This is a genomic window from Nocardia sp. NPDC102475, from assembly GCF_055584605.1.
Genome location: NZ_JBVJLS010000004.1, coordinates 287,782 through 345,452, shown reverse-complemented (window position 1 = coordinate 345,452; position 57,671 = coordinate 287,782). Strand labels below are relative to the sequence as shown.

The following is a 57,671-nucleotide window of genomic DNA, read 5'->3' as shown; positions in this document are numbered from 1 at the left end:
CGGGACCTACAGCCATTTCAACAGCGAGGCCGATGCGGTGAATTCGATCGGTCAGATGGTGTTCGCTTCCGGCGTGCCCGGCTTGTTCTTCGCGAATCTCGTTATCGTGCTGGTCCTTTCGTCGCAGCGGCTGGTGGATCGGCCGACCGCGCGGGCCATTCACGCCGGACTCGGTCTCGCCGTCGTCGGGATGGCGCTCGGGTACCTGATGGGGTTCACCGGGAAACAGTTGGTGCGCGACGCCGACGGCAATGTGGTCGAGTTGGTAGCCGGACATACCGTCGTGGACAATCCGACGCTCGACGCGCGTGACGGCGTCGGCGGCATGCCGATCACGCACTGGAGCACCATCGGCGGCGATCTGCGGATCCCGCATTTCCTCGGCCTGCACGCCATCCAGGTCTTGCTGCTCGCGGTTGTCGCACTGGCCTGGTTGGCGCCGCGCTACCCGTGGCTGCGGAGCGAACGCACGCGCGCCGCGTTGATCGGTGTGCTCGCATCGGGCTATGCCGGGCTGTTGGCGATAGTGTTCTGGCAGGCGATGCGGGCCCAGTCGCTGGTGCATCCGGACGGTCGGACGCTGTTCGCCTTCGGTGTATTGATCTGGGTGATTGCTCTACTGACCCTCGCCGTCTACTGGCGGGCGCGCGCCCACGGCCGCAACGCCCCGAGCGCCGTGCGACTGTTCGCCGCGGGCACGCACGCCCCCGGGCAGTAGCGGCGTTCACTAAGCTCCTGCTCTTATGGCCCTGAGCGCAACACTGCACAACTTCGCCGTCCAACTCGCCGATGTCGACCGTGGTGTCTATCAGGAGTTGGAGTTGCGGGTTGCCCGCCACCCGTCCGAAACCGCCGAGTTCATGCTGACGCGATTGCTCGCCTACTGCCTCGAGTACGAAGAGGGCATCGCCTTCAGCGACGGCGGAGTGTCGTCCACCGACGAGCCCGCGGTGCTGGTGCGCGATCTCACCGGACGGCTCACCGCCTGGATCGAGGTCGGTGCACCCGATGCCGATCGCGTGCACCGCGGCAGCAAATCGGCTGAGCGCGTTGCCATCTACACCCATCGCGACCCGGCCAAGGTACTCGCACAGCTCACCGGTAAGCGGATCCACCGCGCCGAAGCGATCCCGCTTTACAGCTTCGATCGCGACTTCATCGATTCCGCGGTAGCCGCGATCGAACGCCGCAACACGGTCACGGTGTCGATTACCGAGCGACTGCTGTACCTGGATCTCAATGGCACGAATCTGAGCACGCCGGTCGAAGAGCGCAGGCTCGGCTAGCGGTCGACACTCACCGCAGCCGTTCCGCCTCGCGGGTGAGGGTCAACAGTGTGGCGCTCAACGCCTTCAGTTCTTCGGTGTCGGCGCCCTCACCGATTGCGGTGGCGATGTCCTCGGCGGCGCAGCGGGCGGCGAACCAGCGGTCGGCCAGGTCGGCCGCCTCCTGGGCGCTCAGTACCACCGAATCCGCCGGAATTCCGGTTCCCTTCAAGCTGTTGCGGTGTTCGTAGGCGCGTTGGCGACAGGACTGACGGCAGTACCGGCGACGACGTCCGGCCTCCGATTCGACGATCTCCCGCCCACACCACAGGCAGCAGGACAGCACGCGGCGCGACATGACGCAGAACCCTAATGGTTGTGCCGACCGAATGGGACTCGCGACCCCGGTTTATCGGCGCGGCGTGGGCGTGGCGGAGGGTGGCCGGGACACCGACTACAATGGAACGGTTCGCCAGTACGCCGATGGGGAACTATTGGCGCAGGCACGATCGTTACATCTAAGGTCCAGCGAGCGTCACGCGTTCATCCGGCACTGACCGATGAAGGACGCGGTCGCGGCGCAACAAGACTCGAGCACACAGGGAGAGGCACACCATGGCAGATCGCGTACTCCGGGGCAGTCGGCTCGGAGCGGTGAGCTACGAAACCGATCGCGACCACGACCTGGCCCCGCGACGGATTGCTCGGTACCGGACCGATAACGGCGAGGAGTTCGACGTCCCGTTCGCCGACGACGCCGAGATCCCCCCGACCTGGCTGTGCCGCAACGGCCAGGAGGGCACCCTCATGGAGGGCACCACCCAGGAGACCAAGAAGGTCAAGCCGCCGCGCACCCACTGGGACATGCTGCTGGAGCGTCGCAGCAAGGATGAGCTGGAGGAGTTGCTGAAGGAGCGGCTCGATCTGCTGAAGACGCGGCGTCGGGTCTAGGTTCCGTCAGACGAAAGAAGGCCGCTTACACCGAATGGTGTAAGCGGCCTTTCTCGTGCGGTGAACCGCCCGACAACCACTACTTACTGGCGACCTTGCGGTAACGCAGCAGAGCCAACGGCACGACCACCACCAGGATGGCCAGGGAACACCCCACCGCGTAGACGATGCAGTGGTCGGCGGGCCAACCGGTTGGGGTCCCAAAACTCGGGGGTGCGCCGTTGTCGAAGAGCTTCCGTCCGGCGGCGGAAACGGCGGTGATGGGGTTCCATTCGGCGACGGTGCGCAGTGGACCGGGCAGCGACTCCGCGGAGATGAAGGCCGAGGAGATGAAGGTCAACGGGAACAGCCAGATAAGGCCCGCGCTCTGGGCGACTTCGACGGTGGGTGAAAACAGACCGGTGATAGCCCCGACCCACGACATAGCGAACGCGAACAGCAGAATTATCGCGAAAGCCAGTACGGCATCGACGATCCCGCCGTTGATCCGCCAGCCGACGATATACCCGCAACCGACCATGACGGCCAGGCTCAGGATATTCACCGCCAGATCAGAGAGTGTGCGCCCCATCAGCACCGCCAGCCGCGACATCGGCAACGTCCGCATGCGGTCGATGATGCCCTTCTCCAGATCACCCGCCAGGCCGACCGTGGTGAAGGCGGCGTTGAAAGCGACTGTCTGGGTGAAGATTCCGGCCAGCAGGAATTCGCGATACTGGCCGCCGCCGAGTGACGCGCCGAAGATGTAGGCGAACAGGAAAACGAACATCAGCGGCTGGATCGTCGCGGTCACCAGCAGGGTCGGGACCCGCAGGATGGTCAGCAGATTCCGGTACGCCACGATGGCGCTGTCCCGGATGACCCGGGCGTGAGGTTGCCGAATCTCCGGTGGGGATTCGGTTTTCGCGGTCGATTCCCCTTCGGCGCGCGCGACTGCGGTGCTCATCAAGACAAGATCTCCTCTTGTACATCGTCGTTTTCCGGCTCGAGTTCGTGCGCGGCGCTGCCGGTGAGGGACAGGAATACGTCGTCGAGACTGGGCCGGTGCACGCTGGCGTCGATCACGCACACCCCGGCGTCGTCGAGCCTGCGCAGCGCTTCGACCATGGTGCGGGAGCCGTCGGCGACCACGATGGAGACTTCGTCCGCGCCCAGATCGTGGGTCGGCTCACCGATACCGACCTGCGCGAGGATCGTCAGCGCCGGCAGCACGTCCTGGCCCGGGGCCAGCGTGATGGTGAGCCGGTCGCCGCCGATGGAGGTCTTCAGCTCATCGGCCGAACCCTTGGCGATGACCCGCCCGCGATCGATGACCGTTATGCGGTCGGCGAGCTGGTCGGCCTCTTCCAGATACTGGGTGGTCAGCAGCACCGTGGTGCCGTCGTCGACGAGATCGCCGATGACGCGCCACATATCGAGGCGGCCACGAGGATCCAGACCGGTGGTCGGCTCGTCGAGCACTACCACCGCGGGCCGCGCCACCAATGCACCGGCGAGGTCGAGCCGCCGCGCCATACCGCCGGAGTAGGTACCCGCGCGACGGTGCGCCGCATGGTCCAGGCCGAAAGTGTTCAGCAACTCCGCCGCGCGAGAGGTGGCCTGCCGCTGCGACATTCCGTACAGCCGCGCCACCATGCGCAGATTCTCGTAGCCAGTCAGATTGGCATCGACCGCGGCGTACTGACCGGACAGACCGATGCGCCGCCGCGCGGTCGCCGCATCGCGCAAGACGTCGATGCCCGCCACCCGAACCGATCCGGCACAGGGCCGCAGCAGGGTTGTCACGATGCGCACTGTCGTCGTCTTACCCGCGCCGTTGGGCCCGAGCAGTGCCATCACCGTGCCCGCCGGAATCTGTAGGTCGACCTCGTCCAGCACCCGCACCCGGCCGTACGTCTTGACCAGGCCGCGCACCTCTACCGCCAGACTCACGACACAACCTGCCGAGCCCTGGCCCCCGGAGCCCGCACTCTCGCCGGGCCTGCTGCCGATTGCTCACGGCCTGTCGATTCACCGCATTCGTTCACGACTCGCTCCTGTTCCGCCCCTCGGCACCGGCGTCCCGGCCGAGCGGTCGTCGGCGATATCTCGCGCGAATCCGCCTCGGTAACACCAGGTTTCGTCGATGCGTGCGGGTGCTGTGTCGATGGATTGTTCGAAACGCTCTCTCACGACCGTGCCTCCTGCCCCGGTGCGCCTTCCAGGTGCTCGTTGACCACCGGACCGATGACGGCGAGTGATTCCGGTGTCGTCATGGCCGAGTGTTTACACGGCAGGTCGTGGTTGTGAATGGTGCCGGTGACGAAGGGCGCCCACGCCGCGGCGCAGCGGGTCGGGTCGGTGTGGTTGATCTCGTCGTCGGCCGCGGTGAAGAAGAGCAGATCACCGTCGAAGCTCCTGGGGCGGAAGCCGTGGGCCAGGACAGTGCCATTGGTGTAGCCCGCGTAGAGGCGCTCCAGGTGTTCGATGGTCAGGGCGGCGAACGGGCCGGGACGCGAGCTCAGCAGTTCGGCGGCATCGCGCAGGGTCATGCGCGGGTCGAGTTCGACGTCATCGGCGTCAGTGCCGAATTCGCCGATGATCTCGGCCACCGTGGGGATCGCATGCTCGAGCCATTCGTCGGTGAGCTGGTAGCTGTCCATCATCGACAGCAGCGCGACCTGCTCGCCCGCCTCCTGCAACTGAACCGCCACCTCGTGCGCGATCAGGCCGCCCAGCGACCAGCCGAGCAGGTGGTAGGGCCCTTCGGGCTGGATCGACCTGATATGCGCCACATAGTTTTCCGCGGCCTCGCCCATCGAATCGAACCCGTCCTCGCCCGCGACGTGCGGTGCCTGCAATCCGTACACCGGGCGGTCCGCAGCCAGATGCGCGAGCAGGCCCGAGTAGCACCAGGACAGTCCGATCGCGGGATGGATGCAGAACAGCGGGGCCCGGCTCGCGGCGGTGCGGGCCCGGATCGGCAGTACCGGTTCCAGTGTCGCGGCGATGGCCGCGCCGGGGTGACCAACTCCGTCCAGCCGGGCCGCGATGGCGGCCGGGGTGGAGTCGCCGAACATCAGCTGCACCGGGAGATCGACCCCGTTGGCGCGCAGCTCTGCCACGACCTTCGTGGCCAGCAGCGAATTGCCACCGAGTTCGAAAAATCCGTCGTCGACACCCACCGCTTCGACACCGAGCACCGTCGCGAAGGCGGCGCACAGCTGCACCTCGGTCGGGGTGGTCGGCGCCCGATAGCCTTCGCTCGCGCTGAACACCGGTTCCGGCAGCGCCTCTCGGTCGAGCTTGCCGACCGGACTGAGCGGAACCTCATCGATCAGCATGATCGCTTGGGGCACCATGTAATTCGGCACCCGCGCCGCGAGATGTTCGGTGAGCTCGGCCGCGTTCAGCGTAATTCCATCGCACGGCTTCACATAGGACACCAATGCGGTCGCACCGGCGGGGGTCCGATAACCGATGGTCGTCGAGAACTCGACCGCCTCGTGCCGCGCGAGTGCGGCGTCGATCTCGCCGAGTTCGATGCGGAAGCCGCGGATCTTCACCTGATGGTCGGTGCGGCCGAGGTATTCGATTTCGCGGGCCGAGTCGGAGCTGCGCCCGAACCAGCGCACGAGATCGCCGGTGCGATACATCCTTTCACCCGGCTTGCCGTAAGGATTCGCGATGAACCGCTGCGCCGTCAGCCCCGGACGGTTGAGATAGCCCCGTGCCAGCGCACTACCCGCCAGATACAGTTCACCGGTCACCCCGACCGGCGCGGGATGCAACCGTCCGTCGAGGATGGTGGCGTTGACGCCGCGGATCGGCCCGCCGATCGTGATCGGCTCGCCCGGTGCCATGGGCTGGGAGATCACCGTGACGATGGTGGTCTCGGTCGGCCCGTATGCGTTGTACAGATTGCGGCCGGGCGCCCAGCGTGTGACCAGCTCCGGCGGCAGTGCCTCACCGCCCACCAGCACATGCGCCAGTTCGGTGACACCGGTCGGATCGACCGTGCCGAGTGCGGAAGTGGTGATGAACGCGTGCGTGATTCCCTCGTCGCTGAACACCTTGCCCAGTTCGGCGCCGCCGACCACACCCGATGGCGTGATCACCAGCGTCGCCGCACCACCGAGTGCGAGCAGCAGGTCGAGCATGGCGGCGTCGAAGCTCGGCGTCGCGAAATGCAGGACCCGGCTACCGGGGTGCACCTCGAACCGCTGTGCGGTCTCCGCGGCGAAGTTCGACAGGCCGCCGTGGGTGACCACGACACCCTTCGGCGTGCCGGTCGAGCCGGAGGTGTAGATGACGTACGCCGGATTGTCCACCCGCAGCAAGCTGGTCCGCTCGCCCGTCCTGATCGGCGCGTCGGACGTATCCAGCACCTGCCCACGGAATTCGGAATCGTCGAGCACGATCCACTCTGCATCGCCCGGCATCTGGTCGCGGTGCTCGGCCAGCGTGATGCCCAGTGCCGCACCGGAATCGGTGAGCATATGGGAGATCCGCTGCGCCGGATACAACGGGTCGACCGGCACGAATGCCGCACCCGCCTTGGCCACCGCGAGCATCGTCGCGACCGATTCGACCGAGCGCGGAATCCCCAGCGCCACCAGTGTTTCCGGGCCGACCCCACGTTCGATGAGCACCCGCGCCAGCCGGTTCGTCCACCGGTCGAGCGCGTCGTAGCTCACCTGCGTATCGCCCGAGCGCAGCGCGATGGCCTTGCGATCGATATTCGCCGCGTTCTCGAACACCTCGGGGAAGGTGGCCGGCCGGTCCGCCTCCGCCCCGCGCACCGGAGCCAACCCGGACCATTCGGCGGGATCGAGCAGTTCCAGATCGCCCACGGCGGTGGTCGGATTCGCTGCGACACCGGTGAGCAGCCGGACCAGCCGCCTGCCGAGCCGCCGTGCGGTCTCCTCGTCGAACAGATCGCTCGCGTAGTTGACCGACAGGTTGATGCCGCCGGGTTCCCTTGTGCCGGTGTGTGATTCGGTCAGCGTGAACTGCAGATCGAACTTCGCGATACCGGTGTCGACATCCTCCGACTCGATGCGCAGCCCGGGCAGATCCAACACCCGCACCGGGTGGTTCTGCACCGAGAGCATCACCTGGAACATCGGGTTATGGGCCTGCGAGCGGGCCGGATTCAGTACCTCGACAAGCCGCTCGAACGGCAGGTCCGCATGCGCGAAGGCATCCAGATCGATATCGCGCACGGCGTGCAGCAGGTCGGTGAACCTGGCGTTCGGATCGATCCGGGTGCGCAGCACCAACGTGTTGACGAACATGCCGACCATCCGATCCAGCTCGGGGTGGCCGCCGCGGCCGGCGATCGGCGTACCGACGGTGATGTCGTCGGTCGCGGTCATCCGGTGCAGCAGTACCGCGAGGGCGGCGTGCAGCAACATGAACATACTGACGTTATTGCCGGTGGCAATCGTCCGCAGTTCCCGATGGGTCAAAGCGTCGATCGGGCATTCGATGATGCCGCCGCGATAGGTCGGCGCGGGCGGCCGCGGCCGGTCCGTAGGCAGGTTCAGCAGCTCCGGAATTCCGTCCAGGGTGTGCCGCCAGTAGTCGAGCTGGCGGTGCACCACCGAATTGGGATCGTCCTCGGTGCCGAGCGTGTCCTGTTGCCAGAGCGTGTAATCCGCGTACTGGATCTCCGCTTCCGGCCAGTCCGGCGTCTTCTCCTCGCATGCGGCCGCGTAGGCGGCGGCCACATCGGCGGCCAGCGGTGCCAGCGACCATCCGTCCATCGCAATGTGGTGCACGACGAGCACCAGAACGTGCTCGGTCGACTCCCCCGGTGTCGTTTCGATGGATCCGTCCGGGTCGATCGTGATGAGCGCGGCACGTATCGGCACGGTCGACGCGAGATCGAATCCCGGAGTCGCGAAATCCTGTACGGCACCGGGTATTTCCGCGAGCGGTATCGTCGCGGCGAACAGCGCGACGGCCGCGTCGGCCGGGTCGAGAATCTGCTGGGTGGGTACCCCACCGATCTCCGGGAACACCGTCCGCAGCGTCTCGTGCCGCTGCTGCACCGCGTGCAGTGCCCGCACCAGCGCATCGACATTCAGCTCGCCGCGCAACCGCAGCACCACGGGGATGTTGTAGGCCCCGGTGGCATGACCCGCGCTGTTGCCGATCTGGTTGAATCGGTTCAGGAACCACAGTCGATACTGGGCCGCCGACAACGGAATCCGCTCCGGCCGATCGCGGCGCACCAACTCCGGCCGGGCGTCGGCACCGGATCCGGAATCGAGCAGCGTCGCGAGTTCGGCGACCGTCGGCATGGTGAAGACGGTGCGCACCTCGAGCCGGGTATTGGTCGCCGCGGCCAGCCGGGCCACGAGTTGGGTTGCCAGCAGCGAATTTCCGCCGATCTCGAAGAAGCTGTCCTCGGCGCTCACGCCCTCGACACCGACCAACTCACCCATCACCTCGGCGACCAGCCGCTCGGCGACGGTCGCGGGTGCGCGCTGCGCCGTGCGCACCGTCAGCTGCGGTTCCGGCAGTGCCGCGACGTCCAACTTGCCGGTCGGGGTCAGCGGAATCCCGTCCAGCACCGTGATACTCACCGGAACCATATGTGCGGGAAGCTGTTCGGCGACACTGGCGCGCACCGCGTCGACGTCCGGTGCGGTGTCGTCGACGGGCTGGATGAACGAGACGATCCGATCCGCACCCGCGATATGGCGCACCTCGGTGTGGGCGAACCGCACGTGTTCATGTGCGGCGAGCACATTGGTGATCTCGTTGAGTTCGATACGGAAGCCGCGCACCTTCACCTGATGGTCGCTGCGACCGAGGTAGACGATCTCGCCCGCGGCATTCCAGCGCACCACGTCACCGCTGCGGTACATCCGCGACCCCGGCGGTCCGAAGGGGTCGGCGACGAATCGCGTCGCGGTGAGTTCGAACCGGTCGAGATACCCACGTGTGACACCGAATCCGCCGAGGTACAGGTCGCCAGGCACGCCGACCGGCACCGGACGCAGCCGCTCGTCGAGCACCAGCGCCCGCGCACCGCGCACCGGGGTGCCGATGGTGATCGGTTCGCCGATCGCCATCGGCTCGGAGATCGTGATGACGACGGTGGTTTCGGTCGGCCCGTATCCGTTGAACATCTGCCGTCCCGGGGCCCAGCGGGCCACCAACTCGGGACCGAAGGCCTCGCCACCCACCATCATCGAGCGCAGGCTCGGCAATGACCACCGTTCCCGATCAATGGTGGCCAGCGCGGCCGGGGTGATGAACGTGTGGGTGACGCGTTCGCGCTCGATCAGCGCGGCGAGTTCGTCGCCGCCGTAGATATCCGGCGGAACGATCACCATGGTCGCACCGGATCCGATCGCGAGCAGCAGATCGAAAATGGCGGCGTCGAAGCTCGGGGAGGAGAAGTGCAGCGTGTGTGAATCCTTGTCGATCCGCATCCGCTCGCGGACCTCGTCGCCGAAGTTCGACAGACCGCTGTGCGTGACGGCCACGCCCTTGGGTTTGCCGGTCGAGCCCGAGGTATAGATCACATAGGCCAGATCGGTGATCTCGACGGGACGATGGCGTTCGTAGTCGTCGATCATGCAGTCGTCGAATTCGTCCAGTTCCTCGATGAATTCGGGAGCATCGAGCAGCAGCCAGTCGGTGCCCGCGGTCGCGGGCAGCCGATCGGCGTGCTCGGCCAGCGTGACACCCACCGTGCACCCGGAGTCGACCAGCATGTGCCGCACGCGGTCGGCCGGATAGTTCGGATCCACCGGCACGAATGCGGCGCCGGACTTGGCGACCGCGAGCATGGTGATAACCGAGTCGACCGAGCGGGCCAGGCCGAGTGCCACCCGGTCGCCTGGGCCGAGCCCGCGCTCGATCAACGTGCGTGCCAGCCGATTCGAGCGCGCGTCGACCTCGGAGTAGGTGAGCGAGGTGCCGCCCGCGCGAATTGCCGTGCGCTGCGGATACATATGCGCGGTCGCGGTGAAATACGCGGCCAGTGTGCACTGCGGCGTAGTCGCGCCACCGGTGGCCGGGGTGAGCCGGCGTCGCTCGAATTCGGTACGCACATCGATATCTCGGACCAGCGCCTGCGGTGCGGCGGTAATCGCCGCCAACACCGCCAAGAAGCGGTCGGCCAGCGTCTTGACGGTCGAGGCATCGAAAAGTTCTGCGGCGTAGACGAATTCGAAGCTACGCTGGGACGCGCCCGGTCCGGCGTCACGGGCGCCGGCCTCGACCCGCAGCTCCAACTCGAATTTCGCCAGCGCGATATCCAGTTCCTCGGCACGCAGCGCGAGGTCGGGCAGTTCGAGTGCGGGAACCGGCCCGTCCTGCACCGTCAGCGCCACCTGGAACAGCGGATGGCGACTGCTGCCGCGCGTATCACGCCCCAATTCCTTGACGATGCGCTCGAACGGAATATCCGCATGCGCCATGGCAGCCAGCTCATTGTCCCGATCCACGCGCAGCAGCGTCGCGAACGTAATATCCGGGTCGACGTCCGAGCGCAGCACCAGCGTGTTGACGAACATGCCGACCAGCTCGTCGAGCTTGGTATCGGTGCGCCCCGCGACCGGCGTGCCGATCACGATATCCCGACCGCCGGTAATGAACCGCAGCATGACCGCGAGGGCCGAGCGCAGCACCATGAACATGCTGACGCCCTGTTCGCGCGCGAGTTCGGCAAGTGCCCGCTGCACCGGCTCGGGCACGCTGAAGCGCACCGAACCCGCCTCCTGCGTCGGCGCGGGCGGCCGCAGCCGATCGTAGGGCAGCGGCAATTCGTCGTGCAGATCCGCCAGTGCGGTGCGCCAGTACGCGAGTTGCTCGCCCGCGAGGCTGTCCGGATCGGCCTCGTCACCGAGGTAGGCGCGCTGCCACAACCCGAAATCGGCGTACTGCACCGGAAGCGGTGCCCAATCGGGTGCGACACCCTCGCGCCTTGCCACGTAGGCAGCGGCCAGATCCCGGGTCAGCGGGCCGAGCGACCATCCGTCGGCAGCGATGTGGTGCACCACGATGCCGAGCAGATGACGCCGAGAGTCGGTGCGCAGCAAGGCAATCCGCAGTGGGATGTCCTTGGTGAGATCGAATCCGGTGCGGGCCATGGCACGCAGTGTCTGCTCGGCGGCGCCCTCGTCGGTCGCCACCGGCTCGACCACCGGCATGGCCTTGGCCGTCGGCAGCACCGACTGCCGGGCGCCGAGACTGTCCTCGGGGAACACCGTGCGCAGCACCTCGTGCCGCTCGACCAGATCGGTCAGCGCCGCCCGCAGTGCCGCCGCATCCAGATCGCCGTCGATCCGAATGACGAATGCGATGTTGTAGGCGCTCGATTCGGGTGAGAATCGATTAAGGAACCACAGTCGCTGCTGGGGCAGCGACAATGGAATGCGTCCCGGACGTGGGGTATGCACAGCCAGCGCCACCCGTTGCGTCCGGGGCGCTTCCGTTATCCGTTCCGCGACACCGGCCACCGTCGGCGCCTCGAAGATCAGCCGCACCGGCAGGTCGACGCCGAATTCCGCGTGCAGTGCGGCGGCGAGGCGAGTGGCGAGCAGCGAGTTGCCACCCACCTCGAAGAAGCTGTCCTCCGCGCCCGTCATCGGATGGCCGAGGACTTCACCGAACGCGGCGGCGACGCGCTGCTCCAGCATCGTGCTCGGCGCACGCGAGGTACCCGCGGCCGCGAAAACTGGTGCGGGCAGGGCCTTTCGGTCCAGCTTGCCGGCCTGGGTGACCGGCATCTCGTCGAGTACGGCAATCGAGGCAGGCACCATGTAGCCGGGCAGCCGCTGACGCGCGGTCTCGGCGATTGCGGCGGCCTCGATCGGTTCGTCCGCGGTCACATAGGCGACCAGGCGGGACTGGCCGTGTTCGTCGGTGTGCACGACGGTGAGCGCGGCGCGCACGCCCGGATGGGCGCGCAGCACATGGTCGATTTCGCGCAGTTCGATGCGGAAGCCGCGGATCTTGATCTGGTCGTCGGCCCGGCCGAGGAAGCGCAGCTGTCCGGTCGGATCCGAGACCACGAGATCGCCGGTGCGGTACATCCTTTCACCGCGCCTACCGTGTGGGTTGGCCGGGAAGCCCTGTGCGGTGAGGCCATATCGGCCCAGGTAGCCGCGAGCCAGCCCCGGGCCGGACAGATAGAGCTCGCCCGGGGTGCCCGGTGGCACCGGATGCAGCCGACCGTCCAGCACGAACAGTCGCATACCGCGCACCGGCATGCCGAGCGGCACCGGGCGACCCGCCTGCATCGGACCGCTGGCGGTGGCGGCGACGGTCGCCTCGGAAGGCCCGTACATATTGTGGATGCGGTGCCTGGCCGACCACCGTTCGACCAGTTCCTCCGAGCACGCCTCACCGCCGACGATGACGGCCTCGAGCTCGTCGAGCCCGTCCTCAGGCACGGTGGCCAGCGCGGCCGGGGTGATGAAGGCATGGGTGATCCGCTCCGTGCGCAGCAGATCGGCGAGTTCCGTACCGCCATACATGCCCGCGGGTGCGACGACGATGGTGGCGCCTGCCGCGAACCCGAGCAGGATCTCCAGCACCGACGCGTCGAAGCTGGGCGAGGAGAAGTGCAGCGTGCGTGCCGAATCCGTGACACCGAACAGATACATCTGCTCCTGTGCCAGCGATGCGATACCGGCGTGGGTGACGACGACCGCCTTGGGTTTTCCGGTGGAACCCGAGGTGTAGATCAGGTAGGCCGGATACGCGGTGCGCATCGGATAGTGACGGTCCGCATCGGTGACGGGATCAGTTGAGTAGCAGGCGGATTCGGTGGCGAGTTCATCCGAGCCGAGTACCAGCCAATCGACATAGTGCTTGCGGTGCTTACCGCCTGCGGCGGGCCAGGCGGGCATGGTGGCCAGGGATTCCGGCACGGTCAGCCCGAGCATGGCACCGGAATCGGCGATCATATGCCCGATCCGCTCGGCCGGGTAGCTCGGATCGATCGGCACATATGCCGCACCGGTTTTCGCCACGGCCCAGATGGCCGCGATGGAATCGAGGCTGCGCGGCAAGGCGATCGCCACTACGACCTCGGGTCCGGCGCCGTGTTCGATCAGCGTGCGCGCCAGGCGGTTCGACATCTCGTCGAGTTCGCGGTAGCTGGTGTCGACGCCCTCGTAGCGCACGGCGGTCGCATCCGGCAGCCGCTCGGCGATGTCGGTGAACAGCTGCGCCAGGGTGATCGCGGGCTCGCCCGGAGCACCGGCGATCGGCGCGAGCTTCGCGGCCTCGCGCCGGTCCAGGATCTCCAGATCACCGACCGGTCGATTCGGCTCGGCGACGACGGCACTGAGCACGGCGATGAACCGGCGGGCGAACGATTCGACCGTGCGCTTGTCGAAAACATCGGTGGCATAGCCGAATTCGGCATGCAGCGGGCCGTCGGCGATACCGTCGTGCAGTTCCAGCTGCAGATCGAATTTGGCGATATCGGCGGCGATCGGCAGCACCTGCGCCTGTACACCGGGCAGGTCGATGCTCAGATCCGGTGCGCGGTCATAGGACAGCATCACCTGGAACAGCGGATGCCTGGCGGCGGAGCGCTCCGGGTTGACGAGTTCGACCAGCCGCTCGAACGGCACATCCGCATTGGCGAAGGCGTTGAGATCGGTTTCGCGGACCACATCGAGCATCTGGTCGAATCCGGCGGCCGGATCGACCTCGGTCCGCAAAACCAGCGTGTTGACGAACATGCCGACCAGATCGTCGAGCGCCGGATCCGAGCGGCCCGCGATCGGGGTGCCGATGGCGATATCGGTGCTCGTGCACAGCCGCGCGAGCAGCGTGGCCAGTACGGCGTGCAGCACCATGAACATGCTGACACCCCGGCTGGCCGCGAGTTCGCCTGCGGCGCGGCGGATCTCGGGTGCGATGGTGAACTCGACCCGCCCGCCGTCGGTCGAGCGCCGCAGCGGGCGCGGGCGATCCAGCGGCAGGTCGAGCTGATCCGGCAGACCGGTGAGGGCCGCGCGCCAGTAGGCGAGCTGACGGCTCAGCGCACTCGCCGGATCGGCTTCGTCGCCGAGCAGTTCGCGCTGCCACAGGGAGAAATCGGCATACTGCACCGGCAGCGGAGTCCACTGCGGAGCGATGCCCTTCGCACGCATGGCCACCGCGGCCATCAGGTCCCTGGCCAGCGGTGCGATCGACCAACCGTCGCCGCAGATGTGGTGCAGCACGATGAGGAATACATGCCGATCTGGTCCGGTGGTCCACAGGGCCACCCGGATCGGGGCCTGACTGCGCAGATCGAAGCCGTATCCGGCGAACTCCTCGGCCAGTTCCTGCACATCGGCGCCGGTCGCATCGATCGGGTCCAGGGTGAGCGGGATATCGGTGGCCGGATGCACGAGTTGGTACGGACCTTCCGGTGCATCCGGGAAGGTGGTGCGCAGGGATTCGTGCCGTTCGATCACATCGACGAGTCCGGCACGCAGCCCCACGAGATCGATGGGTCCATCGATCTCGACGGCAAGCGGCATGTTGTAGGCGGCGGCATGTTCGGCGAAGCGATTGAGGATCCACAGCCGCTGCTGCGCCAGCGACAGCGGAATCCGTTGCGGCCGTTCGGCCGGTACCAGCTTCGGGGAGGACGCGTCCGGGTTGTGGGCGGCGAAGCGCTCGATCAACGCGGCGATGGTCGAGGCCTCGAACAGGTCGCGGATAGTCAGCCCGGTACCGAGGGCGGCATTGATCCGCGCGACCGCGCGGGCGGCGATCAGCGAATTGCCGCCGAGATCGAAAAAGCCGTCCTCGACACCGATTCCGTCGATACCGAGAACTTCAGCGAAGACACCGGCGAGGACCCGCTCCACCTCGGTGCGGGGCTCGGCGGTGAGATGGCCGGACGGGCGGGCGGCAGTCGGTTCAGGCAGCGCCTTGCGGTCGATCTTGCCGTTTGCGCTCAGCGGTAGTTCGGCGAGCACCATCAGCACCGAAGGCACCATGTAGCTTGGCAGCGTGCGACGCAAGGCATTCAGCAGCGCGGTGCTGTCCAAGTCGTCGGAAAAGGCCTGGGTGGCAACGATATAGGCCACGAGTTCGTCGCCGGTGCGGCCGCGATGGGCGACGCAGACCGCGCGGGCGACCCGTTCGTCGGCCAGCAGCGCCGCCTCGATCTCACCGAGTTCGATGCGCAGACCGCGGATCTTCACCTGGAAGTCGCTGCGACCCAGGTATTCGAGGACACCCCGACTTGAATCGCCTTGGTGGCCACCGAGGTCCGGCTCGCCCTGCCAGCGGGCCAGATCGCCGGTGCGATACATCCGGGCGCCTGGGGTGAACGGGTTGGCCACGAAACGATCAGCGGTCAACCGAGATTGGCCGAGGTAACCGCGTGCCAGTTGGACGCCCGCGAGATACAGCTCGCCGACAACCCCCGGCGGCACCGGCCGCAGGCGTGCGTCCAGGACGTAGGTCTGGGTGTTCCACACCGGCGAGCCGATCGGCACGGTATCCGGGTCGGCCGGGCACGGCCAGTACGTGACATCGACGGCAGCCTCGGTCGGCCCGTACAGATTGTGCAGTTCCGGCCCGTGCAGAGCGGCATGGAAATCACGGACGGTGGCCGCGGGCAACGCTTCACCGCTGCAGAACACCCTGCGCAGCGTGGTGCAGCCGCGCACATCGGTATCGGTGACGAACACCGAAAGCATGGACGGCACGAAATGGGCTACGGTGATCGACTTTTCGGCGATCGTCCGGGCCAGGTAGCCGGGATCGCGATGTCCGTCGGGCGTCGCGACGACGAGTCGCGCGCCGATCTGCAAGGGCCAGAAGAATTCCCAGACCGAGACGTCGAAGGTGTCCGGGGTCTTCTGCAGCACCGCGTCGGTGCCGTCCAGCGGATATTCGTGCTGCATCCAGCGCAGCCGGTTGACGATCGCTGCGTGAGTTACGCCGACGCCCTTGGGTTTTCCGGTCGATCCCGAGGTGAAGATCACATACGCGAGATGATCGGCACGCAGTGGGGCGAGACGGTCGGTGTCGGCGACCGGACGGGCTGCGAAATCCGTGAGGTCGACGGTATCGATCGCGACCGTGTCCGCGCCCGCCGGCAGCGCGAGTTCGTCTCGGGCCGTGGTCAATACACAGACCGGATCGGCCTGTTCGAGGATCTGTTCGATCCGCTCGACCGGATGATCAGAATCCAGCGGCAGGTACGCCGCCCCCGCCTTGATGATCGCGTAGATGCCCACGACGAGTTCGAGGCTGCGCCGCAGGTACAGGCCGACAACCTGCTCAGGCCCCGCACCACGCGCGATGAGCAGGCGGGCCAACCGGTTGGCACGCTCGTCGAGCTCGCGGTAAGTCAGTGTCTCGTCACCGAATTCGAGCGCGACCGCGTCCGGGCAGATCATCGCGCGATCGGCGAACAGGCCCGACAGGGTCCCCTGCTGCGGCGCGGTCTCGGTGGCGTTCCAGGTGTGCAGCACGCGCTCGCGCTCGTCATCGGTGACGGCGATCAGACTCTCCGCGTGCGTATCGGGATCGGCGGCGAGGAACCGGGTCAGGAAGTCCAGGAACCGGCCGTGGTGCGCCGTGACCTCGGACTCCGCGTAGAGCCGCGGATTGGCCTCGAAGTCGATATGGATGCGACCGCCCTCGCCGTTGTACAGATTGATGGACAGGTCCTCGACCGGGCCGGTGGCGAGCACATGCAGTGAGCCGAGCAGACTGCCGAACCTCAGCTCGTCGTGGAACAGCATGATGTTGACCATCGGGCCGAAGAACCCGCGCGCATCGCGGGAGTAGCCGCAATCGCGGCGGATGTCGTCGTGCCGGTAGCGCTGGTGTCGCAGCGCGCCGGTGATCTGCAATTCGGCGGCGCGCACGACATCGCGGACGGTGGTATCGGCATCGAAGCGCACCCGGATCGGCACCACATTCGAGACCACGCCGGCGGAGCGGCGCAGCGCGACCGTGGTCCGCGCCGACACCGGCAGGCTCAGCACCACGTCGGGATTGCCGGTCACCGAGCGCACGTAGGCAGCCAATGCTGCGACGAACATGGTCGAGCTGTGGGTCTCGAGTTCGGCCGTGGCCGCGGTCATGGCCGCCTCGGCGCGTTCGTCGAGGACCGCGCAAGCACGCCGCCGCCCCGCGTCGGGGGCGGCGGTGAGGCCGTTCACGTTGGACAGAGTCATCGGTCCACCCGCGCCCGCCAATTGCTCGAGCCAATAGTCGCGGTCGTTGCGGAACCTGCTGGAGTCGCGGTATGTGGATTCGTCCGCATAGATTTTGGCCAGCGGCGTGGCCCGGGATGCCTCGGGTTCGGTGCGGTTCTCCACCGCCGTATAGATCTCCGCGGTGCGGGTGAGTGCGTTCATCGCGCCGTAGCCGTCGATCACGATGTGATGGCCGCGCGCGTACCAGATGTAGTCGGATTCGCCGGTCCGTAACACTATGTTCGTGGTGAGTGGATCCCGCTCGAAGTCGATCGGCGAACTGGCGTGCTCATTCATCCAGCGCAGCGCGGCCGCGTGCGGATCAGGCTCGTCGCGCAGATCGATCCGGCCCCAGCCCGGGCGGCGGGCGTGGTCGATCACCTGATGCGGGACACCGTCGATCTCGATCAGACGCACATGTCCGACCTGCGTTTCGACACCGAAGCGTTCGATCGAGTACAGCAGGCGTCCGACGTCCAAGTCTCCGTGGATCTCGACATACTGCGCAATGGTCAGCGGGACATCCGGGCGGATACGTTGGGCGTACCAGAGGGCTGTTTGCGCTGGCGACAGAGCGAATGGTTGTGCCGAGAATTCACCGGAAGAGCATTGGTCGACGCGATCCGTGGCCAATGACTTCATCAATCACTCCTTCTGCCGCTGTTGATGCACAACTCCCCGAGCACCGCCACCGCAGGCGCGCACGCGCCAGCCGTAGGACGTGATCCACGCCCATAGATTCGGAGCATCGAATGCAACGGATGGCCAGCGTTGCGGATTTGTTTCACTTCGAACGATGTTGGCAGTAAGGCACTTTCGCAAGCTATCTTCCCGCAAACCCTCCAAATTTGCGGCTTGAGCGGCAAAAACACCGAAAAGAACGACCACTTACGCCAGCTCTGAATCCAAGCTGGCGAACTGCACGCTAATGCTCCGGGCAGACCGAAAGATGGTTTCGAAGCCCCGAAACATACCGATTGTTTGGTTAGGGAAAAGCCCTATTCATTGCGCTCAACCGATCTGGCGAGCTCAGCCGACCGGCTGGTTCATGGTGGCCTGGTCGTTCACATACCTACCGCGGGTCTTTCGCCGCCGGATAACCGCCACCACGACGGCAGCACCGGACAGGATAACCGAGAGCAGTTCCGCTTCGGCGCCGAATCGGGTCGCGAGTGTCGTGTCGCTCCGCAACGGCAGTTCGGCGACCAGCGCGGCGGGTACGAACTTGGGTGTCTGCTGCTGGACTGTGCCGTCCGCGGTGATGATGGCGCTGACACCGGAGGTGGCGGCGACCACGAGGGCGCGGCCGTGTTCGACGGCACGGACCCGGGACATGGCCAGCTGCTGATAGGTCATCTCGCTGTCGCCGAAGGTGGCGTTATTGGTGGGCACGGTCAGCAATTGCGCGCCCGCGTGCATGGAATCGCGGAAGGCGCGGTCGAAGGCGACCTCGTAGCAGGTCGCGACGCCTATATCGAACCCGCCGTAGCGACTGCTTCCAGGTCGCTCGAAAGGGTCGGCGCGGACGGTGCCGTCGCCGTGGCCCGGGACGAAGTATCCGGCGCGGTCGGCGTACTCGGAGAACAGGCGGAAGAAGCTGCGCATCGGCAGGTATTCACCGAACGGCTGGATGATCTTCTTGTCGTGCCGCTCGCCCGGACCGGCCGCACCGTTCCAGACGATGACCGAGTTCGTCGTCGTGCGATCGCCGTTCACCAGTACGGCGCCGACAAGTATCGGCGCGCCGCTCTGCTCGGACGCCTCGGTGATCTCCGCGGCCGCGTCGGCATTGCGCAGCGGGTCGATATCCGATGAGTTCTCCGGCCAGATCACCACGTCCGGCTTGCGCGCCTGCCCCTGCGCGACTGCTCGAGCCAATTCCTCGGTGCGCCGGACGTGGTTGTCGAGTACAGCGCGCCGCTGGGCATTGAAGTCCAGCCCGAGCCGCGGCACGCTGCCCTGGATGGCGGCGACCGTGATCGTCCGGTCCCCCTCCTCCGGGCCGGGCAGCGCGGTCCGGAGGATCGCTCCGGTGACCGGGATGGTAACCAAAGTCACCGCCGCGGCGACAATTCCGATGCGGGTCTTGGTGGTACGACCCGACTCGGCGGGCGACTGATCGTCCGTCGGCACGACCGTCACACGCGTCCACACGTACACCAGCACTGCCGCCGCCGCGGTTCCGGTGAGCGCCACCGCGAATCCGATGAGCGGCGCGCCCCCGACCATGGCCAGCGAGAGGTACCACCCGTCGGCCTGACCGAACGCCAAACGCCCCCACGGGAATCCGCCGAACGGAAAGCTCGATCGCAGCCACTCGGTGGCCGTCCACGTCAACGCCACCCACACCGGCCACCCCGGCAGCGAAAACAACAACCGCGCCGATAGCCCGAATAGTCCTATATATAAGGAACACACCGTCGACAACGCGAGCCACGGCACCGGCCCGACGTAGATCCCGGTCCACGGCAAAAGCGGCACGAAGAACGCCAGCCCCGCCAGGAACCCGTACCCGAACCCCCCACGCATCCGCGCGGCGCCGCGGATGGTCAGCGTCAGCACCACGATTCCGATAGGCGCAAGAAACCAGAACGGCCGCGGCGGAAAACTCCCGAAAATCAACAACCCCGACACCACCGCCGCGACCGACCGGCTCAGCACCGGATACCGACCGAGCGCGACCGCCACGCGGCGCAGGGCCACGCCGGGTGTTTCAGGCTTCATGGATGGTGACTCCGCGGTGGACGGTGCGCAGGCAGGTGGGCAGGGATGCGTCGGGGTCGAGCGGGGGTAGGCCGGGGACCCTGGAACGCGGATCAGTGGACCAGCGCTGGACGGTATCGGCGGCGGCTGCGACAACGAGGTCGGCGGCGTCCCAGATCGCGTAGGAGGCGGGAGCTCCCGGGACCAAGGTGCCCGCGACGCCGTCGCGGATGCCGCCCGCCCGCCAGGCCCCCCGGGTGGCAGCGGCAAAGGCGGCACGAGGTGAGAGACCATGGCCGGGGGTGCGGTGGTTGACCGCGGCGCGGACCGCCGACCAGGGATCGAGTGCGGTAACCGGCGCGTCCGAGCCGATGGCGAGGGCGATGCCCGCCGCGGCCATGGCCGCGAAGGGATTCAGGGCGCCGGCGCGTTCGGAGCCGAGGCGGGTGGCGTACATGCCGTCCGGTCCGCCCCAGGTCGCGTCGAAACCCGGTTGGACACTGGCGATTACGCCCCAGGCGGCCAGTTTCGCGATCTGATCGGCATCGATCATCTCCGCATGCTCGACGCGGTGCGCGCGGGATGCGACGGCCGGCCCGCCGAGTTCGCCGACCACCTGTCCGAATCCGGCGACGACAGCGTCCATCGCGGCATCACCGATGACGTGGAATCCGGCCTGAATGCCTGCCTCGGTGCAGGCGCGCACATGCGCGGCGATCGTATCAGCGTCGAGGTAGTCGAGACCGGTTCCGGCGTCATCGGCATAGGGCGCGCGCAACAGAGCGCTGTGCGAGCCGATGGAGCCGTCCACGAACAGATCGCCGCCGAGTGCGTGCACCCCGAGTTCGGCGATCAGCGCCCGCGCCTCGTCCGCGGTGCGCACCGCCGCACCCCAATAGGCCCGGACTTCCACACCGTGCTCGAAGTCGAGCAACTCACGAATATCGGTGCGCCCGGCGATCTCCGGTCCCCCGCATTCGTGCACCGCCACGACACCGTGCGCGGCCGCCGTATCCAGTGCGGCCTTGCGCGCCCGATCCCGTTGTGCGCGATCCAATCCCGAGAGAACCGCGGTGCGCACCAGATGGTGCGCGTCGGCGCGCAGAGGTGCGCCGCGCGTGAAACCCGAGGCGGCGGTGACTTCCGCGGTCAACAACCCCGACGACACCACCGCCGAATGCGCGTCCACCCTCGACAGATACACCTGCCGCCGCGGCTGCACTGCCGCGTCGAGTTCCTCGACCGTCGGCGGCCGACCTTCCGGCCATCCGGTCTCGTCCCAGCCGTCGCCGAGAATCGCGCCGTCGGGATGCGACACCGCGAACGCGCGCAGCAGTTCCAGGCAGTGTTCGAGTGAACGCGCCACCGACAGATCGAGGCCGGTCAGTTTCAAGCCCAGCGCCGTCACGTGCACGTGCGGATCGACGAATGCCGGTGCCACGAAAGCACCGTCGAGGTCGATGATCTCCGCATCCGGATGCAGCGCGCGCCCCGGTTGCTCGGCGCCCAGCCACACCACAGTGCCGTCGGTCACGGCCATTGCCGTCGCGTCGGGTGAACTCGAACTGTAGAAACGACCGCCGATCAGCAACTGGGTACTCACGAGAGACCAGTCTGCCGTATGGGTGTTTCAGTCCGTCGAGTCGGACAGCCGCCGCTCCGTAGCGACTGCTTGCAGGTCGCCCTAAATGGTCGGCGGCGAAACGTCCGCGGGTTGTGCGAGCACCGCCATGACCTCCGCGTATTTCGGCGGCGCGCCGCCGGGCGCGGCGCGCATACCCGCCTCCACCGCGATCAGTTCCAGCCGCAATGCCGCAGCCGTGAATCCGGAAATCGACTGTCCCGCAGCCGCCGCGGCCTGCCGCACCGCCGCTGCCAGCTCCTCACTCACCGTGACGGTGAGCTCTTCGGTCGCCATCCGGCCACCCTAGTCCTTTGATCCGGCTTACGAAATGGGCACCGGCATGGTTTAGGTAAGAGACCCGGAGTGAATCCGATCACCCGGCTGACCCTTTCGAGCAACCTGCAAAGCAGTCGCTACGGCAGAGCCGGGCGAGTCGAGGGGCGGGGGTCGTCGTACCACTCGCTGACAACCGCGCCGTCGACCACATCGTCACCGTCGATGATCACGCCGCGATACGGCATCGCGGCGGCCAGACGGCTGAAGCGGCGCGCGGCGAACGCGGCGACCAGCGGACGGACCAGGAAGCGGGTCGGCGGCAGCAGCAGGAGCAGCCCGAAGAACGAGGTGACCAGGCCCGGGATGAACATCAGGAACCCGCCCGTGGCGACGAGAGCGCCGTCCGCGACCGCAGTGCCCGGGTTGATCTCCCCGCGTCCGGCGCGCCGGAATTGTTCGAAGACGCGTCGGCCTTGGGAGCCGATGAGCAGCATGCCCGCGGCGGAACCGGCGATGAGCAGCAGGATGGTCGGCATCACACCGATGAGCTGGCCGACGCCGATCAGCGCGGCGATCTCGACGATGACGTAGAGCACGAACAGTACGGCGGGCATGGCGATCCTTTCGGACGATCTACCCGGTTCAACGTCGCACGGTCCGATTTTTCTCCCGATCCAGGCTGATAGCTCGCTGAGATCACCCGCCGGGTCGCACCAACCCGGTCTCGTAGGCCAGCACGACCGCTTGAACCCGGTCGCGCAGACCGAGTTTCGTCAGCACCCGCCCGACGTGCGTCTTGACGGTGGCCTCGGACAGGTACAACTGCTCGGCGATCTCGGCATTGGACCGCCCCGCCGCGATCTGCTCGAGCACCTCACGCTCACGCGCGGTCAGCACCTCGAGTACCGCCGGATCCCGCATGCCGCCCGGGTCGTCGGCGATGAGCCGGTCCAGCAGTCGCTTGGTCACCTTCGGCGATACGACCGCATCACCGCCCGCCACACTCCGGATCGCCGAGACCAGATCCTCGGGCGGCGTGTCCTTCAGGAGGAAACCGCTCGCACCGGCTCGCAGCGCTCCCAATGCGTGTTCGTCGAGGTCGAAGGTCGTCATCACCAGCACCTTGCAGCCGTCACCGGCCTCGACGATGCGCTGCGTGGCGGATACCCCGTCGACGACCGGCATCCGCACATCCATCAGCACCACATCGGGGCGCAACTCCTTGGCCCGGGATATCGCGACGGCACCGTTCTCGGCCTCGCCGATCACCTCGATGTCCGGGTGCGCACCGAGCACCATCTTCAACCCCATGCGCATGAGTTCCTGATCATCGACAACGAGAACGGTAATCGGCACGTCCCTAATCTATCGGCCGCGTCCAGCGTGTTTTCCGCACCGTGCGCGCGGTCTCGAAACGAGCCTGCGGCTAACCGTTTTCGTTGCCGCGCACCAGTGGGATGGTCGCATATACCCGCCAGGCGCCATCGGAGGTGCGGCCCGCTTCCAGCGTGCCGCTGAGTACGGCGATGCGTTCGCGCATGCCGACCAGGCCCATACCGCCACCGACGATCGGGCTCGCGGCCTGCTCCTGCACCGGAACTCCGCCGGTATCGGTGACTTCGATGACCACATCGGCTTCGCGGCGCTGCACCCGCACCCACGCCTTGGGATGCGAACCCGCGTGCCGGAGCGTGTTGGTCAGTGATTCGGCCACGATGCGGTGCATACCGAGACTCACCTCGGGGGCGATATCGTCCAGTTCACCGGTCATTTCGAGTTCCACCGCAAGTCCGGTATCGCGCATCATCTCGACCACCTTCGCCAGACCCGCGGTTCCGTGCTGCGGCAACTGATCCGGGGCGTGCTCGATGCGCAGCAGCGCCACGGTTCGGCGCAATTCCCGCAAGGCCTCGCGACCGGTGCTCGCGATCGTGGTCAACGCCCGCTCGGCCACGTCCGGATCGCGCCGCAGCGCGTACTTCGCCCCGTCGGCCTGCACGATGATCACGCTCACCGCGTGGGCGACGACGTCGTGTAGTTCGCGGGCGATGCGGGTGCGTTCGGCGGAGACGGCATCGTGCGCACGGCGTTCCCGGTCGTAGTCGGCGACCGCGAGCCGCGCCGCCACCTCTTGGTCGTAGGCGTGGCGCGCGCCGATGAATTCGGCCAGTGTCCAGCACAGCGCATAGAACATCGCGGTGAAGATCAGATCCGAACCGGCCGGCTTGTGCAGCAACAGAAATGAGCTGGTGCAGTCGGCGATAAGGCCGAGCGCGTACCACACTCCTTCCTTGCGACCGACATACGCGACGAGCGTGTACAGCATGATGCCGAGCCCGAACAGCGCGATATGGTCGGCCTTGTCCTCGGACGCGTAGCTCACCAGCGTCGAGGCGATCGAGAGTCCGAGCATCGCGGCCGCCATCGCCCGCGGATAGAGCCGCCGAAACGCGACAGGTACCGGCAACAGCACACCGATTCCCAGGTATGCCAGCTTGCTGTCGGAATTGCCGACCCCGAGAATCTCGAGCAGCAGCAGGGCGGCGGCCAGCATCGAATCCGAGATGAGGGGCTTGCCGCGAAGCCACAGACTGAACCGGCGCACGAATATCAGCCTAGGTGCGGGCGGGCCCGATCCAACCATCTGGTTGGCTGGCCGGGTGGATTTTGCAGACTGGGCGGCCTTGTTAACAGCCGCGACCGGCGCGGGCTGGGTGGATGCGGTGGTCGGCGGCGGCGGATTGATCATCCTGCCGACACTGTTCCTCGTCGCACCGGGCATCACGCCACAAACCGCACTCGGCACCAACAAGCTCGCCGCGGTCGCGGGCACCAGCGCATCGGTCATAACGTTCGCGCGCAAAGTTCCCATACAGTGGCGCACGCTGCTGCCCGCGGCGGCGATCGCCGCGGTCACCGCGGCGACCGGCGCGGCGGCAGTGTCGCTCATCGATCGCGACCTGTTCATCCCGATCGTGATGGTCGTGCTGGTCGGCGTCGCCGTCTTCGTCACGCTGCGCCCGTCGATCGGCATCACCCTGGCCACGCACCCGCCGACCCGGCGCAAGTTCGTGCTCGTGATCGCCCTGGCTGCCGGATTGATCGGCTTCTACGACGGCCTGCTCGGCCCCGGCACAGGCACCTTCCTGATCATTACCTTCGCCACCCTGCTCGGCACCGAATTCGTGCGTGCGGCCGCGATGGCGAAGGTGATCAACTGCGGATCCAATTTCGGTGCGCTGATCTACTTCGGTGTCACCGGCCACATCATGTTCGCGCTTGGCGCGGCGATGGCGGTCGGCAATGTGGCGGGCGCGATCATCGGCTCGCACATGGCATTACGCAAGGGCGCGGAGTTCGTGCGCGTCGTACTGCTGGTCGTCGTCATCGGCATGGTGATCCGTTTGGGCTGGCAGCAATTCGGCTGAAGCGATCAGTGCACGGGTCCGACATGCATCTTGGTATTCGAGGCGAGCCAGGGCTGCAGCACCCGTGAGGTCGTTTCGTGGATCTGGCGGTGCAGTCGCTCGCCGTCCACTCCTGCCACCGGACTCTGGAACAGCACCGTCAACGCACCGGAAACCGCGCCGACCACGGCACCGACCAAGGCGGCGGCGCCGACATCGTCCAATTCGGCGGGAAATGCCATATGCAACTGTCGCGCGATCTCGCGTTGCGCGACCAGTTGCGCATGCGCGGCCCGCCCGCTCACCGCGGGCACGGTGCGCGAAACCTGTGCGCGCAGTGCGGCAATGCGCGCACTCAGATCATCGACGAGGTGTTCACCGGGATTGTCGCCCGCCGCTCGCAAGGCCCGCAGCAGCACTTCCACGGGCCGCTCGCCGGGCCGGCGACTCGCGATGGCAGCCACCGCGGCGCGCACCCGCTCGTCCTGTTCTGGGAAGAGCAACTCTTCTTTGCTGGCAAAGTAGTTGAAGAAGGTCCGGGTGCCGACCTCGGCCGCGGCGGCGATATCGGCCACCGTGGTCTCCTCATAGCCTCTGTTCTCGAAAAGCTCGGCGGCTGCCTCGAGGAGGGCACGGCGGGTACGTTCTCGTTTGCGATCGCGGAGGGCGGATGGCGGCACGCGGGCACAGTACGGCATAACCCGACTTGGGCACGGTAACCACGACTTTCGCGCGCGCCATGCGGCCAAACCGTGATCAAATCCGGGTCGCGTGCGACTGCTCCCGGCGGGCCGCGTCGATTACCGAATCCAGCAGACCCGGGAAGCGCGCATCGAGATCGTCACGGCGCAACGACTGCAAGGTTTCCCGCCCCGACGGCCGCTGCCAGATGATCCCCGCATCGCGCAGCACCCGATAGTGGTGTGTCAGATTGGATTTGGGCACACCGTCCACGATCGAACCGCAGGTGTGCTCGGCCCCATCCGCGAGCACGCGAACGATTTGCAGGCGCAATGGATTTCCCAGTGCGGCGAACACATTCGCCAACTCGATCCGGTCCCGCTCGGGATGTGCCGTCATCACACCGACCAGGATAGCTCGATTGTTGACATACAGTCGAACTGTTCATATGTTCTTGAACTATCCAACTGTATGAGAGGTCGTGCCATGGCGAGCAATTCCCGATTCGACGACAAGATCGCGCTGATCACCGGCGGAACCAGCGGTATGGGGTTGGCCACCGCGCACAGGTTGCTCGACGAGGGCGGGCGGGTTGTTATCACCGGGCGTGACAAGCCCCGTATGGATGCCGCGGTCGAAGAGCTGAACGGTGGCGATCGCGTCCTCGGAATCCCCGGTGACGCAGCGAATCTCGCCGATCTGGACGCGTTGACGGCCGCGGTCCGCAACCGTTACGGACGCCTCGACATCGTTTTCGCCAATGCGGGCGTCGGCGCGTTCCAAGCGGTCGGCGATGTCACCGAGGCCGAGTTCTACCGGGTGGTCGATATCAACTTCAAGGCCGCGTTCTTCACCGTCCAGCAGACCCTCCCCCTGCTGGTCGATGGCGGCGTGATCGTGATCAACGCATCATTCGCACTGCATCGGGGTGGGCCCGGCGCGGCACTCTATTCGGCGACCAAGGCGGCGGTGCACAACCTCGCACGGACGCTGGCGGCCGAACTGGCACCCAGGCTAATCCGGGTCAATTCGGTGAGCCCGGGTTACACCGGGACGCCCGCGTTCTATGCCGAAGCGTCGCCGGAAGTACAGGCCGCCGCCGTCGGCACGGTGGCCGCGGGACGCATCGGCACCTCGGAGGATGTCGCCGCCGCTGTCGCCTTTCTCGCCTCTGACGAGGCGTCATACATCAACGGCCAGGACCTGCTCATCGACGGTGGTCTCGTCGCCGCGACCCCTGCGGCCATGGTCTAGAACTGCGCCGCTGGGCATTTCATGCGGCATTGCAGTCGATGCACGTCTGCAAGGTCTGCGTCAGCGCAGCGGGAGCGGCGCTCGCCGGCCCGACCGACTAAGTTTGATCAGGTGAGCATCGCGACTTCCAAAGATGTGGACGCCGAGTTCCTTGCGTTACCACTGCACGCGCTCGCCGACGCCGCACTGTCGGCGGCGCGAGCGGCGGGCGCGCAGCATGCCGATCTGCGGGTGCATCGGCTGGTCACCCAGTCGATCCGGCTGCGCGATGGCCGGGTCGAGGCGATCAGCAATGCCACCGATCTCGGCTTCGCCGTGCGCGTGATCGTCGACGGCACCTGGGGTTTCGCCTCGCATGCCGCGCTCACTCCCGAGACCGCGGCCGAGGTGGCGCGGCGGGCGGTCACGGTGGCGACGACCCTGCGCACGCTCAATCGTGAGCGCGTCGAACTCGCCGACGAGCCGCGATACGACAATGTGCACTGGGTTTCGGCCTACGACCTGGACCCGTTCACGGTGCCGACCGCCGACAAGGTCGCTGTGCTGCAGGACTATTCGGGCCGCCTGTCCGCCGCCGACGGCGTCGATCACGTCACCGCCTCGGTGCTGCAGGTCAAGGAACAGACCTTCTACGCCGACACCGCGGGCTCCGCGATCACTCAGCAGCGCGTGCGCCTGCACCCGCAACTGGAAGCGATCACCGTGGACGCGGCGGCGGGTGTCTTCGAGACCATGCGCACCCTCGCCGCACCGGCCGGACGTGGCTGGGAGTACGTCACCGGTGCGGACGGAATCTGGGACTGGAGTGAGGAACTCGCGCAGATCCCGGGATGGCTGGCCGAGAAGGTGAAGGCGCCCAGCGTCGACACGGGCCCCACCGACCTGGTGATCGACCCGACCAACCTGTGGCTGACCATCCACGAATCCATCGGCCACGCCACCGAATACGACCGCGCCATCGGCTACGAATCCGCCTATGCGGGCACCTCGTTCGCAACCCCGGACAAGCTCGGCACACTGCAGTACGGAACGCCGATCATGCACGTCACCGGTGACCGCACCGAGGTACACGGTCTGGCCTCGGTCGGCTATGACGACGAGGGCGTCGCCGGACAGCGCTGGGATCTGGTGCGCGACGGCGTTCTGGTCGGCTATCAACTCGACCGGGTGTTCGCCCCGCGCCTGGGGCTGGAACGCTCCAACGGCTGCTCCTATGCGGACTCACCGCACCATGTGCCGATCCAGCGCATGGCCAATGTCTCGCTGCACCCGGACCGCGAAAACGACACCAGTACCGCCGAACTCATCTCCCGGGTCGAGAACGGCATCTATATCGTCGGCGACAAGTCGTGGTCGATCGATATGCAGCGCTACAACTTCCAGTTCACCGGCCAGCGGTTCTTCCGCATTCGCGGCGGCAAGCTCGACGGCCAGCTGCGCGATGTCGCCTATCAGGCCACCACCACCGACTTCTGGGGTGCCATGGAGGCGGTCGGCGGACCGTCCACCTGGCGCCTCGGCGGCGCGTTCAACTGCGGTAAGGCGCAACCCGGCCAGGTCGCCGCGGTCAGCCACGGCTGCCCGTCGATCCTGGTGCGCGGCATCAGCATTCTCAACACCCGGACGGAGGCAGGTCAGTGATCGAGGTCATGATGCCCGCTGGTGCGGTCGTCGAGCGGGCGCTGGCGCTCTCGCATGCGGACGAGGCGATGGTCATCGTCACAGATGCGCACGAGGCGTCGCTGCGCTGGGCGGGCAACTCGATGACCACCAATGGCTCCTCGATTTCCCGGGACTGGGCGGTCATTTCGATCTTCCGCGACGGCCCGAACTCCGCGCGCGTCGGCAGCGTCAGCTCCACCAGCGTCGACCCGGCCGAGATCGAGCAGGTGGTCCGCGCCAGCGAGGCGGCGGCTCGCACCGCCGAACCGGCGAAGGATGCGATGCCGCTGCTGACCCCGGATTCGGATGGTCTGCCGGACTCCGGAGATGACTGGGCGTCCGCACCGGGCAGCACCGGAATCGAGGTCTTTACCGACCTCGCACGTGACTTGGCGGGCGGATTCGACGGCGCCGATCGGCTCTATGGTTTCGCCTATCACCAGATGCATACGACATGGCTCGGCACCTCCACCGGTATTCGCCGCCGCTTCGTGCAGCCCACCGGTTCGGTGGAGATCAACGGAAAGCGCGGCGAGGGTGCGGATCTCGCGAGCGCGTGGGTCGGTGTCGGCAGCGCGGACTTCACCGACGTCGACGTACCCGGACTGCTCACCGAATTGTCGCGGCGGCTGGATTGGTCCGAACACCGGGTCGAGCTGCCCGCAGGTCGCTACGAAACCCTGCTGCCGCCGTCGGCGGTCGCGGACCTGATGATCTACCTGGCCTGGTCGATGGAGGGCCGGGGCGCACACGAAGGGCACAGCGCCTTCGCAAAGGCGGGCGGCACTCGAATCGGTGAGCGGCTCAGCGACATTCCATTGACGCTCTACTCCGATCCGAGCGCGGGCGGACTCGAATATCGTCCGTTCGTGGTGACTTCGTCGTCCTCGGAATCGCTGTCGGTCTTCGACAACGGTCTTGCGGCCCGGCGCGTGGACTGGCTGCGCGATGGGGTCATCGAATCACTGGTCTACCCGCGTGCCACCGCCGCCGAATTCGACGCTCCCACCACGGTTCCCGGTGATAACCTGCTGTTGACCGGCGGCTCGGGCGCGAGTATCGACTCGATGATCGCGAATACCGAGCGTGGCCTACTGCTGACCACGCTCTGGTACATCCGCGAGGTCGATCCCGCGACCTTGCTGCTAACCGGTCTCACCCGCGACGGCGTCTACCTGGTCGAAAACGGCGAAGTCACTGCGGCGGTCAATAACTTCCGCTTCAACGAAAGCCCCATCGACCTGCTCCGCCGCACCACCGAAGCCGGCGCCACCGAGACCACCCTCCCCCGTGAATGGAAGGACTGGTTCACCCGAACCGCCATGCCGCCCTTGCGCATCCCGGACTTCCACATGTCCTCGGTGAGCCAGGCGACCTGACTATGCGGCCGGGGTGATCTCGAGGCCGATGGTGCCGGACTTGCCGCGGCGAATACTGCTCGCGGTGACCAGAATCGGGCCGAGGAGCCAGTACTTCTTCTTGATCAGCTTGCGCACCCGTTCGGTGTCGGCGGCATCGAGCACCCGGCCGGTGCCTTCGATGACATCACCGCGCGGCTTGCCCGACGGGTTGCACGGCTGGAGGGTGACGGCCGGATTTTTGCGCAGCCGCTTGACCTTCCAGCTGTTGGTTTCGGTCCACACATACAACTTGCCGTCGTCCTCGGCGGCCCATACGGCGGTGCCGACCGGTGTGCCGTCCTTGCGGAAGGTCGTCAGCAGCACGTAGTCGGCCTTGCCGACCGCACCCAGCGTGTTCGTCATGCGGGCAGCCTATCCGCCATCGGACCGGCGGGCGCCCCCTGCCATCAGTCCGACAGCCGGTATTCACCGGCCTCCAGGCGCTCGAGAACGCCGCCGGTCCAGTTCGACAGGTTGTCGAACACGCCGCTCCACAGCTCGAGCAGATCGGTCGCATGCGGTGGTTCGTACCGGCCGGGGAAGGTCGGGATCATGGCGATCAGATCGTCACGAACCGCCGCGGCATTGCGGCGTTGTTCGCGCAACTTCTCGATGACGTGCGCGCGCGGCAACGCATCCATGAACGCGATACCCGCACCGAGCTCTTCCATATCGACGCTGACCAGCGCCTCGTCCATGAGCTTGCGGAACTCGGCCTCCCCCGCCTCGGTCAGTTCGAACAGGGTCCGCCCCGGCCCCTCGGTACTGCCCTGGGTGCCGAACGCGCTCAATTTCCCTTCCTGCGTCAGCTGTTTCAGCGCGTGATAGATCGACCCAGGCTTCACATTGGTCCAGGTTTCGGCCCGCCAGGACAGCAGTTCGCGACGCACGGCGTAGCCGTAGGTGGGCTGACGCAACCGCATCACGCCGAGGACGAGCAGGCGCACAGCCGACATCCGGACTTCCCTTCTCTCGAAACGGCCATACTACTCAAATTTGACTTCCGGTATTTCACCGCCCTAGCCTCGGGTAGTCAAAATTGATTACCGCTACCGAGGCAGGGCAATGACGAGCGATACAGCGGTTCCGGTGTTGTGGAGTGGCGATTTGACGGACACCCTCGACTTCTACCGAGCACTGGGCTACACGGTGACCCATGAGCAGACCAGGCCATACGCCTACGGCGCGATCGAGGCCAATGGCTGTGCGGTCCATTTCGCCGCCGCACCGCCGGGCATCGGACTCCCCACCGAACAGGTCGGCTGCCTGATCATGCTCGACGACGTCGCCGAGCGACACGGCACATTTACCGCGGCGCTGCGCAAGCGCTACGGGAAGGTCCCCGCGAAGGGTTGTCCACGCATCACCCGATTCCGGCCCGGCCAGAGCAGATTCAGCGTGGTCGACCCGGTGGGCAATACCATCATCTACATTCAGCGCGACGAGCCCGAGGATGTCGACTACGGCGGCTCCCGCGAACTCGACGGCCTGGCACGGGTTTTGGACAATGTCCGCATCCTGCGCGATTTCAAGAATGACGATGCGACCGCAGTCCGGGTGCTCGAGGTGGGTCTCCGTCGCTACGGCGCGGAAGCATCGGGCGTCGACAGGGCGCGGGCACTTGCGGCACTGACCGAATTGGCCATCGCCACCGGCGATTCCGAACGGGCCGAGAAGGTGCGCGCCGAACTCAGGGGCATATCGCTTTCGAAAGCCGAACGCGCGAGCGTCGCGGCCGAGTTGCGCGCCGCCACCGATCTCGCGGATTGGCTCTCCGAAACGGATTGAGACAGGTTATGCGGCGGTCAGCACCTGGGGTCCGTCTGCGGTGATCGCAACCGTATGTTCGGAGTGCGCGGTCCGCGAGCCGTCCACCGAACGGATCGTCCAACCATCCGGATCCGTGTAGATCCGGTCGGTCGTGCGCGCGAACCACGGCTCGATCGCAATGGTCAAACCGGGTCGCAGCCGATACCCGCGACCGGCGCGTCCCGCATTCGGCACAGACGGATCCTCGTGCATCGTCCGCCCGAGTCCGTGCCCGCCGAATTCGGTATTCACCGGGTACCCGTTCGCCCCCGCGACCGCCGCGATGGCGGCGGAAATATCGCCGATCCGGTTGCCGGGCAACGCAACCGCGATGGCAGCCGCCAACGCATCCTCGGTGGCCTTGATCAGCCGCAGATCCTCCGCATCGGCGGTGCCGACGATCATGCTGGTGGCCGAATCGGCGACCCACCCGTCGATGCCCAGCGCCAGATCCATGCTGAGCACATCCCCGTCGCGCAGCGCATAGTCGAACGGAAGTCCGTGCAGGACAGCGTCATTCACCGATAGGCAGACGGTATTCCGGAAGGGCCCGCGCCCGAACGACGGCGCATAGTCCCAGTAGCACGACACCGCGCCGCGCTCCTGAATCCGCTGCCGCACATGCTGTTCCAGCTCCAGCAGATTCACTCCGACCCGGGCCAGCGTACGCAGTTCCGCCAGGATCTCGGCGACGAAGCGCCCCGCCACCCGCATACGTTCGATCTCTCCCGGCGACTTCAACTCCACCATGCCCAAACCTCCATCTCGGTATTTTAATACCGAGCATAATGGTGATCGGTATAAAAATACCAATCACCCCGCGTGACCAGGCGATGTGTTATGTTCGCGAACGCGAAAGAGCACTGATTTGTTTGGTTGTTCGCCGCTCCGACGGCATGCGTTCCGCCCGATCGACTCCCGATAGCGAACGTAGAGGAGCAAGCGATGCGCCCGCGCCACAAGGCACTCGCCGTCGCCGTCGCGCTGGCCGTGGCCCTGGCCATCCCCGCCTGCGGCGGCAATCCGGCGAAGAACGAGAACGAGTCGGGCACCGTCGCAGCACCCGCCCGCAATCCCTACCTCGCCGCCGCGACCTATGGGCTCACCCATATCGATCCCGGCCAGTCCGACACCTTCCCGTACCAAACGCCGCAGGGCGAATTCCATATCGACCCGAAGCAGCAGCAGCGCATCACCTCGGGACCTGTCAACATCATGACGCTCGCCGCCACCGATCCGGATCACATGTGGGTCTCCTCCACCCAGGGCGTGGTCTATGTCCAGGTCGGCAATGGCATGTTCCACGAGATCGCGCGTGCGGACGCACCGGGCGTGACACCGATACCGTCGCAAGCAATGGACCACGTGCTCGACCAGAACTTCACCGAGCCGGGTCAGGTGGAGGCCGCAGTGCACAACGACTGGGGCGTCGATTGGACGCGCATCGCCAATGGCGTCTACAGCCTGGTGGACAAGGACAATCGGGTCTACTACGTCACGCAGAACGCGCAGATCGTCGTGTTCGGCTTGACGAATGCGAACAATCCAGAAGCGGGCGTACGGGTTCTACGCACCCTCGACTTCAAACCTTGGCTCGGCAGCGGCCCCGGCCTGGGCGGTCAACCCGAGTCCATCGTCGGTCTGAATATGACCTATGACGGCAAATTGGCCGTGCTCAGCACCCGCGGGCTGTCGATCATCGACCGCAGCCTGCAGGGCGAACCGCAACAGGTCCATTTCGGCGCCGACGAGGTGGTCTCCAATGCAATGGCCGTAGACGACAAGGGCGGGATCTACGCCGCCTCCGACAAGATCATGCGCAAGGTCGTCTGGACCGGATCCAAACTCTCCGCCGCCGCCGACGACGGCGCATGGGCATCCCCATACGATTTCGGGCGGCAGCCGCCCGCGGTGAAATTCGGCATCGGCACCGGCTCGACACCCACACTGATGGGCTACGGCAAGGACGACCGGCTCGTCGTGCTCACCGACGGCGCCGACCGGATGAAACTGGTCGCATTCTGGCGCGACGGCATTCCCGAAGGATTCGAACCCAAGCCTGGCACCAACTCCAATCGGATCGCCGACCAGATCCAGGTGACGGCCGGTCTGAATCCGCAGCCCGAATTCATCCAGAGCGAACAGTCTGTCGTGGTGGACGGCTACGGCGCATTCGTGGTCAACAATGCCCGACCGCAAGGCGCGCCGGACCGGCTCGTCGATGTGCTCGCGGGCGGTCCGGTATTCGCGCCGCCGTCGGGTATCGAGCGGTTCCAATGGGATCCGGCCAACCACAGCTGGTCATCGGCGTGGTCGCGTGCCGATGTGGTCTCGACGAGCATGGTGCCCACCGAGAGCAGCAAATCCGGCGTGGTTTTCGTCAACGGCTACACCAAGGCCGACGGCTGGGAGGTGACCGGCCTGGACTGGAAATCCGGAAAGACGGTGCACCGCACCATCTTCGGGCAGAGCAATCTCGGTAACGGCGCCTACGCTCTGGTCCAGTTCTTCCCGAATGGGGATCTGCTGTTCAACAGTGTCGGCGGACCGTTCCGGGTGAAGTACAACGGTTGAGCTTGCGGTATTTAAATACCGTCCATAGTCTGGACACATGGTCCGACTTCCGCTGACTCCCGCCCAGGTCGAGGCCGGTCGCCGTCTCGGAGCCCGGCTGCGGGCCGCCCGCGCCGACCGCGACCCGGCTCGGATCGCCCAGGCCGCCGGAATTTCACCCGAGACGCTGCGCAAGATCGAGACCGGACGGCTGCCGACGCCCGCATTCGGCACGATCGTGTCACTGGCGGCTGCGCTGGAGATTCCGCTGCAGGAACTCGCCGACACATGGCGCTCGGCGGGCCTCGCGGAATCGGCCTGACCTACGCCGGTGTAATCGCGATCCCGACGGATCCGTCCGCGCCCTTGAACAGCTTGTGCAGACGGATCAGCACAGTGCCGATGATCCCGTATTTGCGCGAGACGAGATCACGCACCCGCTGCGTTCCCGCGGCATCCAGCAACTCGGCCTTGCCGGCGACCTTCTCCTCGCTCTTCGGGCGGCCACGACCGTCGCATATCTGCAGGGTCACCGCCGGATTGCGGCGAATCCGCTTGACCTTCCAGGCCTTCGAATTGGTCCACACCACGATCCGCTCACCGTCCGAAGCCACCCATACGGGGGCGCCGACCGGCGTGCCGTCCTTCTTGTAGGTGGTCAGCAGGGCGAAACTGCTCGTGCTCACTTCGTTCCAAGTCATACCTGAAACGGTAGGCCGGGGCGACATCCGCGACATCCGTATGCGGACAGACTCGCGCGTACGCCTGACGACGTAATGGGGCGAGCCGACGCCCGCCCCATTCACCTGCTCAGCCGCGATAGGCGCGGAAGAACGTACGGATATCGTCCACGAGGACTTGCGGCTGCTCCAGCGCGGCGAAATGACCGCCCTCGGCGTATTCGCTGAAGTGCTCGATATGCCCGTCCGGATTCATCACCCGACGCATCAGTGGATCGGTATTGAATACCGCCCACCCCTGCGGCACACCCGACGACGCCACCCAGTCCATACCGGAATGCGCTGTCTCCCAGAGGAATTGCGCGGCCGAAGCGCCACTGCGGGTGAACCAGTAGATGCTGATATTGGTCAGCAGCAGGTCGCGGTCGACCGCCTCGCCGGTCGCGCGGGACGGATCGGTCCAGACCTGGAACTTCTCCGCGATCCACGCCAGTTGCGCGGTCGGCGAATCGGTCAGTGCGGCGGCAATGGCGTTGGGCTGAGTGGACTGCAGGATCAGATAGCCCTTCTGCTGATTCCACCTGGCCTGCGCGGCCTGGATGGCGGCCAGTTCATCCTCGGTCAAACCATCGGGCATCGGCAGCTGCTCGCCCACCAAACCGAGTGAGCCCCGGTCGCTGTTCACATGCGTCGCGATGACCCGCTCCGGATGAGTGGCGGCCAGGCGCCCGGTCACACCCGCACCGATATCACCGCCCTGAGCGACGAACTTCTCGTAGCCGAGCCGAGCCATGAGCTCGGCGAAAGCCTCGGTGGTGCGCGCCAACTCCCATCCGGTCGATGCGAGCGGCGTGGAGAACCCGAAACCCGGCAGCGACGGAATCACGACATGGAACGCATCCGCCGGATCCCCACCGTGCGCACGCGGATCGGTCAACGGCCCGATCAGCTCGACGAACTCGACGACCGAACTCGGGTACCCGTGCGTGATCAGCAGCGGCACCGCGTCCGGCTCGGGCGAACGCACATGGAAGAAATGTATGGTCTGCCCATCGATCTCGGTTGTGAACTGGTCATAGGCGTTGAGCTTCGCCTCCTGCGCCCGCCAATCGAACCCGTCCCGCCAATACTCGGCCAGCTCCCGCAGGTAATCCGGCGCAATGCCACGCCCCCAATCGGATTCGGTGCCTGGCACCGAATGAGGCAACCGCGCGCTCGCGAGCCGCGCGCGCAACTCGTCGAGCTCGGCCTGCGGAATGTCGATCCGGAAGGGGCGAATATCTCCTGTGTTCGTCATGAGAACCACTCTCACCTCCATTGCGGAAGACTTACTTCCGCATTACCAGGATTCGACTGAAAATCCCCAGTAGCCTTCGGAATCCATCAATTCCGGCCATCCGGACCCCGGCAGCCCACACAGTGCCGCAACCATCCCTCAACTGTGCTGTGCGTCGAGGTGGGTCAGCACCGCGAGGACGCGGCGGTGGTTCTCAGGTTCGGGTGCGAGGCCGAGTTTGACGAAGATGGCGCCGACGTGAGTTTCGACGGTGCGTTCGGTGAGGAACAGTCCGGCGGCAATGGCTCGATTGGATCGGCCCTGCGCCATGAGGGCGAGCACTTCACGTTCACGGAGAGTCAATGCGTCGATCGGCTGGCGTACTCGATGCGGTCGCGCGAGAATTCGGTCGATCAGAGTGGGGTCGATCGCTGTCCCTCCGCGCGCCACTCGGTGCAGGGCCTCTACGAATTCGCCGATATGGGCGACGCGATCCTTGAGAAGGTAGCCCAGCCCCGCGGCGCCGGACGCTAGCAGGGTGTTGAGGTGCTCGGTTTCGATGTATTGCGAGAGCAGCACGACCGCGGTCGACGGATGCTCGGCGCGGATGGTCGCAGCGGCCTCGATGCCTTCGACGGTGTGGGTGGGCGGCATCCGGATGTCGATAACAGCCACGTCGGGGACGCGGGCCGCGACGATGTGGAGAAGCGTGTCGGGATCGGCGGCTTGACCGACGACATTGATCGCCTCGTCCGTGAGCAACCGGGCGATTCCAGCCCTGAGCAATGGGGAGTCCTCGGCCAGAACGACTTTCAGCGTCACGACCTCTCACCTACCTGCCACGGAAGGGTGACCTCGATGGTGGTCCCCGCATCGGGAGGGCTGTCCAGTTCGAGGTGGCCGTCAAGCGCCGATATCCGGTCGTACAGGCCCGCGAGCCCACCACCCGGTGTGGGCGTCGCGCCGCCTCGGCCGTCGTCCGAGATGATCATTCGGAGCTCGTCGTTGTGCCCGTCGAGACTGATTCGGACGAGCGTGGCGTGGGCGTGCTTCGTCGCGTTGGTGACGGCCTCGGCGGCGGTGTAATACGCGGCCAGTTCGGCGTCGCGGTCCGGCCGACCGTCGAGCGTTCCGGTGATCTCGACCGGGAGCTGGGAGCGCTCGGCAAGTGAGGTCAGCGCCGCACCGAGGCCTCGTTCGGACAAGACGGGCGGATAGCAGCCGCGGGCCAATTCGCGCAATTCTGCGAGGGCGGAGTCGATTTCGTCGGCGCATTGTGTGAGCAGGCCGCGGCTGGTCTGCTCGTCGGCGGCACGCTTCGCCCGGCCGAGCATGATCGATACGGCGACCAGACGCTGCTGCGCCCCGTCGTGTAGATCGCGCTCGAACCGGCGCCGCTGTTCATCGCCAGCGGTCACGATGCGCTGGCGCGACCTCCTGACTTCGTCGAGTCGGTTGCGCAACTCGTCGTCCATCCGCTGGTGATTCAGCGCGAGCTCGGCGGCGCCGCGCACCGCGGCCAGCAACTCCGACTGTGCCTGCAATGACTCGTCGTGGACGAGAACTCCCGCGGGTGTGCCGTCTCGTTCGAACACCGTGACGGCTCGCCCGTCCGCCGTATTCCGCGGATCCCGGCGATTGCCGTCGTGATCGACATAGCGGCGTTCGTGGTGCGAATAGGTCCACAGTTCAAGGGAGGGGTCGTGCAGTGCCCGCCGCAACGCCGCGACGAATCCCTCGTCGAGCGAGGCGCTGCCGATCTCCACCATCGCGTCGGCGAGGGCGACGCGTGCGACGTGATAGCGCGCGACGCCGACCGCGATCGCCAGCGGCAGGACAGCGGTGGTCGGATACCGCAGGTCGAGCAGCCATCCGGTCTGCGATCCGGGGAACCGGATCGCGCTGGCGAGGATCGCGATCGTCACCGGCACGGCGACCAGACAAGCAAGCCCGAGAGGCGCGAATCCGGCTCGATAGGCGGGCGATCGGGTGCGCAACCGGATGAGGACGACGACGACCAGCAAGAGTCCGGCCACGGCGGCGAGCGCACCCACCACCATCTGCACGACCTCGGCCAGCGCCGGGTTGTGCCGAATCAACAGGAGGTGCACCGATGTCGACCGTGACTCGAGTGCGATGGCGCGGGGGTCGAAGAAGATCCACTCACCGGCGACGCCGACCGTCGCGAGCACCCAACAGCTGCCGACAAACCAACGTTCCCACTGATAGCGCAGTCGGCCGGACGGAAATCCCAGCATCAGCTGAATCAGGACCGGCAGATACAGATTCGTGAGAATGATCGCCACAGTGAACACGGCCGGTTCACTGGCGCGCCGCAGCCCGCCCGCCAACCACAGCAATCCCGCAGCGACAACGAGTCGGCCGGTCAAATCGGAAGGTCTTCTGCGCCATGCGATCACACCCGTCCCTACGAACGCAGCGCCGGCGGCGAGGAACAACACCAGTTCTGTGACTTCGAATACCGGAGGATTCGGACCCGCCCCCGCGACAAACGCCTCGCGGGGGCCGAGCAGCAGGGCACGCGCAGGGTCGCGCCGCGCGGGCGTAGACCAGTCGGTCGCCGCCGTTACCGCCCCGATCAACAGCGCCGCCACGCACAGCACCGATATCGAAATCCGACGGCTCATCGAACTGGCCGGACAGCCTGCCATCATCGGCCTCCTCCGCGGTGTGCGGGTATAGAACGAACGAATACATCCGCACTATTGATATCGGTGCGAAAGCTCGAATCGATGCAGCCACGGGCATAAATTCCGTACAGCCACGGATCCGAGTTCCCGTGCCCGCACCGACGCGCATCACCACTCGGCCGACATACGGTTTTCCTGTAATCAACCGCGACTTCCGGAGCGACTCCGGAAGGAGAATTCGAGGAAACAATCCCATGGCGAACGTATATGTGGACGAGATGAAATGTGTCGACGAAACCGGCTCCGGCATCGACGAGTGGGGTTCGGACGACGTGTATCTGCTGTTGTTCCGTGGCCGGATTCCGACCGGGGCTGCCGTGCAGTCGTCGACGGAGTTCACGGTCACCGGTCCCGGAGGATTCTGGGATGTAATGGACGACGGTGACCGGCGCAGCCGTGACGTTCCGGTAGCGACCTTCGACGCCGCGTCGCTCTATGTCGTCCAACTCATCGAAAAGGACGATGGGCGGGACGTGGCAGGCGATGTGACGAGCGCGTACCGGACCGGATTGAATCTGGCGTGGACCGCCGCCCTCGCTCGCACCATCGGGCAATCGGCCAGCCAGCGCAGACCCGTTCTCGCCCAGGCGATCTCGGACTCGCTGCGCGCGCTGAACGAGGTCTTCATGGAACTCCCGAAAGGCAACGACGACGAGATCGGCCGCCCGCAGGCACTGCCGACGAAACAACCGGTCGCACTGGAGTTCAAGGGGGCAAGTGGCCTGTACCGGACCACTTTCAAGGTCGTCTAGTTCCGCCGCTACAGCACCGGCGCAGACCGCGCCGAACACTGCCGACCTGCCGCGAAAGCGGCAGGGTCGGCTCGACTCCGTTTCGATCCAGGATGCAGCGGGCTTCCGCCTCGATCGGGGTCTGGTCAAGCGGTTTGCGCCGACACCAAGCCGTGCCAGCCTGAGATTAACAGCGGACCACTGATGATCCGAGCTGCAATTGTGGGCCGAGGTTCATCCTGAACGGTGGCCGGTCGAATGACTCATACTTTATTTCGAAGAGTCAGGGACCGAGTCCCCGGATTCAGGATGGCTTCCACTTCATGGTCGACCGCAGATGCGGCGAAATCACGAGTAGCCGAGTACGCGAACATTGCGCAAATCCAGCTCCGCTACTCATATCCGCCTCGCTGACGACAGCGCCCGGCCATGGAATGACATCGGCGCGATCGCCGTTGCCGCCCTCGGCGACCTGCTCACCGGAGGTACCGATCCCGAGATGGTCGTCGTCTCCGCAATCCGTGTTGCGATCGGATTGGTCGGCCTCGTGGTCGACGCCCGTCTCGGCTGAATTCACCGGTCCGAAACTCGCAAGGACGTGGGCTGGCGTTGTTCGAGGGCGCGTGTTCTGGGGCGGGCACTGGAATCGGGTCGATGAGATGCGGGTCCGTCGGCGGACCCGCTACCTGCTCGAAGAACGCGGAAGGTTTTGTTCCGCAATTCCTGAGATGATCGACCCATGTTGGAGACTTCGGCGCGGTTGTTGCGGTTGTTGTCGTTGCTGCAGATGCATCGGGATTGGACCGGGCCTGCGTTGGCTGAGCGGCTCGGGGTTTCGACGCGGACTATTCGTACGGATATCGAGCGGTTGCGCAGGCTCGGGTATCCGGTGGATGCGACGCCGGGGGTGGCGGGTGGGTATCGACTGGGGGCCGGATCTTCGCTGCCGCCATTGCTTTTGGATGACGATGAGGCCGTGGCGGTGGCGGTGGGGTTGGCGACGGCGGCCAATGGGGCGGTGACCGGGATCGAGGAGACTTCGGTACGAGCGCTGGCCAAGCTCGAGCAGGTACTGCCGTCGCGGCTGCGGCATCGGGTGCATGCGTTGACCGCCGCCACCGTGCATGTGCCGCATCCGGGTCAGACGAAGGTGGACGCGGGCGTGCTGACCGCCATCGCCGCGGCGATCCGGGCGAGCGAGCGGCTGCGGTTCGATTACGAAACCCATTCGGACGCGATCGAGCAACGATCGCCTTCGCGACGTGAGGTGGAACCACATCGGCTCGCCCATTGGAACGGCCGCTGGTATCTGGTGGCGTGGGATGTCGGGCGCGCGGACTGGCGCACGTTCCGGGTCGACCGGATGACGCCGCGGGCACCGAACGGTGCGCGCTTCATCGCGCGCAGCGTTCCGGAAACCGAAGTAGCCGAACGGATACAGCGCGGGGTCGGTGCCGCGACGTGGCGCTACCGGGCCAGGGTGCGGGTCGCGGCTCCCGCTAACGCTGTGCGTACGCGGCTGCCCGCCGCTGTGACTATCGAATCCGATGGCCCGGACCACTGTGTGATCCAGGTCGGTTCGGACACGCCCCATTCGTTGACGTTGTATCTCGGACTGCTCGATGTCGATTTCGATGTCCTGGACGCTCCGGAACTCGCCGCGCACCTCCGAGCAACTGCCGAACGGTTCCGGAAAGCGGCGGGTGACAGTTGAAATGCGATGTGTCCTGAATTTCGGTGAGCGGCAATCCCGGTCGGGCGAATTCCACGGAATGCCCGGCCGGGAGTACCCGTTCGAGACTTACTCGAACAGCTCGAATTACCTCATTACTGATTGGCGCCGGCGATACCGCCGATGATTCCCCCGATGACACATCCGGGCAGGAATCCGACGACAAAGAACAGCAGCCCGATCAGCGCACCGACGGCGCATCCGATCAACACACCGGCAACCGTGGTGCCCGCATCACCGATGAACTGCAACGGGGCCGATTGCGGTGCCGGCGCGTTGACCGGCGTCAGCGTCAATATCGTTGCCGTGGTGTCGACTTCGGGCGTGACCTGCACCTGCTGGCCCGCCACGGTCTGTAGTGTGGTCGGTACGGTGGCGACCACGGAGCCGTCGGATGCGAGCACCGTGATGCCCGCATCGGGCGTCAGGACGAACTTGCCCGCGGCCAGTGTGATGGTGGCATCGGAGCGGTCCGACGCCACCGCAGCGGTGTATTGGACACCGTGATCAACGCCGTTGAGAACTGTTTCCGACGATACTTCGGGCGAGCCGTAGGCGGTGGCCGCGGTGATGCCTGTCGCGGCAACGGTCAAAACCGTTGTCGCTACCAACTTTTTGATCTTCATCATGATTCCAATCATCCAGCCGATTCGATCGATGTTCCCGAGAAACGGACATCGGACATCAATCATCATGCGCCCTCGACACACTCGGCGTCGCGGAAATCAGGAAATCGAATTACGTTGCAAGATCAAATAATTGGAAATACCCAAGGAACTGGGGTATTGCTTTTCCGGCTATTCCAGTTCACCTTCGGTCTCCAGGTAGATCTGGCGCAATCGGTCCAGTGTTGCCTGCTCCGGATGCTCCCACAACTCCCGTTGCGCCGCCTCCAGCAGCCGCTCGGCAATGCCGTGCAGCGCCCACGGGTTGGACTGTTCCATGAACTTGCGGTTCACGTCATCGAAAACGTAACTCTCCGCGAGCTTTTCGTACATCCAGTCGGCGACGACATTGGTGGTGGCGTCGTAGCCGAAGAGGTAGTCGACGGTGGCCGCCATTTCGAATGCACCCTTATAGCCATGGCGGCGCATCGCTTCGAGCCAGCGCGGGTTCACCACTCGGGCACGGAAGACGCGTGAGGTCTCCTCCGAGAGCGTGCGGGTGCGCACGGCGTCGGGGCGGGTGCTGTCGCCGATGTAGGCCTCGGGATTCTTGCCGGTCAGCGCACGCACAGTGGCGACCATGCCGCCGTGGTACTGGAAGTAGTCGTCGGAGTCGGCGATATCGTGTTCGCGGGTGTCGGTGTTCTTGGCGGCCACCGTGATCCGGCGGTACGCGGTGCGCATATCGTCGGCGGCAGGTGCGCCGTCGAGGTCGCGACCGTAGGCGAAGCCGCCCCATGCGGTGTACACCTGCGCGAGGTCGTCGTCGGTGCGCCAACTCTTCGAGTCGATCAATTGCAGCAGGCCCGCACCGTAGGTGCCGGGTTTGGAGCCGAAGATGCGGGTGGTGGCGCGGCGCTTGTCGCCGTGTTCGGCGAGGTCGTTCTGGGCGTGGGCGCGAACGTAATTCGACTCGGCGGGCTCGTCGAGGTCGGCGACGAGGCGCACTGCGTCATCGAGCAGCGCGAGCACATGCGGGAAAGCGTCGCGGAAGAAGCCGCTGATGCGGACCGTCACGTCGATGCGTGGACGGTCCAGTTCCGCGAGCGATATCACCTCCAAGGTGGTGACCCGGCGGCTCGCCTCATCCCAGACCGGACGGACGCCCAACAGCGCAAGGACTTCCGCGATATCGTCGCCGGAGGTGCGCATTGCCGAGGTGCCCCACACCGACAGCCCGACCGAGCGCGGATACTCACCGTGATCGGCCTTGTATCGATCGAGCAGCGAATCCGCCATGGCCTGCCCAGTCTCCCAGGCCAGTCGGGACGGAACCGCCTTCGGGTCGACCGAGTAGAAGTTCCGACCGGTCGGCAGGACATTGATCAGGCCGCGCAATGGGGATCCGCTGGGCCCCGCAGGGATGAAACCGCCGTTGAGCGCGTGCAGGATTCGGTCGATTTCGATGCCGGTCTGGCGCAGGCGGGGCACGACCTCGGTCGCGGCGAAGCGCAGCACGGTTCGCACCGCGGCAAACGCCGGGGCGGGTGCGTCCAGCGAGTCGACAATCCCGTCGACGGCGTCTACGGACCACTCGGCAGCTTGTAGTGCGGCCAGCAGCCCACGCGCTTGGGTCTCCACCGCGTCGACTCGTTCACGCACCTCGGTACCGGATTCGTTCAGCCCCAAGGCTTCCCGCAGGCCCGGCACATTCCGCTCGCCACCCCACAGCTGGCGCGCGCGCAGCATGGCGAGGACCAGATCGAGTTCGGTCTCCCCCGCCGGCGCCTGCCCGAGGATGTGCAGACCGTCGCGGATCTGCACATCCTTGATCTCGCACAGCCAGCCGTCGACATGCAGCAGCATATCGTCGAAGACATCCTCTTCCGGACGCTCGGCGAGGCCGAGGTCGTGGTCCATCTTGGCCGCGCGCATGAGCGTCCAGATCTGCTGACGGATCGCGGGCAGTTTGGCCGGATCGAGGGTGGAGATATTGGCGTGCTCGTCGAGCAGCTGTTCCAAACGCGAGATATCGCCATAGCTTTCGGCGCGGGCCATGGGCGGAATGAGGTGGTCGACGAGGGTCGCGTGGGCGCGGCGCTTGGCCTGGGTACCCTCGCCCGGGTCGTTGACCAGGAACGGATAGATCAGCGGCAGCTCACCGAGCGCGGCGTCGGTGCCGCAGGAGGCGGACATGCCGAGGGTCTTGCCGGGCAGCCATTCCAGATTGCCGTGCTTGCCGAGGTGCACCATGGCGTCGGCGGCGAAACCGTCCGGCGCGGCGATCCATCGATACGCGGCGAGGTAGTGGTGGCTGGGCGGCAGGTCCGGGTCGTGGTAGATGGCGACCGGGTTCTCGCCGAAGCCGCGCGGCGGCTGCACCATCAGCACGATATTGCCGAACCGCAATGCGGCGATGACGATTTCGCCCTCGGGATCGGCGCAGCGGTCGACGTAGAGTTCGCCGGGCGGCGGTCCCCACGCCTCGACCACGGCCTCGCGCAGGTCATCGGGCAGGGTGTCGAACCAGCTGGTGTACTGGTCGGCGCTGATGCGGATCGGGTTGCCTTCGAGCTGTTCGGCGGTGAGCCAGTCCGGATCCTGACCGCCCGCGGCGATCAGCGCGTGGATCAAGGCGTCTCCGTCGCGTTCGGTGAGTCCTGGCACCTCGCTCTCGTCGCCGAGATCGTAACCGGCAGTGCGCATCTCGGTGAGGAGCCGGATCGCGCTGGCAGGGGTGTCCAGGCCGACGGCGTTGCCGATGCGGGCATGCTTGGTCGGGTAGGCCGACATCATGATGGCGATGCGTCGCCGTTCGGCCGGGATGTCGCGCAGCCGTGCGTGCCGGACCGCGATACCGGCGACACGGGCCGCGCGTTCGGGATCCGGCACGTAGGTGGACAGTCCGTCGGCGTCGAATTCCTTGAAGGAGAACGGAACCGTGATGATGCGGCCGTCGAATTCCGGGACGGCCACCTGGGTGGCGACATCCAACGGGGAGAGTCCGTCGTCGTTGGCCTCCCATTGGGCGCGGCCGCTGGTGAGGCACAGGCCCTGCAGGATGGGCACATCGAGTTCGGCGAGGGCGGCGACATCCCAGGCTTCGTCGTCGCCACCGGCCGATGCGTTGGCGGGCTTGGTGCCGCCCGCCGCGAGCACGGTTACCACCAGTGCGTCCGCGGTGCGCAAGGTGTCGAGGAGTTCCGGCTCAGCGGTGCGCAGGGAGGCGCAGTACAGCGGCAGAGCCTTCGCGCCCGCGTTTTCGATTGCCGCGCAGAGGGCATCGACGTAGGCGGTGTTTCCGGCGAGATGCTGTGCGCGGTAATAGATTACGGCCACTGTCGGCGGGCGCTCGGCAGTTGCGCCCAGATCAGTGCTCGGTGTGCGCTCCAACTCGCCCCAACTCGGCAGTTGCACGGGCGGCTCGAAGCCGTGGCCGGTGAGCAGCACCGTATCCGAGAGGAAGTTGTGCAGCTGACGGAGATTTTCCGCACCGCCGGCGGCGAGGTAGTTGTGCGCGTCGGCGGCTACACCACCGGGCACCGTCGAGCATTCCATCAACTCGGCGTCCGGTGCGATCTCACCACCGAGCGCCACCATCGGCACCCCGCTCGCGCGCACGGCCGCGAGCCCGTCCTCCCAGGCGCGCTTGCCGCCGAGGATCCGCACGATCACCAGATCCACGCCGTCGAGCAGCGCGGGCAGGTCGTCGACCAACAGCCGAGCCGGATTCCCCCACCGATATTCCGCACCGCTCGCACGCGCGCTCAACAGATCGGTGTCGGATGTCGACAGCAGCAAAATCACAGGTGGCAGCCTTCCTCGGGTGACGCGCCCATCGGTTACGGTGCTCGCCGGAGAGGGTCTGGCTTTCGACAGTGGCGCGACCGCACCGGAGTTCCACCGGTTTCCTCATCGCCCGCCGAGCAACCAGATGCTACAGCGTGTCTCCCACCCCGGTGAGGGTTGTGGACACCGTCCTTCTCGGACGTCCTCGACTCACACCGGTGCGGTGTGAGCGTTGGTTTCCGCGTCACTCGGGCCGGTTTCACCCACACCGATGTGTGGGCCAGCGCCTTCCCGTCGGCGGACGTTGATGACCGGGGCTCGCGCTTCGGGCTCCCGGACCTGGGTGTCGTGGTGTTGCTCGCCCCAGGCGGCGAGGTTGACCGCGGCGTTGTGATCGCGGTCGAGCCGATGGCCATTCGCGCAGGTGAAGATCCGATCAGCCAGGGTCAGCGCGGTGTTGCGATCACCGCAGCACGAACAGATCCGACTCGACGCAAACCAGCGATCAGCGACAACGAGCGCACCACCGCGCCAGGCTTGCTTGTAGCTGAGCATCCGCGCGAACTCGGCCCACCCGGCATCACTGATCGCCCGCGCCAGGCGCTGGTTGCTCAACATGCCAGCGGTATTCAAGTCTTCCAGAACAAGCCGGTCGTGGGTTTTTGACCAATTCTGTGGTGACCTGATGAAGAAAATGACGACGAACATTGGCGATACGCCCATGATGACGCCCCAGTCGAGCGACGGCTCGTCGCCGATTGTTGGAACCCTTGACTTTTCGTGTGACTAATTTGGCCAAGCGGCGTTGCTTACGCAACCCGGCAGCCAACGGCTTCGGTGGATCATCCACACGAGCCACCTCGGTACCGTCACGGGTCGATGCGACCAGAAACGCCGCCAACCCGCGATCCACCCCTACCCAGCCGCCGCGATCGGTGGCCTGCCGAGCACCGTGGTGCAGATGTGGGTGCAGATCGACGGCCTCCACGTTCAGGGTGACCCACCACCGACCAGCCCGCTCGCTGACGGTGGCGAACAAGATCTTCGCCCGTCCCGTCGATATCATCCGCCGCAGTCGACGGGTGTCATCGTGGACTGCGACCGAACCGATACCGGGCAAAATCACCGAACGCGGACGGTCGTTGCCGCCGACCCGAATCGCAGGCAGACCACTGCGGCGATGCTTATTCCGCAGCCGAAACGAACCATTCCCACGAAGCTTCTTCTTAAATCGTGGAAAGCCCACCCGGCGGCCCTTACGGGCACCTCGGCGCGAATCCGACCACGCCGTCAACGCGCGACCGCAATCCACGGCCGCCTCTTCGAAAACCTGCTGGCGTACCTGTTCACGCCACACCAACCCGGTGACCGACATCGTGGCTTCGCCGGTGGTGTCGACGACGAATGCTCGCCCGGCCTGCTCGGATTTCTTCCACCGATTGAAATGATTGATCAGGTCGAACCCCGACCACGGCACCGACACCGCCTGATCGGTTCGGCGAGCGGTCAAGGCCGACTTCACCGCGTGGAGGCATTGATTGAACGCAAACCGCGCCGCACCGGCATGGCGTGACAGCACCGCTCGCTGCTCGACCGTGGGGTCCAAGCAGAACCGAAACGATGTGTGCCGCACCACCGCGACAGCATCCCACCCCCCACCGACAAATAACGCCCATCTGCACGACTACCGGACCGGCGTTGGCCGCAGTCACCAGCGGTATCAGTTGCCGAAACCGCAGCGCCAAGGGAATTCTCGGACGACCGACGGAGACCACTGCCACCTGGCGGGCTTTACAACGGCATAGGCACCAAATCACACCATGGATTCCGCTCGCGTGTTGCAGCCGTCCCGGTTGGGCAGCGGTGGCGTCGTAGGCTGGACAGGTCATGACGCGTAAGAATCCCGATTCCTGCCCCGGCGTGCTGCGGCTGCATCAGGCGGCCGATGGCCCGTTGGCTCGGATTCGGCTGCCCGGTGGGTGGCTGGAGCCGGGGCAGTTGCAGGTTTTGGCCGAAGCCGCCGTCGAGCTCGGCGATGGGAATATCGAGCTGACCTCGCGGGGCAATGTGCAGTTGCGGCAGGTGCGTGATGCGGCCGCGCTGAGTGAGCGGCTGGCGGGTGCCGGGCTGTTGCCGAGCGATACACATGAGCGGGTGCGCAATATTGTCGCCTCGCCGCTGTCTGGTCGGATCGGTGGCTGGGCGGATGTACATGCGCTTGTTCCGGCGCTCGACACAGGTTTGCGCGCCGCACCGCGGTTGGCCGAACTGCCCGGCCGCGTACTGTTCACCCTCGACGACGGCCGCGGCGATATCAGCGGCCTCGGTGGCGACATCGGCGTACACGCGACGGGCGCAGCCGAATTCGCGCTCGTGCTGGCCGGTGGTGACTCCGGCATCCGAGTATCCGCGACCGACGCGGTACCGGTGATGCTCGCCGCCGCGCACGCCTTCCTCGATCTCGGCTCGGGTCAATGGCGGCTGCACGAAGTCGATGACGGTGTGCGGCGAGTAATCGATACCCTCGGCCTGTCCCCCGGCCCCGAACGCCTGGAATTCGGTGCCGCCCATGACATTCCGATCGGCTGGCTCGACCAGGACAACGGCCTGGTCAGCCTCGGCGCGGCCGTTCGCCTCGGCTCCATGCCCGCCCGCGTCGCCGAATTCATCGCCGCCATCGAACGCCCCATCTTCATCACCCCTTGGCGCAGCCTGGTAATCGCCGATCTAGCGGAATGGCCCGCCGAACAGGTCGTCCGCGTACTAGCCCCGATGGGCCTGATCTTCGACGCCAACTCCCCCTGGCTCCAGGTCAGTGCCTGCGTGGGCCAACCCGGCTGCGCAAAGGCGCTCACCGACGTCCGAGCAGACGCCGCAGCCGCCGTCGAATCCGGTCGCGTACTGCCCCCCACCGACCAGCCCGCCGCAGAGAGCAACACCAGCGGCCACGCAACAGGACCCGGCCCGACCATCGAACTGCGCACAGCCGACGAAGTCGCAGTCGCCGGCCGCCAACACTGGTCCGGCTGTGAACGCCGCTGCGGCCGCCCCCGCGGCCAGGTCACCGATATCGTCGCCACCGAAAACGGTTACCGCATCGGCTGACATCTGCCCAGCGAGCGATCGCAGGGAATCCCGACGCACCATATCGCGCCGCCGTCCGCCGACCGATCTGGCGCCGTGGTGGTTTGCTATCTGCTGAAACCACGCCGCAAGTGACGGGACATGGCTGTGGCATGTGCGCCGCAAATGGCCCCAGTTGATCTGGTTCTCGGGCACGGCGCGTGGCACGGTGAGAGCAGCGGTTGACTCGTGGGAGGCGTGTTCCTATGACGGTCGGGCGGCTCGGTGATGCCGAGATCGACGCGATGTCGGCGCAGGAGCGGCTGGAGTTGATTCGGCGGTTGCAGTTGCCGCCGGAGCGGGTGTTGCCGCGCCCGGAGGTGGTGCGGATTCATCGGCAGGTGCGGTTGACGCTGATGGTGGGTGGGTCGATCGCGCTGATTCCATGGATCGCGTATCTCGCGGTGTCGCTGCCGCCCGATTATCAGGCCCGTAATTGGACGCTGGCCTGGGTCGGATTCGACATACTGCTGGTCATCATGATGGCGACGACCGCCTATCTGGGCTGGCAGCGCAAGCAACTGCTCATGTTGCCGGCATTCGGCACCGGCCTGCTGTTGCTCGTGGACGCCTGGTTCGACATCACGACCGCCAACGCTCGCGACGTGTGGTTCTCAATCGCCGTCGCCTGCGTCGCCGAAATCCCGCTCGCCCTGCTACAGATCACCGGCGCACTCCTGCTGTTCAAGTTCGTCGCCGAAGTCCATCCGTTGGCCGAACCGGGGGTCAGCGGTTTGCGCACCAAACTCCCGTTCTGACAGCGGTGCCCGCGCCTTACGAAGCAACCGCGGTCGGTGCACTCCGCGGATCCTCGTGAATCTCCAAGGTGCAGCACTTCACGCCACCACCGGCCTTCAACAACTCCGACAGATCGACACCCACCGGGTTGTACCCCTGCGCGCGCAACTCCGAAGCCAGATTGTCGGCGCGACTGCTGATGAAGACATTCAGCCCATCGGAGACACCGTTCAACCCCAGAACCACCGCGTCGGCATCGGTGGCGAGGATGGCGTCCGGATAGAGCTGAGCCAGTATCGCCTGACTCGCGGCACTGAAGGCGGGCGCGAAATACGCGACGTTCGAGTCATCGAGGGCCATCAGTGCCGTATCCAGGTGATAGAAACGCGGATCGACCAGTTCGAGCGAAACCACCGGCAGATCGAAGTACCGCTCGACCTCACGGTGCGCGGCAATCGAACTCCGGAATCCGGTCGCGGCCAGCATGTGCTCACCGACGAGCAGGAAATCGCCTTCGCCCTCATTGGTTTCCCGCGCCCCGACCAGCTCCACCAGCCCCAACTGCGTGAACCAGCGGTGATACGCCGGACCTTCCGCTGCCCGCTCGGCATGGGTGAATCGCGCCGACATCGCCCGATCACCCACGATCAGGCCACTGTTCGCGGCGAAAACCATATCGGGCAGACCCGGCTCCCCCGGCACCACGTCGATGCGATGGCCGTAATGCTCGAATGTCGCGCGCAGCGTCTCCCACTGCGATAGTGCGAGCGCCCGATCGACGGGTTCCTGTGGATTCATCCACGGATTGATCGAGTAGCAGACGTCGAAGTGATCCGGACGGCACATCACGAACTGACGTGGCGACGACTGCCGCGCGGGCTCGGTACGGAGGGTGGCTACAGAGGTCAACGTGTCTCCCGGAGGTCGGCGCGGATCATTCCACTGACACGAAGGTAATTCGCCTAGTATTGCGCCAGAAACAACGATTCATTGCGTGTGATCGAGCCAATTCGGCGAATCATTGCGCCGATCGGGAGTGGGTGTGGCGTGGACGACATCGACCGGCAGATTCTGGCGCATCTGCTCAAATCGGCGCGCGCCTCGTTCCAAGAAATCGGCGCGAGGGTCGGACTGTCCGCGCCCGCGGTCAAGCGCCGTGTCGACAAGATGGTCGCCAGCCGCCAGATCACCGGGTTCACCGCACTGGTCAATCCCGCCGCACTCGGCTGGATCACCGAGGCCTACGTCGAGGTCTACTACCGCGATAACATCACCCCCGCTGAACTCCGCCGCAGCCTCGAACCGATCCCCCAGGTAGTCGGTGTCTGGACCATCGCAGGCGAAGCCGACGCCCTGGTCCACGTCATGGCAACAGACATGGCCGAAATCGAATCCACCGTAGAACGCATCCGCGAAAACACCAGAGTAGGCCGCACCCGCAGCTCCATAGTCATGTCCCGAATCCTCGAACGCCCCCGAACCTGATCCGCCGAGAATGCATGCAGGCAGGCGGCCTCTCGACGTTTGCGGCCACCATCGCATTCTCGACCCGCGCCAAGTGCTGGGAGGGAGGGCTCATATGGTGGTGCGCATGTCCGATGTTCGTTATGTCAGTGATGGGGCCGAGATTTATCGGCGGTCGTTCGCGATGATTCGGGCGGAGGCGGATCTGAGTGGGTTTCCGCAGGATGTGGCGCAGGTTGTGGTGCGGATGATCCATGGTTGCGGGCAGGTGGATCTGGCCGGGGACGTGGCGTTTTCGCCCGGTGTGGTGGCGGCGGCCCGGGGCGCGCTGCGGGCGGGGGCTCCTATTCTCTGTGATGCGCAGATGGTCGCGTCCGGTGTGACGCGCAAGCGGTTGCCCGCGGACAATGACGTGATCTGCACCCTCGCCGATCCGCGGGTGCCGGAACTGGCTGCGGCGATGGGCAATACGCGGTCGGCCGCGGCGCTGGAGTTGTGGCGCGATCGCCTCGATGGCGCGGTGGTCGCCATCGGCAACGCGCCGACCGCCCTGTTCCATCTGCTCGATATGATCGACGCGGGTGCGCCGCGGCCCGCCGCGATCCTCGGCATTCCGGTCGGCTTCGTGGGCGCTGCCGAATCCAAGGACGCGCTGATCGAATTCGGCGGGGTCGAATATCTGACAGTGCGTGGGCGGCGCGGTGGCAGCGCCATTACCGCGTCGGCACTGAATGCGATTGCGAGCGAACAGGAATGAGCAACGGCAAGTTGTGGGGCGTCGGACTCGGCCCCGGTGATCCGGAGCTGGTGACGGTGAAGGCGGCGCGGGTGATCGCCGAGGCCGATGTCATCGCCTTCCACAGCGCACGCCACGGTCGCAGCATCTCGCGTAGCATCGCCGCGCCGTATATGCGCGCGGGCCAACTCGAGGAACACCTGATCTATCCGGTGACCACCGAGACGACCGACCACCCCGGCGGCTATCAGGGCGCCATCGACGAGTTCTACGAACAGGCCGCCGAACGCCTGGCAACCCATCTGGCGGCGGGCCGGTCGGTCGCACTGCTCGCCGCGGGCGATCCGCTGTTCTACAGCTCGTACATGCATATGCACCGCCGGCTGGCGGACCGGTTCGAGGCCGAGATCATCCCCGGCATCACCTCCGTGAGCGCGGCATCGGCCGCCCTCGGCACCCCGCTCGTCGAGGGTGAGCAGGTACTGACCGTCCTGCCCGGCACCATGCCCACCGACGAGCTCACCCGCCGCCTCCGCGATACCGACGCGGCCGCCATCATGAAGCTCGGCCGCACCTATCCCGGTGTGCGCCAAGCCCTCTCGGACTCCGGCCGCCTCGCCGACGCCTACTACATCGAACGCGCGAGCAGCACCCGCCAGCGCGTACTCGCCGCCGCCGACGTCGACGATGCGGATGTACCGTACTTCGCCATCACCCTCGTTCCCGGCCCGCAGCCGACAACCCCGCTGCTTCTTACGAATTCGGGGCAGGCGCAGTCGCAGAGGATCGGCGCGCAGGGTGCTACCGAGCTCTCCCGGACAGCGCCCGAGGCTGTGGGCAGCGAATCCCGCACTGCGCAGACAGTTCCTTTCGACAGGTCTCGAGTCGAGGAAACCTCGAGCGATTTCGGTGAAGTCGTGGTGGTCGGGCTCGGCCCGGGCTCACCCGAGTGGACCACACCCGAAGTCGAACGCGCACTCGCCGAGGCCACCGATCTGGTCGGCTACACGACCTACATCAATCGGGTGCCGTCGCGTCCCGGGCAGCGCAGGCATGCCAGCGATAACCGGGTGGAATCCGAACGTGCCGCCATGGCATTGGATCTCGCGAAACAGGGGGCCAAGGTGGTTGTCGTGTCCTCGGGCGATCCCGGGGTCTTCGCGATGGCGGCTGCGGTACTCGAAGAGTCCGCCGATCCGCAGTGGCAAGGCGTGCCGGTGCGCGTGCTGCCCGGGCTCACCGCGGCCAATGCGGTCGCCAGCCGCGTCGGCGCGCCGCTCGGCCACGACTACGCGATGATTTCGCTCTCGGATCGGCTCAAGCCGTGGGAGGTTGTCGCGCAACGTCTTTCGACGGTCGCGGCGGCCGATATGGCGATCGCGATCTACAACCCCGCCTCCAGTCAGCGCACCTGGCAGGTCGCGGCGATGCGTGACGTGCTGCTCGAGCATCGCAAGCCCGATACCCCGGTGGTGCTCGGTCGCGATGTCGGCGGACCCACCGAATCCGTGCGCGTGGTCACCCTCGCCGAGCTGGATCCGGCCGAGGTCGATATGCGCACGCTGCTGATCATCGGTGCCTCCACTACCGCCGTAATCGAGTCCGAGCAGGGCACCAAGGTCTACACTTCGCGCCGCTACCAGCGTTGATTTGGAAAGGCAACCCGATGCGCAAGCTCAAACTCCAGGTGCAGACCACCATCGACGGCTACATGTCCGGCCCGAACGGTGAGATGGACTGGATGACGTTCCAGTGGTCCGATGACCTCGCCGCCCGCGTCACCGCCATTACCGCCGAATTCGACACCATCGTGCTGGGCCGCAAACTCGCCGAAGGCTTCATTCCGCACTGGGCCTCCAAGCCGGAACACGAGCCCCAGGTAGCCATCGACAAGATGAACAACACGCCCAAGGTCGTGATCTCCAACAGCCTCACCGAATCGCCCTGGGAGAACACCGTCGTCGCGGGCGGCGACCTCGCCGAGACCATCAACAACCTCAAAGCCCAGCCGGGGGGCGACATCATCGTCTACGGCGGCGGCACCCTCGTCGCGAATCTGATCGCCGAGGACCTCATCGACGACCTGCACCTGTTCGTCAACCCGACCGCGATCGGCGCGGGCCTGCCGGTCTTCCGTGGCACCACCCGGCTCGACCTCGTCGCCGCAACCGGATTCGAGTGCGGGGTGACCGAGCTGCACTACCGGCCGAAGAGCGCCTGACCGCGGCCTCGTCGGGGATGCCGACCGGCATCCCCGACGGCCTTCAGGCGCGGTAATTCTTAACGATGAGCGCCAAGCATCCGGGCGCCCCCACTACGGCGGCCGCGAACATTGTCGGGTATCCCAGGCCGAAAGATTGATGCAGGAATGCCAGCAGCGCGGGGATACCGAAGCCTAGGTAGCTGACGGAGTAGAACACCGCGGTCAGTCCAGCGAGGTCGTCGGGACGAGCAATCCGCTCGATCTCCTGTAGTCCGGCCACCAGCCCGATCCCATATCCGGCACCGAGCACAGCAGCGGTGACGATGGTGAGCGCCAAGGCCAATGCGCCGGAAGCCCATGCGGCCGAGGCCATTCCACACACGACCAACGCCAGCGCGACAACTGCGGCACGGGCGGTGCCCGGTCGATCGATCCTGCGCGCCAGCGATTGGATCGCGAAACCACAGCCCAGCGTGATCACCGTGATCAATGCCGAGAACGCGATCGGTGCACCGTGCACCTTCGGCACCATCAGAGTGGGCAGCACCGCATAAGCCGTTGCGGCAGAGGTGAACAACCACAACGCGACCGGCAGCGCAACACACCGGAACCTGCGATGCGCCGCGGCCCGAACCTTCAGATCGTCGATCAACCGACCCGAATTCCGCTGCGCCGATAACGTTTCCGGTGCCCGAGCCACCCACATCGCCGCGATCAGACACAGCATCACATTGATCAGATACGCCAACGTATTCGGCAGCGGAGCCCACTGCGCGAGCACACCCGCCACACCGGCACCGACGGCGAACCCACCGGTCAGGCTCATCGCCGAGCGTCGCGCCCCGGTCCCCGCGACCAGCTCCGGCCCGAACGGCGGCTGCGAAAGTTCCTTGAGCCAACTGCTTCCCACCGCCATCGCCAGCCCGAGGGCCACCCCGCACAGCACCCGTCCGGCCGATAACAGCGGCACCGATCCCGACCCGAAGGCCAGCAGCAGCGAACCGGCCGCCCCGATCAACGGCGCCGGTCGCAGCAGTGCGCGACGGCCGTAGCGGTCCGAGAGCGGTCCGCCGATCAGCAAGGCGGGCACGATGCCGAGCACATAGTCGAACAGCAGCAGGTCCACCGTGGTGACCGGCAGTCCGTTGCCCTTGTACATCACCAGCGGCGGCGTGAATTCGTTTCCGCCCCAGGCGATCGCGAACATCACGGCCGCGACACCCCACCAGTGCCGCGAACTCTGCCGTGGTTCCACCGACCGGGTGTCGACGGCAAGCAGCGTTGCCATTACAGGCCTCTCATTTCCAACTGGTGCACGCCGGACATATGGTCCACGAGCGCGGTGGCGAATCCTGCCGCGTCGCCGATTTCGATCAGATGGGCCAGACGCGTGTGCTGCGCGATAATGCGGGCGGTATCGGTCGAACCACGGTGCAGAGCAGCGCTGTTCATGCGACGCTGCCGCTCCCGCAGCGAGTCGTAGAAGCCGGTGAGCAGCGGATTGCCCGCAGCGACCACATAGGTGCGGTGAAAGTCGGTGTCCACCACCGCGAATCGCTCGAAGTCCGCGGCGGCGGCCAGTTCGCGCTGCCGGTCCAGCGAGTCATGCAGTTCGGCGATCAGCGCGGCCCGCTCCTGCGCGACCACGGCGCGCACCGCTCCGGACTCCACGACATAGCGAGCATGTACGACGTGTTCGGCCTCGGCGGGCGGAATGGGCACCACCAGCGCGCCACGCTTGGGGTACAGCCGCATCCACCCCTCCACTTCGAGTCGAAGGAATGCCTCCCGCACCGGGGTCCGCGACATACCGAGGTCGGTGGCGATCTCGCCCTCACTGATCAGCTCACCACCCGGTAACGCACCGGTCAGGATGCGTTCCTTGACCTCGCGATAAGCGACTTCGGCGGATGAATACGTCTTAGACACAAGTTGAATCTTAGCGACACGTCATGGGTGCCCGACAGCAACCATGCGAGAGTCGTATAACATTCCACTATGGAACGTTGAGAGTGAGAGGAGCAGTACATTGGCGAACACCTCGACACAACGCAAAACGCTGAATTCCACGGCGGCGTCGCTGCTCGGATTTCTGCACGACGGTCCGATGTCGGGCTGGGATCTGGTGACCGAGGCCCAGGACCGGATCGGCGATTTCTGGACCATTACCCAAAGCCAGGTCTACCGGGAACTGGCCGCTATGGACGCGGCCGGACTCGTCGAAAAAGGGGAGATCGGGGCGCGCGAACGCACGCCGTATCAGATCACCGACGCCGGTCGCGAAGCATTCCTCGAATGGATCGCCCGTGACCCCGGGGCGGAGACCATTCGAGTGCCGCTGCTACTGACCCTGTCCTTCGGCAAGCACGTCGATCCCGATCATCTCGATAGAATCATTGCCGCCAACAAGGAAGTTCACCAGCAGCGCCTCGACCGCTACCTCACCGACGACCACACCGACATGTCCGCGTATCAACGCGCCACCCTCGAATTCGGCATCGGCTACGAGCGCACCGTACTCGCCTGGTTCGACCGCCTGCCGGAACTGCTCGGCCGCTGAATCAGCGGTATACGATCTCCCGCAACCACTTCCACGCCGCGTCGACGGATTCCACGACCGCCGCGCCGGGCGGCAGCTCGGGGCGGTCGACGACGACCACGGGAAGGCCCGCCGAACGAGCGGCATCCAGTTTGGCAGCGGTCTGATCGCCGCCACTGTCCTTGGTGACCAGCGCGTCGATCCGGTGTTGTATCAGCAGACGCTGCTCATCCGTGGGCGAGAAAGGCCCACGCGCGAGCAGCAATTCGTGCTGCGGCGGCAGCGCGCCGGTGGGCGGATCGATGGCCCGGATCAAGAACCACTGGTCCGTCAGGCCCGCGAAGGCGGCGACACCTTGGCGGCCGATGGTCAGGAAGATACGCTCCCCCAGCTCCGAAATCGCCTGCGCGGCGGCGTCGAGATCCGGCACCCGGATCCACCGATCACCGGGCTGTTCGGACCATCCCGGCCGCCGCACATGCACCAGCGGCAAACCGAGATCCGTTGCGGCACCTACCGCATTCGCACTGATCGTGCCCGCGAACGGATGTGTGGCATCGATGACGGCCGCGATCTCGTTGTCCGC

The 57,671-nt window shown here is 66.1% G+C and carries 47 protein-coding genes (2 of these 47 only partly in view); 20 read left to right on the top strand and 27 right to left on the bottom strand.

The window, feature by feature from the left end:
- Together ACZ60G_RS09780 and ACZ60G_RS09775 are read left to right on the top strand one after the other, a co-directional pair.
- On the top strand, positions 1-718 hold the 3' portion of the coding sequence (locus tag ACZ60G_RS09780) for a hypothetical protein (protein WP_465808876.1). 455 nt of this gene lie to the left of the window's left edge; 718 of the gene's 1,173 nt are visible here — the last part of the coding sequence; its start codon lies off the left edge, out of view; its stop codon occupies positions 716-718.
- Between the two features lie 25 nt (positions 719-743).
- Entirely contained in the window at positions 744-1,286 is a 543-nt protein-coding gene (locus tag ACZ60G_RS09775; RefSeq protein WP_465808874.1) for a YaeQ family protein, read from the top strand.
- Positions 1,287-1,296: 10 nt separating this feature from the next.
- On the opposite strand, the gene ACZ60G_RS09770 is transcribed toward ACZ60G_RS09775, so the two are convergent.
- Positions 1,297-1,623 carry a hypothetical protein gene (locus tag ACZ60G_RS09770; RefSeq protein WP_465808872.1) on the bottom strand — a complete coding sequence of 109 codons (327 nt, stop codon included), beginning with the start codon at positions 1,621-1,623 and terminating at the stop codon, positions 1,297-1,299.
- 257 nt (positions 1,624-1,880) lie between these two features.
- Between ACZ60G_RS09770 and ACZ60G_RS09765 the strand changes: the two genes are divergently transcribed.
- The gene (locus ACZ60G_RS09765) at positions 1,881-2,216 is read left to right on the top strand and encodes an RNA polymerase-binding protein RbpA (RefSeq protein WP_387293736.1); all 336 of its coding nucleotides are present in this window, start codon (positions 1,881-1,883) and stop codon (positions 2,214-2,216) included.
- Between the two features lie 79 nt (positions 2,217-2,295).
- Here the strand turns inward: ACZ60G_RS09765 and ACZ60G_RS09760 are convergent, their stop codons facing one another.
- The 9 genes from ACZ60G_RS09760 to ACZ60G_RS09720 form a co-directional block, all read right to left on the bottom strand.
- Positions 2,296-3,162 carry an ABC transporter permease gene (locus ACZ60G_RS09760; RefSeq protein WP_465808870.1) on the bottom strand — a complete coding sequence of 289 codons (867 nt, stop codon included), beginning with the start codon at positions 3,160-3,162 and terminating at the stop codon, positions 2,296-2,298.
- A complete protein-coding gene (locus ACZ60G_RS09755) occupies positions 3,162-4,148 on the bottom strand; it encodes an ATP-binding cassette domain-containing protein (RefSeq protein WP_465808868.1) in 987 nt (328 codons plus the stop codon). Before ACZ60G_RS09755 ends, ACZ60G_RS09760 begins: the two co-directional genes overlap by 1 nt.
- A 236-nt stretch (positions 4,149-4,384) precedes the next feature.
- Positions 4,385-18,031, bottom strand: coding sequence for a non-ribosomal peptide synthetase (locus tag ACZ60G_RS09750; protein WP_465808866.1), 13,647 nt, complete (start codon positions 18,029-18,031; stop codon positions 4,385-4,387).
- 387 nt (positions 18,032-18,418) lie between these two features.
- Positions 18,419-20,113 (bottom strand): apolipoprotein N-acyltransferase, encoded by a 1,695-nt coding sequence (gene lnt, locus ACZ60G_RS09745; protein WP_465808864.1) that lies wholly within the window; start codon positions 20,111-20,113, stop codon positions 18,419-18,421.
- On the bottom strand, positions 20,103-21,695 hold the full coding sequence (locus tag ACZ60G_RS09740; RefSeq protein ID WP_465808863.1) for an amidohydrolase: 1,593 nt from the start codon (positions 21,693-21,695) through the stop codon (positions 20,103-20,105). The genes lnt and ACZ60G_RS09740 overlap by 11 nt, the downstream gene beginning before the upstream one ends.
- Positions 21,696-21,776: 81 nt before the next feature.
- Positions 21,777-22,010: a ribbon-helix-helix protein, CopG family gene (locus tag ACZ60G_RS09735; RefSeq protein WP_040691383.1), complete on the bottom strand. Its 234-nt coding sequence runs from the start codon at positions 22,008-22,010 to the stop codon at positions 21,777-21,779.
- Positions 22,011-22,129: 119 nt separating this feature from the next.
- Positions 22,130-22,606 carry an FxsA family protein gene (locus ACZ60G_RS09730; protein WP_063042253.1) on the bottom strand — a complete coding sequence of 159 codons (477 nt, stop codon included), beginning with the start codon at positions 22,604-22,606 and terminating at the stop codon, positions 22,130-22,132.
- 82 nt (positions 22,607-22,688) lie between these two features.
- A complete protein-coding gene (locus ACZ60G_RS09725; protein ID WP_465808860.1) occupies positions 22,689-23,348 on the bottom strand; it encodes a response regulator in 660 nt (219 codons plus the stop codon).
- Between the two features lie 70 nt (positions 23,349-23,418).
- Positions 23,419-24,597: a sensor histidine kinase gene (locus ACZ60G_RS09720; RefSeq protein WP_465808858.1), complete on the bottom strand. Its 1,179-nt coding sequence runs from the start codon at positions 24,595-24,597 to the stop codon at positions 23,419-23,421.
- Between the two features lie 55 nt (positions 24,598-24,652).
- Between ACZ60G_RS09720 and ACZ60G_RS09715 the strand changes: the two genes are divergently transcribed.
- Positions 24,653-25,420: a TSUP family transporter gene (locus tag ACZ60G_RS09715; RefSeq protein ID WP_465808856.1), complete on the top strand. Its 768-nt coding sequence runs from the start codon at positions 24,653-24,655 to the stop codon at positions 25,418-25,420.
- A gap of 5 nt (positions 25,421-25,425) precedes the next feature.
- Here ACZ60G_RS09715 and ACZ60G_RS09710 read toward each other — a convergent pair whose 3' ends face one another.
- Both ACZ60G_RS09710 and ACZ60G_RS09705 read right to left on the bottom strand, forming a co-directional pair.
- A complete protein-coding gene (locus ACZ60G_RS09710; RefSeq protein ID WP_465808855.1) occupies positions 25,426-26,079 on the bottom strand; it encodes a TetR/AcrR family transcriptional regulator in 654 nt (217 codons plus the stop codon).
- A gap of 76 nt (positions 26,080-26,155) precedes the next feature.
- Complete coding sequence (locus ACZ60G_RS09705) at positions 26,156-26,479, bottom strand: ArsR/SmtB family transcription factor (protein ID WP_465809175.1); 324 nt, start codon at positions 26,477-26,479, stop codon at positions 26,156-26,158.
- An 87-nt stretch (positions 26,480-26,566) separates the two neighbouring features.
- Here ACZ60G_RS09705 and ACZ60G_RS09700 point away from each other — a divergent pair, with 87 nt between their 5' ends.
- The 3 genes from ACZ60G_RS09700 to ACZ60G_RS09690 all read left to right on the top strand — a co-directional run bounded on the left by ACZ60G_RS09700 (position 26,567) and on the right by ACZ60G_RS09690 (position 30,375).
- A complete protein-coding gene (locus ACZ60G_RS09700) occupies positions 26,567-27,334 on the top strand; it encodes a glucose 1-dehydrogenase (protein WP_465808853.1) in 768 nt (255 codons plus the stop codon).
- 111 nt (positions 27,335-27,445) lie between these two features.
- Positions 27,446-28,975, top strand: a complete 1,530-nt coding sequence (locus ACZ60G_RS09695; protein ID WP_465808851.1) for a TldD/PmbA family protein — start codon at positions 27,446-27,448, stop codon at positions 28,973-28,975.
- 8 nt (positions 28,976-28,983) lie between these two features.
- Complete coding sequence (locus tag ACZ60G_RS09690; RefSeq protein ID WP_465809173.1) at positions 28,984-30,375, top strand: metallopeptidase TldD-related protein; 1,392 nt, start codon at positions 28,984-28,986, stop codon at positions 30,373-30,375.
- Here the strand turns inward: ACZ60G_RS09690 and ACZ60G_RS09685 are convergent, their stop codons facing one another.
- Together ACZ60G_RS09685 and ACZ60G_RS09680 are read right to left on the bottom strand one after the other, a co-directional pair.
- Positions 30,376-30,759 (bottom strand): PPOX class F420-dependent oxidoreductase, encoded by a 384-nt coding sequence (locus tag ACZ60G_RS09685; RefSeq protein ID WP_465808849.1) that lies wholly within the window; start codon positions 30,757-30,759, stop codon positions 30,376-30,378. It abuts the gene before it with no gap.
- A 44-nt stretch (positions 30,760-30,803) separates the two neighbouring features.
- Positions 30,804-31,352, bottom strand: a complete 549-nt coding sequence (locus tag ACZ60G_RS09680) for a PadR family transcriptional regulator (protein ID WP_465808848.1) — start codon at positions 31,350-31,352, stop codon at positions 30,804-30,806.
- A gap of 109 nt (positions 31,353-31,461) precedes the next feature.
- On the opposite strand from ACZ60G_RS09680, the gene ACZ60G_RS09675 reads away from it, so the two are divergent.
- Positions 31,462-32,184 carry a VOC family protein gene (locus ACZ60G_RS09675; protein ID WP_465808846.1) on the top strand — a complete coding sequence of 241 codons (723 nt, stop codon included), beginning with the start codon at positions 31,462-31,464 and terminating at the stop codon, positions 32,182-32,184.
- Positions 32,185-32,190: 6 nt separating this feature from the next.
- On the opposite strand, the gene map is transcribed toward ACZ60G_RS09675, so the two are convergent.
- Positions 32,191-32,955, bottom strand: a complete 765-nt coding sequence (gene map, locus ACZ60G_RS09670) for a type I methionyl aminopeptidase (protein WP_465808844.1) — start codon at positions 32,953-32,955, stop codon at positions 32,191-32,193.
- Between the two features lie 195 nt (positions 32,956-33,150).
- Here map and ACZ60G_RS09665 point away from each other — a divergent pair, with 195 nt between their 5' ends.
- Complete coding sequence (locus ACZ60G_RS09665; protein WP_465808842.1) at positions 33,151-34,779, top strand: hypothetical protein; 1,629 nt, start codon at positions 33,151-33,153, stop codon at positions 34,777-34,779.
- 37 nt (positions 34,780-34,816) lie between these two features.
- A complete protein-coding gene (locus ACZ60G_RS09660; protein ID WP_063042338.1) occupies positions 34,817-35,080 on the top strand; it encodes a helix-turn-helix domain-containing protein in 264 nt (87 codons plus the stop codon).
- 1 nt (position 35,081) lies between these two features.
- Here the strand turns inward: ACZ60G_RS09660 and ACZ60G_RS09655 are convergent, their stop codons facing one another.
- From ACZ60G_RS09655 to ACZ60G_RS09640, 4 genes are all read right to left on the bottom strand, one after another.
- On the bottom strand, positions 35,082-35,459 hold the full coding sequence (locus ACZ60G_RS09655; RefSeq protein ID WP_465808841.1) for a PPOX class F420-dependent oxidoreductase: 378 nt from the start codon (positions 35,457-35,459) through the stop codon (positions 35,082-35,084).
- Positions 35,460-35,568: 109 nt separating this feature from the next.
- Positions 35,569-36,735, bottom strand: coding sequence for an epoxide hydrolase family protein (locus ACZ60G_RS09650; RefSeq protein ID WP_465808840.1), 1,167 nt, complete (start codon positions 36,733-36,735; stop codon positions 35,569-35,571).
- Between the two features lie 138 nt (positions 36,736-36,873).
- Positions 36,874-37,536 carry a response regulator gene (locus ACZ60G_RS09645; protein WP_465808839.1) on the bottom strand — a complete coding sequence of 221 codons (663 nt, stop codon included), beginning with the start codon at positions 37,534-37,536 and terminating at the stop codon, positions 36,874-36,876.
- A complete protein-coding gene (locus tag ACZ60G_RS09640) occupies positions 37,533-39,389 on the bottom strand; it encodes a sensor histidine kinase (protein WP_465808838.1) in 1,857 nt (618 codons plus the stop codon). The genes ACZ60G_RS09645 and ACZ60G_RS09640 overlap by 4 nt, the downstream gene beginning before the upstream one ends.
- A gap of 230 nt (positions 39,390-39,619) precedes the next feature.
- Between ACZ60G_RS09640 and ACZ60G_RS09635 the strand changes: the two genes are divergently transcribed.
- The 3 genes from ACZ60G_RS09635 to ACZ60G_RS09625 all read left to right on the top strand — a co-directional run bounded on the left by ACZ60G_RS09635 (position 39,620) and on the right by ACZ60G_RS09625 (position 41,870).
- Positions 39,620-40,177, top strand: a complete 558-nt coding sequence (locus tag ACZ60G_RS09635) for a hypothetical protein (protein ID WP_465808836.1) — start codon at positions 39,620-39,622, stop codon at positions 40,175-40,177.
- Positions 40,178-40,529: 352 nt separating this feature from the next.
- A complete protein-coding gene (locus tag ACZ60G_RS09630; RefSeq protein WP_465808835.1) occupies positions 40,530-40,727 on the top strand; it encodes a hypothetical protein in 198 nt (65 codons plus the stop codon).
- 168 nt (positions 40,728-40,895) lie between these two features.
- Positions 40,896-41,870, top strand: a complete 975-nt coding sequence (locus ACZ60G_RS09625; RefSeq protein ID WP_465808833.1) for a helix-turn-helix transcriptional regulator — start codon at positions 40,896-40,898, stop codon at positions 41,868-41,870.
- 113 nt (positions 41,871-41,983) lie between these two features.
- On the opposite strand, the gene ACZ60G_RS09620 is transcribed toward ACZ60G_RS09625, so the two are convergent.
- The 4 genes from ACZ60G_RS09620 to ACZ60G_RS09605 all read right to left on the bottom strand — a co-directional run bounded on the left by ACZ60G_RS09620 (position 41,984) and on the right by ACZ60G_RS09605 (position 47,915).
- A complete protein-coding gene (locus tag ACZ60G_RS09620) occupies positions 41,984-42,517 on the bottom strand; it encodes a DUF8020 domain-containing protein (RefSeq protein ID WP_465808831.1) in 534 nt (177 codons plus the stop codon).
- 168 nt (positions 42,518-42,685) lie between these two features.
- Entirely contained in the window at positions 42,686-46,300 is a 3,615-nt protein-coding gene (gene cobN, locus ACZ60G_RS09615; protein WP_465808829.1) for a cobaltochelatase subunit CobN, read from the bottom strand.
- A 192-nt stretch (positions 46,301-46,492) separates the two neighbouring features.
- Positions 46,493-46,900: an RNA-guided endonuclease InsQ/TnpB family protein gene (locus tag ACZ60G_RS09610; protein ID WP_465808827.1), complete on the bottom strand. Its 408-nt coding sequence runs from the start codon at positions 46,898-46,900 to the stop codon at positions 46,493-46,495.
- Positions 46,863-47,915, bottom strand: coding sequence for an RNA-guided endonuclease TnpB family protein (locus ACZ60G_RS09605; RefSeq protein ID WP_465809171.1), 1,053 nt, complete (start codon positions 47,913-47,915; stop codon positions 46,863-46,865). Before ACZ60G_RS09605 ends, ACZ60G_RS09610 begins: the two co-directional genes overlap by 38 nt.
- A gap of 254 nt (positions 47,916-48,169) precedes the next feature.
- On the opposite strand from ACZ60G_RS09605, the gene cobG reads away from it, so the two are divergent.
- A complete protein-coding gene (gene cobG, locus ACZ60G_RS09600) occupies positions 48,170-49,387 on the top strand; it encodes a precorrin-3B synthase (RefSeq protein WP_465808826.1) in 1,218 nt (405 codons plus the stop codon).
- Between the two features lie 224 nt (positions 49,388-49,611).
- A complete protein-coding gene (locus tag ACZ60G_RS09595; protein ID WP_465808824.1) occupies positions 49,612-50,163 on the top strand; it encodes a hypothetical protein in 552 nt (183 codons plus the stop codon).
- Positions 50,164-50,179: 16 nt separating this feature from the next.
- On the opposite strand, the gene ddaH is transcribed toward ACZ60G_RS09595, so the two are convergent.
- Positions 50,180-51,052 carry a dimethylargininase gene (ddaH, locus tag ACZ60G_RS09590; protein ID WP_465808823.1) on the bottom strand — a complete coding sequence of 291 codons (873 nt, stop codon included), beginning with the start codon at positions 51,050-51,052 and terminating at the stop codon, positions 50,180-50,182.
- A gap of 138 nt (positions 51,053-51,190) precedes the next feature.
- On the opposite strand from ddaH, the gene ACZ60G_RS09585 reads away from it, so the two are divergent.
- From ACZ60G_RS09585 to ACZ60G_RS09570, 4 genes are all read left to right on the top strand, one after another.
- Positions 51,191-51,628, top strand: a complete 438-nt coding sequence (locus tag ACZ60G_RS09585; protein WP_465808821.1) for an Lrp/AsnC family transcriptional regulator — start codon at positions 51,191-51,193, stop codon at positions 51,626-51,628.
- A gap of 106 nt (positions 51,629-51,734) precedes the next feature.
- Positions 51,735-52,364, top strand: coding sequence for a precorrin-8X methylmutase (locus ACZ60G_RS09580; protein WP_465808819.1), 630 nt, complete (start codon positions 51,735-51,737; stop codon positions 52,362-52,364).
- Positions 52,361-53,992 (top strand): precorrin-3B C(17)-methyltransferase, encoded by a 1,632-nt coding sequence (gene cobJ, locus ACZ60G_RS09575; protein ID WP_465808817.1) that lies wholly within the window; start codon positions 52,361-52,363, stop codon positions 53,990-53,992. Before ACZ60G_RS09580 ends, cobJ begins: the two co-directional genes overlap by 4 nt.
- Before the next feature lie 17 nt (positions 53,993-54,009).
- Positions 54,010-54,564, top strand: coding sequence for a dihydrofolate reductase family protein (locus ACZ60G_RS09570; protein ID WP_465808816.1), 555 nt, complete (start codon positions 54,010-54,012; stop codon positions 54,562-54,564).
- A 43-nt stretch (positions 54,565-54,607) separates the two neighbouring features.
- On the opposite strand, the gene ACZ60G_RS09565 is transcribed toward ACZ60G_RS09570, so the two are convergent.
- Positions 54,608-55,834, bottom strand: coding sequence for an MFS transporter (locus tag ACZ60G_RS09565; protein ID WP_465808815.1), 1,227 nt, complete (start codon positions 55,832-55,834; stop codon positions 54,608-54,610).
- Positions 55,834-56,475, bottom strand: coding sequence for a GntR family transcriptional regulator (locus ACZ60G_RS09560; protein ID WP_465808814.1), 642 nt, complete (start codon positions 56,473-56,475; stop codon positions 55,834-55,836). The genes ACZ60G_RS09565 and ACZ60G_RS09560 overlap by 1 nt, the downstream gene beginning before the upstream one ends.
- Before the next feature lie 100 nt (positions 56,476-56,575).
- Here ACZ60G_RS09560 and ACZ60G_RS09555 point away from each other — a divergent pair, with 100 nt between their 5' ends.
- The gene (locus ACZ60G_RS09555; protein WP_465808812.1) at positions 56,576-57,106 is read left to right on the top strand and encodes a PadR family transcriptional regulator; all 531 of its coding nucleotides are present in this window, start codon (positions 56,576-56,578) and stop codon (positions 57,104-57,106) included.
- Position 57,107: 1 nt separating this feature from the next.
- Here ACZ60G_RS09555 and ACZ60G_RS09550 read toward each other — a convergent pair whose 3' ends face one another.
- Positions 57,108-57,671 carry the 3' portion of a cobalt-precorrin-6A reductase gene (locus tag ACZ60G_RS09550; RefSeq protein ID WP_465809169.1) on the bottom strand. 180 nt of this gene lie beyond the right edge of the window, so the window shows 564 of its 744 coding nt (coding positions 181-744); the start codon falls outside the window, past its right edge; the stop codon is at positions 57,108-57,110.

Bases quoted from the DNA above. Each gene is read 5' to 3' on its own strand.
- ACZ60G_RS09775 (WP_465808874.1), top strand. From the start codon at position 744: ATGGCCCTGAGCGCAACACTGCACAACTTCGCCGTCCAACTCGCCGAT.
- ACZ60G_RS09770 (WP_465808872.1), bottom strand. From the start codon at position 1,623: ATGTCGCGCCGCGTGCTGTCCTGCTGCCTGTGGTGTGGGCGGGAGATC.
- ACZ60G_RS09765 (WP_387293736.1), top strand. From the start codon at position 1,881: ATGGCAGATCGCGTACTCCGGGGCAGTCGGCTCGGAGCGGTGAGCTAC.
- ACZ60G_RS09760 (WP_465808870.1), bottom strand. From the start codon at position 3,162: ATGAGCACCGCAGTCGCGCGCGCCGAAGGGGAATCGACCGCGAAAACC.
- ACZ60G_RS09750 (WP_465808866.1), bottom strand. From the start codon at position 18,031: ATGAAGTCATTGGCCACGGATCGCGTCGACCAATGCTCTTCCGGTGAA.
- lnt (WP_465808864.1), bottom strand. From the start codon at position 20,113: ATGAAGCCTGAAACACCCGGCGTGGCCCTGCGCCGCGTGGCGGTCGCG.
- ACZ60G_RS09735 (WP_040691383.1), bottom strand. From the start codon at position 22,010: ATGGCGACCGAAGAGCTCACCGTCACGGTGAGTGAGGAGCTGGCAGCG.
- ACZ60G_RS09730 (WP_063042253.1), bottom strand. From the start codon at position 22,606: ATGCCCGCCGTACTGTTCGTGCTCTACGTCATCGTCGAGATCGCCGCG.
- ACZ60G_RS09705 (WP_465809175.1), bottom strand. From the start codon at position 26,479: ATGACGGCACATCCCGAGCGGGACCGGATCGAGTTGGCGAATGTGTTC.
- ACZ60G_RS09700 (WP_465808853.1), top strand. From the start codon at position 26,567: ATGGCGAGCAATTCCCGATTCGACGACAAGATCGCGCTGATCACCGGC.
- ACZ60G_RS09690 (WP_465809173.1), top strand. From the start codon at position 28,984: ATGATGCCCGCTGGTGCGGTCGTCGAGCGGGCGCTGGCGCTCTCGCAT.
- ACZ60G_RS09685 (WP_465808849.1), bottom strand. From the start codon at position 30,759: ATGACGAACACGCTGGGTGCGGTCGGCAAGGCCGACTACGTGCTGCTG.
- ACZ60G_RS09680 (WP_465808848.1), bottom strand. From the start codon at position 31,352: ATGTCGGCTGTGCGCCTGCTCGTCCTCGGCGTGATGCGGTTGCGTCAG.
- ACZ60G_RS09675 (WP_465808846.1), top strand. From the start codon at position 31,462: ATGACGAGCGATACAGCGGTTCCGGTGTTGTGGAGTGGCGATTTGACG.
- map (WP_465808844.1), bottom strand. From the start codon at position 32,955: ATGGTGGAGTTGAAGTCGCCGGGAGAGATCGAACGTATGCGGGTGGCG.
- ACZ60G_RS09665 (WP_465808842.1), top strand. From the start codon at position 33,151: ATGCGCCCGCGCCACAAGGCACTCGCCGTCGCCGTCGCGCTGGCCGTG.
- ACZ60G_RS09660 (WP_063042338.1), top strand. From the start codon at position 34,817: ATGGTCCGACTTCCGCTGACTCCCGCCCAGGTCGAGGCCGGTCGCCGT.
- ACZ60G_RS09655 (WP_465808841.1), bottom strand. From the start codon at position 35,459: ATGACTTGGAACGAAGTGAGCACGAGCAGTTTCGCCCTGCTGACCACC.
- ACZ60G_RS09650 (WP_465808840.1), bottom strand. From the start codon at position 36,735: ATGACGAACACAGGAGATATTCGCCCCTTCCGGATCGACATTCCGCAG.
- ACZ60G_RS09640 (WP_465808838.1), bottom strand. From the start codon at position 39,389: ATGATGGCAGGCTGTCCGGCCAGTTCGATGAGCCGTCGGATTTCGATA.
- ACZ60G_RS09635 (WP_465808836.1), top strand. From the start codon at position 39,620: ATGGCGAACGTATATGTGGACGAGATGAAATGTGTCGACGAAACCGGC.
- ACZ60G_RS09625 (WP_465808833.1), top strand. From the start codon at position 40,896: ATGTTGGAGACTTCGGCGCGGTTGTTGCGGTTGTTGTCGTTGCTGCAG.
- ACZ60G_RS09620 (WP_465808831.1), bottom strand. From the start codon at position 42,517: ATGATGAAGATCAAAAAGTTGGTAGCGACAACGGTTTTGACCGTTGCC.
- ACZ60G_RS09610 (WP_465808827.1), bottom strand. From the start codon at position 46,900: ATGTTGAGCAACCAGCGCCTGGCGCGGGCGATCAGTGATGCCGGGTGG.
- cobG (WP_465808826.1), top strand. From the start codon at position 48,170: ATGACGCGTAAGAATCCCGATTCCTGCCCCGGCGTGCTGCGGCTGCAT.
- ACZ60G_RS09595 (WP_465808824.1), top strand. From the start codon at position 49,612: ATGACGGTCGGGCGGCTCGGTGATGCCGAGATCGACGCGATGTCGGCG.
- ACZ60G_RS09580 (WP_465808819.1), top strand. From the start codon at position 51,735: ATGTCCGATGTTCGTTATGTCAGTGATGGGGCCGAGATTTATCGGCGG.
- cobJ (WP_465808817.1), top strand. From the start codon at position 52,361: ATGAGCAACGGCAAGTTGTGGGGCGTCGGACTCGGCCCCGGTGATCCG.
- ACZ60G_RS09570 (WP_465808816.1), top strand. From the start codon at position 54,010: ATGCGCAAGCTCAAACTCCAGGTGCAGACCACCATCGACGGCTACATG.
- ACZ60G_RS09565 (WP_465808815.1), bottom strand. From the start codon at position 55,834: ATGGCAACGCTGCTTGCCGTCGACACCCGGTCGGTGGAACCACGGCAG.